Origin of the sequence: Comamonas testosteroni ATCC 11996, from assembly GCF_000241525.1 — a bacterium.
GTDB lineage: Bacteria > Pseudomonadota > Gammaproteobacteria > Burkholderiales > Burkholderiaceae_C > Comamonas > Comamonas testosteroni.
Map to the genome: position 1 here is coordinate 1 of NZ_AHIL01000010.1, position 57671 is coordinate 57671.

At 60.9% G+C, this 57671-nt stretch carries 49 protein-coding genes (1 of these 49 running past the window's edge); 35 read left to right on the forward strand and 14 right to left on the reverse strand.

Annotation, left to right across the window (positions count from 1 at the left end; genetic code table 11):
* Positions 1–641 (reverse strand): GntR family transcriptional regulator (locus CTATCC11996_RS03735; RefSeq protein WP_003073266.1); only part of this gene is annotated, 641 nt, incomplete at its 3' end.
* Positions 642–853: 212 nt separating this feature from the next.
* On the opposite strand from CTATCC11996_RS03735, the gene CTATCC11996_RS03740 reads away from it, so the two are divergent.
* Positions 854–2206: a glycerate kinase type-2 family protein gene (locus CTATCC11996_RS03740; protein WP_003073270.1), complete on the forward strand. Its 1353-nt coding sequence runs from the start codon at positions 854–856 to the stop codon at positions 2204–2206.
* Positions 2207–2443: 237 nt separating this feature from the next.
* Here the strand turns inward: CTATCC11996_RS03740 and CTATCC11996_RS03745 are convergent, their stop codons facing one another.
* Positions 2444–3361 (reverse strand): LysR family transcriptional regulator, encoded by a 918-nt coding sequence (locus CTATCC11996_RS03745; RefSeq protein WP_003052436.1) that lies wholly within the window; start codon positions 3359–3361, stop codon positions 2444–2446.
* A gap of 109 nt (positions 3362–3470) precedes the next feature.
* Here CTATCC11996_RS03745 and gcl point away from each other — a divergent pair, with 109 nt between their 5' ends.
* The 3 genes from gcl (at position 3471) to glxR (ending at position 7221) form a co-directional block, all read left to right on the forward strand.
* Positions 3471–5261: a glyoxylate carboligase gene (gcl, locus tag CTATCC11996_RS03750; protein WP_003073273.1), complete on the forward strand. Its 1791-nt coding sequence runs from the start codon at positions 3471–3473 to the stop codon at positions 5259–5261.
* Positions 5262–5421: 160 nt separating this feature from the next.
* A complete protein-coding gene (hyi, locus tag CTATCC11996_RS03755; protein ID WP_003073275.1) occupies positions 5422–6225 on the forward strand; it encodes a hydroxypyruvate isomerase in 804 nt (267 codons plus the stop codon).
* A gap of 84 nt (positions 6226–6309) precedes the next feature.
* Positions 6310–7221 (forward strand): 2-hydroxy-3-oxopropionate reductase, encoded by a 912-nt coding sequence (gene glxR / locus CTATCC11996_RS03760; RefSeq protein ID WP_003073277.1) that lies wholly within the window; start codon positions 6310–6312, stop codon positions 7219–7221.
* Positions 7222–7444: 223 nt separating this feature from the next.
* Here glxR and ggt read toward each other — a convergent pair whose 3' ends face one another.
* A complete protein-coding gene (gene ggt, locus CTATCC11996_RS03765; protein ID WP_003073279.1) occupies positions 7445–9274 on the reverse strand; it encodes a gamma-glutamyltransferase in 1830 nt (609 codons plus the stop codon).
* 324 nt (positions 9275–9598) lie between these two features.
* Here ggt and uraH point away from each other — a divergent pair, with 324 nt between their 5' ends.
* A complete protein-coding gene (gene uraH, locus CTATCC11996_RS03770; protein WP_003070903.1) occupies positions 9599–9949 on the forward strand; it encodes a hydroxyisourate hydrolase in 351 nt (116 codons plus the stop codon).
* A gap of 135 nt (positions 9950–10084) precedes the next feature.
* On the opposite strand, the gene CTATCC11996_RS03775 is transcribed toward uraH, so the two are convergent.
* Positions 10085–10474, reverse strand: coding sequence for a DoxX family protein (locus tag CTATCC11996_RS03775; protein ID WP_003073280.1), 390 nt, complete (start codon positions 10472–10474; stop codon positions 10085–10087).
* A 326-nt stretch (positions 10475–10800) separates the two neighbouring features.
* Here CTATCC11996_RS03775 and CTATCC11996_RS03780 point away from each other — a divergent pair, with 326 nt between their 5' ends.
* A complete protein-coding gene (locus tag CTATCC11996_RS03780) occupies positions 10801–11385 on the forward strand; it encodes a BPSL1445 family SYLF domain-containing lipoprotein (RefSeq protein WP_003073282.1) in 585 nt (194 codons plus the stop codon).
* 83 nt (positions 11386–11468) lie between these two features.
* On the opposite strand, the gene CTATCC11996_RS03785 is transcribed toward CTATCC11996_RS03780, so the two are convergent.
* Entirely contained in the window at positions 11469–11879 is a 411-nt protein-coding gene (locus CTATCC11996_RS03785; protein ID WP_003073284.1) for an energy transducer TonB, read from the reverse strand.
* A gap of 265 nt (positions 11880–12144) precedes the next feature.
* Between CTATCC11996_RS03785 and xdhC the strand changes: the two genes are divergently transcribed.
* From xdhC to CTATCC11996_RS03800, 3 genes are all read left to right on the forward strand, one after another.
* Positions 12145–12975: a xanthine dehydrogenase accessory protein XdhC gene (xdhC, locus tag CTATCC11996_RS03790; RefSeq protein ID WP_003073286.1), complete on the forward strand. Its 831-nt coding sequence runs from the start codon at positions 12145–12147 to the stop codon at positions 12973–12975.
* A 291-nt stretch (positions 12976–13266) separates the two neighbouring features.
* Entirely contained in the window at positions 13267–14574 is a 1308-nt protein-coding gene (locus tag CTATCC11996_RS03795) for a urate hydroxylase PuuD (protein WP_003073288.1), read from the forward strand.
* Between the two features lie 455 nt (positions 14575–15029).
* Positions 15030–15290: a hypothetical protein gene (locus tag CTATCC11996_RS03800; RefSeq protein ID WP_003073290.1), complete on the forward strand. Its 261-nt coding sequence runs from the start codon at positions 15030–15032 to the stop codon at positions 15288–15290.
* Between the two features lie 63 nt (positions 15291–15353).
* Here the strand turns inward: CTATCC11996_RS03800 and CTATCC11996_RS24765 are convergent, their stop codons facing one another.
* Positions 15354–15782, reverse strand: coding sequence for a helix-turn-helix domain-containing protein (locus CTATCC11996_RS24765; RefSeq protein WP_003073292.1), 429 nt, complete (start codon positions 15780–15782; stop codon positions 15354–15356).
* A 38-nt stretch (positions 15783–15820) separates the two neighbouring features.
* Here CTATCC11996_RS24765 and CTATCC11996_RS03805 point away from each other — a divergent pair, with 38 nt between their 5' ends.
* The gene (locus CTATCC11996_RS03805; protein WP_233506499.1) at positions 15821–16354 is read left to right on the forward strand and encodes a DUF2938 domain-containing protein; all 534 of its coding nucleotides are present in this window, start codon (positions 15821–15823) and stop codon (positions 16352–16354) included.
* 116 nt (positions 16355–16470) lie between these two features.
* Here the strand turns inward: CTATCC11996_RS03805 and CTATCC11996_RS03810 are convergent, their stop codons facing one another.
* The 4 genes from CTATCC11996_RS03810 to CTATCC11996_RS03825 form a co-directional block, all read right to left on the reverse strand.
* Positions 16471–16947, reverse strand: coding sequence for a hypothetical protein (locus CTATCC11996_RS03810; protein ID WP_034348190.1), 477 nt, complete (start codon positions 16945–16947; stop codon positions 16471–16473).
* Between the two features lie 140 nt (positions 16948–17087).
* Positions 17088–17609, reverse strand: a complete 522-nt coding sequence (locus tag CTATCC11996_RS03815) for a P-loop nucleotide/nucleoside kinase family protein (RefSeq protein WP_003073298.1) — start codon at positions 17607–17609, stop codon at positions 17088–17090.
* Between the two features lie 403 nt (positions 17610–18012).
* Positions 18013–18453, reverse strand: coding sequence for a hypothetical protein (locus tag CTATCC11996_RS03820; RefSeq protein ID WP_003073300.1), 441 nt, complete (start codon positions 18451–18453; stop codon positions 18013–18015).
* Positions 18454–18733: 280 nt separating this feature from the next.
* The gene (locus CTATCC11996_RS03825) at positions 18734–19357 is read right to left on the reverse strand and encodes a TetR/AcrR family transcriptional regulator (RefSeq protein ID WP_034348191.1); all 624 of its coding nucleotides are present in this window, start codon (positions 19355–19357) and stop codon (positions 18734–18736) included.
* Between the two features lie 159 nt (positions 19358–19516).
* Between CTATCC11996_RS03825 and CTATCC11996_RS03830 the strand changes: the two genes are divergently transcribed.
* The 20 genes from CTATCC11996_RS03830 to CTATCC11996_RS03925 all read left to right on the forward strand — a co-directional run bounded on the left by CTATCC11996_RS03830 (position 19517) and on the right by CTATCC11996_RS03925 (position 46422).
* Positions 19517–21295: an ABC transporter ATP-binding protein gene (locus tag CTATCC11996_RS03830; protein ID WP_034348193.1), complete on the forward strand. Its 1779-nt coding sequence runs from the start codon at positions 19517–19519 to the stop codon at positions 21293–21295.
* The gene (locus CTATCC11996_RS03835; RefSeq protein ID WP_003073307.1) at positions 21289–23058 is read left to right on the forward strand and encodes an ABC transporter ATP-binding protein; all 1770 of its coding nucleotides are present in this window, start codon (positions 21289–21291) and stop codon (positions 23056–23058) included. The genes CTATCC11996_RS03830 and CTATCC11996_RS03835 overlap by 7 nt, the downstream gene beginning before the upstream one ends.
* Positions 23058–23999 carry an ABC transporter permease gene (locus tag CTATCC11996_RS03840; RefSeq protein ID WP_003073309.1) on the forward strand — a complete coding sequence of 314 codons (942 nt, stop codon included), beginning with the start codon at positions 23058–23060 and terminating at the stop codon, positions 23997–23999. Before CTATCC11996_RS03835 ends, CTATCC11996_RS03840 begins: the two co-directional genes overlap by 1 nt.
* Positions 23999–24955, forward strand: a complete 957-nt coding sequence (locus CTATCC11996_RS03845) for an iron chelate uptake ABC transporter family permease subunit (RefSeq protein WP_003073311.1) — start codon at positions 23999–24001, stop codon at positions 24953–24955. Before CTATCC11996_RS03840 ends, CTATCC11996_RS03845 begins: the two co-directional genes overlap by 1 nt.
* Entirely contained in the window at positions 24952–25728 is a 777-nt protein-coding gene (locus CTATCC11996_RS03850; RefSeq protein ID WP_034348195.1) for an iron ABC transporter ATP-binding protein, read from the forward strand. The genes CTATCC11996_RS03845 and CTATCC11996_RS03850 overlap by 4 nt, the downstream gene beginning before the upstream one ends.
* Positions 25725–26666, forward strand: a complete 942-nt coding sequence (locus tag CTATCC11996_RS03855; RefSeq protein WP_003073314.1) for a siderophore ABC transporter substrate-binding protein — start codon at positions 25725–25727, stop codon at positions 26664–26666. Before CTATCC11996_RS03850 ends, CTATCC11996_RS03855 begins: the two co-directional genes overlap by 4 nt.
* Positions 26667–26764: 98 nt before the next feature.
* A complete protein-coding gene (locus CTATCC11996_RS03860; RefSeq protein WP_003073316.1) occupies positions 26765–28969 on the forward strand; it encodes a TonB-dependent receptor in 2205 nt (734 codons plus the stop codon).
* Positions 28970–29298: 329 nt separating this feature from the next.
* Positions 29299–29778, forward strand: a complete 480-nt coding sequence (locus tag CTATCC11996_RS03865; RefSeq protein WP_003073318.1) for a sigma-70 family RNA polymerase sigma factor — start codon at positions 29299–29301, stop codon at positions 29776–29778.
* Between the two features lies 1 nt (position 29779).
* Positions 29780–30733 carry a FecR domain-containing protein gene (locus tag CTATCC11996_RS03870; RefSeq protein WP_003073320.1) on the forward strand — a complete coding sequence of 318 codons (954 nt, stop codon included), beginning with the start codon at positions 29780–29782 and terminating at the stop codon, positions 30731–30733.
* A 143-nt stretch (positions 30734–30876) separates the two neighbouring features.
* Positions 30877–33417 (forward strand): TonB-dependent receptor, encoded by a 2541-nt coding sequence (locus CTATCC11996_RS03875; RefSeq protein ID WP_034348202.1) that lies wholly within the window; start codon positions 30877–30879, stop codon positions 33415–33417.
* 366 nt (positions 33418–33783) lie between these two features.
* Entirely contained in the window at positions 33784–34422 is a 639-nt protein-coding gene (locus tag CTATCC11996_RS03880) for a Crp/Fnr family transcriptional regulator (protein ID WP_034348203.1), read from the forward strand.
* A gap of 134 nt (positions 34423–34556) precedes the next feature.
* A complete protein-coding gene (locus tag CTATCC11996_RS03885; protein WP_233506498.1) occupies positions 34557–36746 on the forward strand; it encodes a sensor domain-containing diguanylate cyclase in 2190 nt (729 codons plus the stop codon).
* 156 nt (positions 36747–36902) lie between these two features.
* On the forward strand, positions 36903–37835 hold the full coding sequence (locus CTATCC11996_RS03890; RefSeq protein WP_003067150.1) for a LysR family transcriptional regulator: 933 nt from the start codon (positions 36903–36905) through the stop codon (positions 37833–37835).
* 76 nt (positions 37836–37911) lie between these two features.
* Positions 37912–39471 (forward strand): ABC transporter ATP-binding protein, encoded by a 1560-nt coding sequence (locus CTATCC11996_RS03895; protein ID WP_034348197.1) that lies wholly within the window; start codon positions 37912–37914, stop codon positions 39469–39471.
* A complete protein-coding gene (locus CTATCC11996_RS03900; RefSeq protein ID WP_003073330.1) occupies positions 39464–40558 on the forward strand; it encodes an ABC transporter permease in 1095 nt (364 codons plus the stop codon). The genes CTATCC11996_RS03895 and CTATCC11996_RS03900 overlap by 8 nt, the downstream gene beginning before the upstream one ends.
* Before the next feature lie 3 nt (positions 40559–40561).
* Positions 40562–41482, forward strand: coding sequence for an ABC transporter permease (locus CTATCC11996_RS03905; RefSeq protein ID WP_003073332.1), 921 nt, complete (start codon positions 40562–40564; stop codon positions 41480–41482).
* Between the two features lie 52 nt (positions 41483–41534).
* Positions 41535–42680: a BMP family ABC transporter substrate-binding protein gene (locus CTATCC11996_RS03910; RefSeq protein WP_003073334.1), complete on the forward strand. Its 1146-nt coding sequence runs from the start codon at positions 41535–41537 to the stop codon at positions 42678–42680.
* Between the two features lie 194 nt (positions 42681–42874).
* Positions 42875–44032 (forward strand): BMP family ABC transporter substrate-binding protein, encoded by a 1158-nt coding sequence (locus tag CTATCC11996_RS03915; protein WP_003073336.1) that lies wholly within the window; start codon positions 42875–42877, stop codon positions 44030–44032.
* Positions 44033–44214: 182 nt separating this feature from the next.
* Positions 44215–45189, forward strand: a complete 975-nt coding sequence (locus CTATCC11996_RS03920) for an aromatic ring-hydroxylating dioxygenase subunit alpha (RefSeq protein WP_003073338.1) — start codon at positions 44215–44217, stop codon at positions 45187–45189.
* 186 nt (positions 45190–45375) lie between these two features.
* Positions 45376–46422 carry an adenosine deaminase gene (locus CTATCC11996_RS03925; protein ID WP_003073341.1) on the forward strand — a complete coding sequence of 349 codons (1047 nt, stop codon included), beginning with the start codon at positions 45376–45378 and terminating at the stop codon, positions 46420–46422.
* Positions 46423–46508: 86 nt separating this feature from the next.
* Here CTATCC11996_RS03925 and CTATCC11996_RS03930 read toward each other — a convergent pair whose 3' ends face one another.
* A complete protein-coding gene (locus CTATCC11996_RS03930) occupies positions 46509–47540 on the reverse strand; it encodes a LacI family DNA-binding transcriptional regulator (RefSeq protein ID WP_003073343.1) in 1032 nt (343 codons plus the stop codon).
* A gap of 307 nt (positions 47541–47847) precedes the next feature.
* Here CTATCC11996_RS03930 and CTATCC11996_RS03935 point away from each other — a divergent pair, with 307 nt between their 5' ends.
* The 3 genes from CTATCC11996_RS03935 to CTATCC11996_RS03945 are packed head-to-tail and all read left to right on the forward strand — an operon-like array spanning position 47848 to position 52515.
* The gene (locus CTATCC11996_RS03935) at positions 47848–50658 is read left to right on the forward strand and encodes a xanthine dehydrogenase family protein molybdopterin-binding subunit (protein ID WP_003073346.1); all 2811 of its coding nucleotides are present in this window, start codon (positions 47848–47850) and stop codon (positions 50656–50658) included.
* Positions 50658–51227: a (2Fe-2S)-binding protein gene (locus tag CTATCC11996_RS03940; RefSeq protein WP_003073348.1), complete on the forward strand. Its 570-nt coding sequence runs from the start codon at positions 50658–50660 to the stop codon at positions 51225–51227. Before CTATCC11996_RS03935 ends, CTATCC11996_RS03940 begins: the two co-directional genes overlap by 1 nt.
* Positions 51220–52515: a cytochrome c gene (locus tag CTATCC11996_RS03945; RefSeq protein WP_003073351.1), complete on the forward strand. Its 1296-nt coding sequence runs from the start codon at positions 51220–51222 to the stop codon at positions 52513–52515. Before CTATCC11996_RS03940 ends, CTATCC11996_RS03945 begins: the two co-directional genes overlap by 8 nt.
* A gap of 78 nt (positions 52516–52593) precedes the next feature.
* On the opposite strand, the gene CTATCC11996_RS03950 is transcribed toward CTATCC11996_RS03945, so the two are convergent.
* From CTATCC11996_RS03950 to glaH, 3 genes are all read right to left on the reverse strand, one after another.
* Positions 52594–53034, reverse strand: coding sequence for an HIT family protein (locus CTATCC11996_RS03950; protein WP_003073352.1), 441 nt, complete (start codon positions 53032–53034; stop codon positions 52594–52596).
* A gap of 52 nt (positions 53035–53086) precedes the next feature.
* Positions 53087–54328 (reverse strand): alpha-hydroxy acid oxidase, encoded by a 1242-nt coding sequence (locus CTATCC11996_RS03955; RefSeq protein ID WP_003073354.1) that lies wholly within the window; start codon positions 54326–54328, stop codon positions 53087–53089.
* 100 nt (positions 54329–54428) lie between these two features.
* On the reverse strand, positions 54429–55352 hold the full coding sequence (glaH, locus tag CTATCC11996_RS03960) for a glutarate dioxygenase GlaH (protein ID WP_003073357.1): 924 nt from the start codon (positions 55350–55352) through the stop codon (positions 54429–54431).
* Positions 55353–55457: 105 nt separating this feature from the next.
* Between glaH and CTATCC11996_RS03965 the strand changes: the two genes are divergently transcribed.
* Positions 55458–56354, forward strand: coding sequence for a LysR family transcriptional regulator (locus CTATCC11996_RS03965; protein WP_003073359.1), 897 nt, complete (start codon positions 55458–55460; stop codon positions 56352–56354).
* 237 nt (positions 56355–56591) lie between these two features.
* Positions 56592–57671 carry the 5' portion of a guanine deaminase gene (gene guaD / locus CTATCC11996_RS03970; protein WP_003073360.1) on the forward strand. The gene runs 213 nt beyond the window's last position, so 1080 of the gene's 1293 nt are visible here — the first part of the coding sequence; its start codon is at positions 56592–56594; the stop codon falls past the right edge of the window.

Genomic DNA, 57671 nt, shown 5'->3' on the forward strand with positions numbered 1-57671 from the left:
TTCGTTGGCAAATCGCGGTCGAAGGTCAGGCCTGCTTCCACGTGGTCCAGGTGCAGCTGCATCAGCTGCACCGCATGTTCGGCATCGCCCGCAGCCAGCGCGGTCACGATGTCGGCATGTTCTTCGTGCGAATGCTCGGCCGCCGATGCAGACTGGTACATCAGGGTGATCAATGCGCAGCGGGAAATCAGCTCGCCCAGCAGCTGAGCCAGCACCTCGTTGCCCATGAGTTCGGCCATGCGCACGTGGAAGTCGCCCAGCAGCTCGGTGCGCTGGCCCACGTCATTGGCTTCCATGGCCTTCTTCTCGGCAGCCACATGCTGCTTGAGGGCGCGAATCTTGGCGGCGCTGCTTTGCTTGACAAAGCTGCGCACCATCTCGGCCTCGAGCATGCGGCGCACGGCAAACACCTGGCGTGCCTCGTCCACAGAAGGCGTGGCCACAAAGGCGCCGCGGGCGGGCTCGAGCCGGATGAGACGGTTTTGCGAAAGCTGAAACAGGGCCTGGCGCACCAGGGTGCGGGAAACTCCAAAGTGGTCGGCCAACTTTTGCTCGGCCAGCTTGGTGCCGGGCATCAGGCGATGCTCGACGATGGCCTTGGTCAGGCTTTCGACAATGAAACTGGTGGTGGAAGTTTCCATAAATCCATCATAGCGGTTGAAGACAAGTTTTGTATACAGTTTCTGTTCACCAAACATGGTGTTTGTATCGATGTTCAGGCGCAGAAAGCTGTGCGCAAGCGCGCAAACCCAATGGGAGCAAGGGCTTGCAACATTGGTATTGCAAAGATCAGCAGTGTTGTGACTGGGGGCCCTCTGTAAGGGAAAAAAGCCCGAATGCACAATGCGCAGCTATGCAAGCACAGAATACATCCTCGCGCGCGCAGGCCGCGGCAACGCCTGTTCCCCAGCAAGACCCGGCTGGCTTTCTGCGTCATCTGTATGACGTGGCGGTGCGCAATGCCCTGCCCATCGAGGGTCTGGCGCGTCATCTGCCCAAGCCGCCCAAGGGCCGCACGCTGGTGCTGGGTGCCGGCAAGGCCGGCGGCTCCATGGCGCAGGCGCTGGAAGCTCTGTGGCCGCAGGATGCCCCTCTGTCGGGCCTGGTCGTGACGCGCTATGCGCATATTCCCCCACGCCCCGAAGGGCTGGCCCAGCGCCTGGAGGTGGTGGAAGCCGCCCACCCGGTGCCGGACGCGGCCGGTCTGGCTGCGGCCGAGCGCATTCTGGCGCTGACCGAGGGGCTGACGGCCGACGATCTGGTGATCTGCCTGATCTCGGGCGGCGGCTCCTCCCTGCTGACGCTTCCTGCCGAAGGCATCGACCTGGCCGAGAAGCAGCGCATCAACAAGGCGCTGCTGGAAAGCGGCGCGGCGATTGGCGAGATGAACTGCGTGCGCAAGCACCTCTCGCGCATCAAGGGCGGTCGTCTGGCCGCTGCCTGCCATCCTGCCAAGGTGGTGACGCTGACCATCAGCGATGTGCCCGGCGACGATCCTTCTGTGATCGCCAGCGGACCCACGGTGCCGGACGCGTCGACCTGTGCCGACGCACTGGCCATCCTGGACCGCTACCAGATCGGCATTCCCGAGTCCGTGCGCGCTGCGCTGCAAGCCGGCGAGCTGGAGACGCCCAAGCCCGGCGATGCCCGCTTCGAAGGCCATGAGGTGCATCTGATCGCCACGCCGCAGCAGTCGCTGGAAGCGGCGGCAGCCGCCGCCCGCGCGGCAGGCATTGCCGTGCATGTGCTGTCCGACGAGATGGAAGGCGAGTCGCGCGAGGTGGGCAAGGTCCATGCGGCGCTGGCGCGTGCCGTGGCCAGGCATGATCAGCCTTTTGCCAGGCCCTGCGTGATTCTCTCGGGGGGCGAGACCACGGTGACCATCCGTCCGCGTCAGCCCGGTGCCGCCAAGGGGCGCGGCGGGCGTGCCGGCGAGTTCTGCCTGGGTCTGGTCCAGGCCCTGCAGGGTCAGGAAAAGGTCTGGGCGCTGGCCGCCGATACCGACGGCATCGACGGTGTCGAGGACAACGCGGGAGCCCGTGTCTCGCCCTGCACGCTCAGGCGCGCGGCAGAGCTGAGCCTGCGCATCAGCGATCACCTGGACCGCAACGATGCCTATGGCTACTTTGAAGCGCTGGGTGACCTGGTCATCACCGGCCCCACCCACACCAATGTGAACGACTTCCGCGCAATTCTGATTCTTTGAAACCATCAAATTGAATAGCTGCTTGCGTAGGCTATTCAATGGTTTCAAATAGAAAAATATCTGCAGCTGCCGCTCATCAAGCGGTAGCTGCTATTTTTTATATAGCTGCGGTGTAAAGCTGGCGCTACCCATCCCAGTGCTCCGAGCAAGAGCCGCCTCGCGGCGAGGAGCAGTCCCCCTCCGTTAGCGCGCAGCGCGTACAGAGAGGGGGGAAGGCGCGAAGCGCCTCAGAGGGAGCTAGCCCCCTCTTGGCAGATCCTCCCACCAGGCATCGTCAAATTTGCCCTGAAGGAAGGCGATGAAGGACTGCACCTTCTGCGGCACCAGGCGCGGCGAGGGGTAGACGGCGTGGATTTCCTGCTCGGGCAGGCGGCAGGTCTTGAGCACTTCCACCACGCGGCCGTCCTTGAGCGAGTCCTGGGCCACGTAGCGCGGCAGGGCCGCAATGCCCATGTGCGAGCGGGCCGCGGCCAGCAGGGCCGAGAGATTGTTGGAGCGCAGCCGTCCGGTGACGGGAATCGACACCGGCTCGCCGCTGGCATTGCGCAGGCGCCAGATATCGTTGCCCTGCACGCTGCTGTAGATCAGCGTGGAATGCTCCTTGAGATCCGAGGGACGGCGCGGCGTGCCGTGCTTGCGCAGATAGGTGTTGGACGCTACCAGCACCCAGGGGTTGACGCCCAGCATGCGCGCGCCCAGCGAGGAGTCGGCCAGCTTGCCCAGGCGCAGCGCCACGTCGATGCCGTTGGCCACCAGATCGGTGTAGCGGTCCTCGAAGCTCAGATCGACCTGCACCTGTGGGTTGTGCTTCATGAAATCCATGGCCAGCGGAATGAGTACACGGCGCCCGAAGGCCACCGAGCTGCCGATGCGCAGCTGACCCTGGACCTGGGTCTGGCGCACCTTGACCACGTTCTCCGCCTCGGCCACGTCGCTGACGATGATCTTGCACTTTTCGTAGTACAGCGCGCCGGCTTCGGTCAGGCTCACGCCGCGCGTGTTGCGGTTGAGCAGGCGCACCTTGAGGCGCGCCTCCATGGCCGCGACCTGCTTGGTCACGGTGGGCTGGGTGGTGGCGAATTCCTGTGCGACCTTGGTGAAGCTGCCGGTCTCCACCACGCGCACAAACATGTGCATTGCGTCGAGTCTGTCCATGGATCTGTCTCCTATTTATTCTTGGGTGGAATAAATTTTATGGTCTGAGAGCGGCTTCCAGCAAGCAAAGGTCTTGACTAAAGTTCAACCAAGTTTTTAGGAGACCCTCATGGCCAAAATGAAAGCAATCGACGCCGCAGTCCTGGTGCTCGAAAAAGAAGGTGTAACCGTGACGTTTGGTGTGCCCGGCGCGGCCATCAACCCGCTGTACGCTGCAATGAAGAACCACGGCGGCATCGGTCACATTCTGGCCCGTCACGTTGAAGGCGCCAGCCACATGGCCGAAGGCTACACCCGTGCTGTGGCCGGCAATATCGGCGTGTGTATCGGCACCAGCGGCCCCGCCGGCACCGACATGATCACCGGTCTGTATTCGGCCAGCGCCGACTCCATTCCAATCCTGTGCATCACCGGCCAGGCTCCCCGCTCGCGTCTGCACAAGGAAGATTTCCAGGCCGTGGACATCGCCTCCATCGCCAAGCCCGTGACCAAGTGGGCCACTACCGTGCTGGAACCCGCCCAGGTGCCGCGTGCCTTCCAGCAGGCCTTCCACCTGATGCGCTCCGGCCGCCCAGGCCCCGTGCTGATCGACCTGCCCATCGACGTGCAGCTGGCCGAGATCGAATTCGATATCGACACCTATGAGCCCCTGGCCGCCTACAAGCCAGCCGCTTCGCGCAAGCAGGCCGAGAAGGCCATCGAGATGCTCAACGAATCCGAGCGTCCCCTGCTGGTCTCCGGCGGCGGTGTGATCAACGCCGATGCTTCCGATCTGATGGTCGAGCTGGCCGAGATCCTGAACGTGCCCGTGATCCCCACCCTGATGGGCTGGGGTACCATCCCCGACGATCACCCCCTGATGGTCGGCATGTGCGGTCTGCAGACCAGCCACCGTTACGGCAACGCCAACATGCTGGCTTCGGACTTCGTGTTCGGTATCGGCAACCGCTGGGCCAACCGCCACACCGGCTCGGTCGAGGTCTACACCAAGGGCCGCAAGTTCATCCACGTGGACATCGAGCCCACGCAGATCGGCCGCGTGTTCGCGCCTGACTACGGCATCGTCTCCGACGCCAAGGCCGCTCTGGAGCAATTCGTTGCCGTTGCCAAGGAGTGGAAGGCTGCCGGCAAGCTCAAGTGCCGCAAGGCCTGGGTGGCCGAGTGCCAGGGTCGCAAGAACAGCGTCGAGTACCTGCGCAAGACCAACTTCGACAACGTGCCGATGAAGCCCCAGCGCGTCTACCAGTGCATGAACCGCACCCTGGATCGCGACACCACCTATGTGTCCACCATCGGTCTGTCGCAGATCGCCGGTGCCCAGTTCCTGCACGTGTACAAGCCCCGCAACTGGATCAACTGCGGCCAGGCCGGCCCTCTGGGCTGGACCACTCCTGCCGCCCTGGGCGTGCGCGTGGCTGACCCCCAGCGCAAGATCGTGGCGCTGTCCGGCGACTACGACTTCCAGTTCATGATCGAAGAGCTGGCCGTGGGCGCTCAGTTCAAGCTGCCCTATGTTCACGTGCTGGTGAACAACAGCTATCTGGGTCTGATCCGCCAGGCACAGCGCGCTTTCTCGATCGACTATTGCGTGCAATTGGCGTTCGACAATATCAACATGGATGAGGGTGATGCGACCCGCGGCTACGGCGTTGACCATGTTAAGGTCGTTGAAGGTCTGGGTTGCAAGGCGATTCGCGTTCATCGCGCCGAAGACTTTGCCCCCGCCATGCAGCAGGCCGAAGCCTGGATGGCCGAGCACAAGACCCCTGTGGTGATCGAGTGCATCCTGGAGCGTGTGACCAACATCTCCATGGGCGCCGAAATCGACAACGTGGTCGAGTTCGAAGACCTGGCAACCGAAAAGGCCGACGCGCCCAGCGCACTGGCCCTGCTGGACTGATAGGAAAACTCACCCTGAGCGGCTGTGCCTAGGCGGCCCCGCCGCTTCCCCCTCTCTGCGGGAGGGGGACGACGCCTTCGCTGCGGGGCGGCGCGGCCGGCTCAGGCCCTTGCTGGGCGTCCGCCAGCCCCACTATTAACGATTACCGGAGACTTTTATCATGCCCCGTTTTGCAGCCAACCTGAGCATGTTGTTCACCGAGGTGCCTTTCCTCGAGCGTTTTGAGCGTGCCGCAAACGCAGGCTTTGAAGCCGTGGAATTTCTCTTCCCCTACGCTCATACCGTGGAAGAAATCAAGGAGCGTCTGGACGCCACCGGCCTGAAGATTGTTCTGCACAACCTGCCCGCTGGTGACTGGGACGCGGGCGAGCGCGGCATTGCCTGCGACCCCAAGCGCGTGGATGAGTTCCGCGCTGGCGTGGCCAAGGCCGTGACCTATGCCCACGCCCTGGGTGTGCCCCAGCTCAACTGCCTGGCCGGCAAGGTTCCTGCTGGTGTTGACGCTGCCGTGGTGCGCCGCACTTTCGTGGAAAACCTGCGCTTTGCCGCTGCCGCCCTGAGCGCCGCCAACATCCGCCTGCTCATCGAGCCGATCAACCCCTTCGACATCCCCGGCTTCTACCTGAACCGCACGGATGAAGCGCTGTCCATCCTGGACGAAGTGGGTGCGCCCAACGCCTTTGTGCAGTACGACATCTACCACGCCCAGCGCGTGGAAGGCGAGCTGGCTGCCACCATGCAAAAGCAGCTGGGCCGCATCGGTCACATCCAGCTGGCCGACAACCCTGGTCGTAACGAACCGGGCACGGGCGAGATCAACTACCCCTTCCTGTTCGCACACCTGGATCGCATCGGCTACGACGGCTGGGTCGGCTGCGAATACAAGCCCGCCAACGGCACCGAGTCCGGTCTGGGCTGGCTGCAGAAGATCGGCGGCTGGAGCAAGGTCGCAGTGGCTGCCTGAATGGATGAAAAGGCCTGTGGCGCCTGCTCGCAAAGCGCCATCGGCCATCGAATTTGAGTATCAAGAAAACTGAGGAGTACAACCATGAACGCATCGTCTCTCAAGCTGGGCTTTATCGGTCTGGGCATCATGGGTGCGCCCATGTGCGGCCACCTGATTGCGGCCGGCCACCAGCTGTTCGTCAACACCGTGGGCAAGGTGCCTGCCAACATCGCCGAAACCAGCGCCACCCAGTGCACCACCGCTCGCGGTGTGGCCGAGCGTGCCGACATCATCTTCATCATGGTGCCCGACACTCCCGACGTGGAGAAGGTGCTGTTCGGTGAAGACGGCGTGGCAGCTGGCCTCAAGGGCAGCTCCGGCAAGATCGTGGTCGACATGTCCTCCATCTCGCCCGTGGCCACCAAGGACTTCGCCAAGCGCATCGAAGCTGCTGGCGCCCAGTACCTGGACGCTCCCGTCTCCGGCGGTGAAGTCGGTGCCAAGAACGGCACCCTGTCCATCATGGTCGGCGGCCCCGATGCCGCTTTCGAGCGCGTCAAGCCCCTGTTCGACAAGATGGGCAAGAACATCACCCTGGTGGGCGGCAACGGCGACGGCCAGACAGCCAAGGTGGCCAACCAGATCATCGTGGCGCTGAACATCGAAGCCGTGGCCGAAGCCCTGCTGTTTGCATCGCGCGCCGGTGCAGATCCTGCCCGCGTGCGTGAAGCCCTGCTGGGCGGCTTTGCCTCTTCCAAGATCCTGGAAGTGCATGCCGAACGCATGATCAAGCGCACTTTCGACCCTGGCTTCCGCATTGCCCTGCACCAGAAGGACCTGAACCTGGCCCTGTCCAGCGCACGTCAGCTGGGCGTGTCTCTGCCCAACACTGCTCAGGCACAGGAACTGTTCAACAGCTGCGTGGCCCACGGCGGCGCGGGCTGGGATCATTCCGGCATGGTGCGTGCCCTGGAAATCCAGGCCAACTTCGAAATCGGTCAGAAGGCTGAATAAGAGCGACGAACACGACCCGGCAAACCGAAGGTTTGCGGTTGAGACGAGGCGCGAAGCCGCAGGCAGTACAGAAGTACGGCAAGGCTTCGCCACGACGTATCAAGGGTTGTGTGGGAGGCTCTGAGAACTAAGGTGGGGAGGGCGGCCACTGGCCACGCGTACGGCCAGCAGCCGCCTCAAGTGAAAGCCGCGCTCGGGGGAGCGCGGCTTTTTTTGTTCAGCGTCAGTACCCCATGGTCTTTCCGTCAGGGTTGCGCGGGTCCGAGGCACCGCGCAGCAGGCCGTCACGGATCTCGATGGTCTGCGTGCGGCCCATGGATGCCTTCAGTGCCACCTTGTGGCCCCATTGCCTGAGCAGGGCCAGCGTATCGGGGCTGAAGCCCTTTTCAACGCGCAGCTCGTCAGGCGTCCACTGGTGGTGAAAGCGCGGGGTGGCTGCCGCTTCTGCCGGGTTCATGCCGAAGTCGATGTGATTGACGACCTGTTGCAGCACCGTGGTGATGATGCGCGCTCCGCCCGGACTGCCGGTGACCAGAACCGGCTTGCCGTCCTTGAGCACCAGGGTCGGTGTCATCGATGACAGCGGCCGCTTGCCAGCCTGCACGGCATTCGCATCGCCGCCCACCAGGCCATAGGCATTGGCCACGCCGGGCTTGGCCGAGAAATCGTCCATCTCGTTGTTGAGCAAGATCCCCGTGCCCCTGGCGACGATGCCGCTGCCGAAATTGGTGTTCAGCGTGTAGGTCACGGCCACCGCATTGCCGGCCTTGTCCACCACGGAGTAATGGGTGGTCTGGTCGCTTTCATAAGGCTGGGGCCTGCCGGGCCGGATGTCCTTGGCGGGCCTGGCCTGCTGGGGCTTGATGCTTGCGGCCAGCTCGCTGGCATAGCTCTTGGAGATCAGTCCCTTGAGCGGAATCTTCACGAAGTCCGGGTCGCCCAGATACTCCGAGCGATCGGCATAGGCGAGCTTCATGGCCTCGGTCATGTAGTGCACGCTTTGCGCGCTGTCGGCACCCCATTGATTCATGGGCCAGCGCTCCATCATGTTCAGGATCTGAATCAGATGCGCGCCGCCCGAGGAGGGCGGAGGCATGGTCACGATCTGGTAGCCACGGTAGCTGCCGCGTATGGGTTCGCGCTCGGCCACCTTGTAGTCGCGCAGGTCCTGCAGGCTGAGGGCATTGGCGTGCGGCGCCATCTCCGCCACGATCTTCTGCGCGATTGCTCCCTGATAGAAGGCCTTGGCGCCTTGCTGGCTGATCAGGCGCAGGGACTGCGCCAGATCCTTTTGCACCAGCCTCTGGCCGGTTTGCAGCGGCGCGCCGTTCTTCCAGAAAACGGCCTGGGTGGCGGGCCAGCGGCCCATGTTCTTTTTTTCCTGATCCAGAGTCTTGGCCAGGGTGACGCTGACAGGATAGCCCTTGTCCGCCAGCGCAATCGCCGGAGCCATGACCCTGGCCAGAGGCATGCTGCCCCAGCGCGACAGCGCATGCGTCATGCCTGCCACGGTGCCGGGCACACCCACGGCGTAGTGGGTGTAGAGCGATTTCCCGTCGACGACCTTGCCGCCGGCATCCAGATACATATTGCGTGACGCACCCCTGGGGGCCACTTCGCGGAAGTCCAGTGCAATGTCCTTGCCGCTCCTGGCGTCGTGCACCATCATGAAGCCGCCGCCGCCGATATTGCCGGCATTGGGCAGGGCCACGGCCAGCGCAAAGCCTACGGCCACGGCGGCATCGACGGCATTGCCGCCCGCCTTGAGAATGTCCACGCCGATCTGCGTGGCCAGCTCCTGCTCCGAGGCTACCATGCCGTTCTTGGCGATGACGGGGTGAAAGACATCCAGCTCGAAGTCATAGGCGGCAGCGGCTGCATGGGCGGCTGCGGTCTGGACGACGGCAGGCGCTGCCGCCTGATCAGTGGCATCGCTACGGATGGCCGCGCGTTCGTTGCTGGCGGGCTCTAGCGTGGCCGTGCTGCTGCAGGCGCTCAGGCCGGCCAGAGCGATGAGCAGGCTGGCTGCCAGGGCGGTGGTGCGCAATTGCATGCGTTGTCTCCTGTTCGCTTGATGAATCGGGCCAGTGTATAGAGGCTGAAAAAGACGCCAACCGGGCAGAGCTGGCTATGTGCCTGAAAGTCAAGGCAGAAAAGCCTTTGATGGAGTACAGAAACTGTATACACTTTAGCGATCAAAGCGCTGCGCTCACGCGCGGGGAGGCTTTGTGATGGCATAGATGTTTCAGGGCTTGCGCAAACAGGAATGCAACAACGGCCTGCCTTCTGGGGCGTCGTCCTGCCTGAACCCGTTTTGCGTAAGTCGTGTGTTTGATACAACCAAGGGCAGTGGCAAACTGCCTGTGAGGAGATTTCCATGGGCCTGAGCACCCACGTTCTCGACACCATGAATGGCTGCCCCGCCGCAGGCATGGCTGTCGAGCTGTTTTCCACCGAAGGCGACAAGGCCACGCTGATCAAGAGCTTGGTGCTCAATCATGACGGCCGCACCGATGCGCCGCTGTTCGACAACAACACGCTCAAGGTCGGCACCTACCGCCTGACCTTCGATGTTGCGGCCTACTTCAAGGCCCGTGGCGTGCAGCTGCCGGAACCCAGCTTTCTGAACAAGGTGAGCCTGGACTTCGGCGTGGCCAATGTGGAGCAGCACTACCACGTGCCTTTGCTGGTCAGCCCCTGGAGCTACTCCACTTATCGCGGCTCCTGAGCGGGACGTGAGTCTCTCGACCAGGGAGACATGGCAAAAACAAGAGCGGCTTGCGCACGTCATTTCAAGGTTTCAGCATTAAAAGGCATTGAAACCAAGAGATGACAGGCGCAAGCCGCTCCTGTTTTTTAAGACCTATTTGCCCTTGGAATAAGCCATTGCCACGACCAGGGCGCTCACGAAATAAAAGGCCTGCAGCTCCAGCGCCCAGCCGCCGGTACTGTTGAGCATCAGAATCTGCCGGGTGTGCATCAGCGCAAATGCCACCACCATATTCACCGCGATCACCAGTGCGGCGGGTACCACCCACAGGCCCACCAGCAACAGCAAAGGCGCGACCACTTCGCCCAGATAGACCGCATACGCCAGAAATCCCGGTGCACCCAGACTCTCGATCTTCGCCTCGATGCTGCCTATGCCATAACGAATCTTGGCCCAGCCGTGCAGCAGCATGAGCAAGGCCAGGGTGACACGCAGCACAACCAGAGCTGCCTTGGGGTGGTGAAAGTAATTCCAGAACTTCATGAATTTCCTGTCGTCCGCGCGATGCTTATATCAACAATGCTAGCGCCTGTTTCGGACAATTCGTCTGATTGCCTATGGATGGGGCCAAGTGTTGTCTTGTGTTCATGTTGTAGGTCTTTTTCGACAACTGCGCTTGCCTTCTGTAGGCCAATGGCGCAAGCTGTAACCGCTGAGTTTTATCGGCAACGCTGCGCACTAGCATCGTGCCAACCCTGTTTCTGACAGCTTTGCATCGGGGGGATGTGCAAAAGCGACTCAATGTCGGACTGCAGGACCTTCTACCTCTGAAATGTGTCTACACATTCATCCCATGAAAGGATATAGGTATGCGTCAAATTTCTCTGCGTTCTGTTGCGATGGCTGCTGCACTGGCTGCCGGTGCCATGACCATGACGGCCTGCACCACGACCAAGCCTGACACGGCATCGGCTCCCCGTGCCGATTCCACAACGGTCAATACCCGTGCCAATGCAGCTCTGGAGCGCCTGTACCAGACCGCACCAGGATCCAAGGAGATGGTGCAACGCGCCAAGGGTGTGCTGATCTTCCCGTCGGTGATTGGCGGCAGCTTTGTGGTGGGGGTCGAGCATGGCCGCGGCGTGCTGCGCGTGGGCGGTCACAACCGTGGTTTCTACAGCACGACAGCGGCCTCTATCGGATGGCAAGCTGGCGGTCAGTCCAAGGCTGTGATCTATGTGTTCAACACACAGGAAGCTCTGGACAAGTTCCTCAAGAGCGACGGCTGGTCCGTGGGGGCTGATGCCACCGTGGCCGCAGGCAAGATCGGTGCCAACGGCAGCGTGGACACCACGACCGCCCAGGCTCCGGTCACCAGCTATGTGCTGACCAACGCGGGTCTGGAAGCGGGCGTATCGCTGCAGGGCACCAAGATCACCAAGGTGGTCGAATAAGCCTCGCCTGGCTTGTCGCAACAAAAACCGGCCTTGGCCGGTTTTTTGTTGTCCGATGCAGCTCGCTGCATCGCTGTGAGCTTTTACTGGCCCAGCTGACCTTCGGTCAGGGTGTCGAGCTGGAAGCGTCCCGACTTGTCCCACAGCCAGGTGTCGGTATAGGTCACGCTGCGGCCCGCAGCAGGGAAGGGGGCAGCGGAGCGCACGGCTCGCTCGATCTCGGCCACCACTTCGGGGGCATGGCTTGGCTTGCGCATCCAGTGCAGGTTTTTCACGCGGCCCTGGCCGTCAAGCTGAACTTGGAGCACGCCGATCGCATACAGCATGGGCGGCAGCATGCCCTGGTAGATGCGGCCGGAGTTGCGTTCATATAGATGCTGGGCAGCCTGCTTGCGATAGCCGGGGCTGGCCTTGTCGGCAGGCGTCGTACCGATGGATGGGCTTTGAGGTGCGATCTGACAGGCGGTCAGCACCGCTGCAACGGCAGCCATCATCCCGGTCCGCAGCCACTTCAGGGGACGGCGGGCTGGTGTGGCGCGGGTGGGGTCGTGGGTTTCAGACATGCCGCCAAGCGTAGCCGCAAATGGACGGAGGCAGCTGCCTGGGGGCGCAATTCTGACGCCTCCTCGTGAAAAATCTGCAACGACTCGTCAAATCCGGTTCAGATATGCATCCGATTAATGTGCTCATACGCTTGTCTGTCTATTGCGACTCGCAAAATGCATGAACATCGGTCATCAAAGCAATCGGCGTTCGGTCATGTGGAGTGAAACACAGCAAGGAATCTTGAACCGTCTGGCGCAGCAGCCGCTGTGCTGGGTGCAGGTACATGCCACTCGTGGCTCCGTTCCCCGTGAGGAGGGGGCCTGGATGGCTGTGTTTGCCGATGAGGTGATGGGGACGATCGGTGGTGGTCATCTGGAGTGGCAGGCCATTGCCCAGGCTCGCCAGTTGCTGGCGCAGTGGGACGCAGACCCCTCAGCCTTGCGCGAGCATATCCAGCGGTATGCGCTTGGCCCCAGTCTGGGCCAATGCTGCGGCGGTGCCTTGGAGCTGCACTTTGCATGGTTTGATGCCCGCGATGCCCAACGTCTGCGAGCCTTGATGCCCGAGCCGTCGCAGTGTGTGGCCTTGTTCGGCGCGGGCCATGTGGGGCATGCGCTGGTGCGCATCTTGCGCAGCTTGCCGTACCGCGTGGTCTGGGTGGACAGCCGCGATGCAGTCTTTCCCGTGGAAGAGCAGATAGGTGTGCAGTGCGAGCATTCCGATCCGGTGCAGGCTGCGGTGGCACAGCTGCCGCCGCAGTCGCAGGTGCTCATCATGAGCTTCAGCCATGCCGAAGACCTGGAGGTTGTGGGGCAATGCCTGCTGCGCCAGCGTGAGCGAGGAGATCTGCCTTTTGTGGGGTTGATTGGCAGCAAGACCAAATGGGCCAGTTTCAGCAGCCGCCTGCGCAGTCGAGGGTTCAGCGATGCAGAGCTGGCTCACATCACCTGCCCGATCGGCGTGCCGGGAATTACCGGCAAGGAGCCCGAGGTGATCGCTGTGGCGGTGGCTGCACAGCTTCTGCAGCGCTTGTCTGCGAGCTGATGGTGCAATGAATGCCCTGATCTGGGGCGTGTTGCCGTAAACATGCTGTTACCTGCCCTAAAAATCAGGCCCGATCCTTGCATATCGCTCTTGTATTAGGGAAATCTCTAGGATGGTTTATCCCTGATTCGAGAGTTGTGGCAGCAAAAATTGCATACACTTTCGGTCGACAGAATGGTCGCAGCGGTGCCCCGTGTGTAACGTCCGGGAGCGCGGCCTTTTCTTCTGCTCAGAGCGCCCGCAGTGGTGAGCAGGTTGTTCGGCAGCCCCACGCTGCCAAGGTTGAGAGCTATGGAAAGCTACATTCTCGACTGGGCCGGCCTGCTGTTGCGGTGGCTCCACGTCATTACCGCGATCGCCTGGGTCGGTTCCTCCTTCTACTTTGTGTTCCTGGACAGCAGCTTGACGCCGCCCGTGGATGACGACCTGAAAAAGCAGGGCGTTAACGGCGAACTCTGGGCTGTGCACGGTGGCGGTTTCTACCACCCCGTCAAGTTCAATGTGTCTCCTCCCAAGATGCCGGATCACCTGCACTGGTTCTACTGGGAAAGCTACACCACGTGGCTGTCCGGTTTTGCCCTGCTGACGGTCTCCTACCTCTGGAACGCCAATATCTATCTGGTCACTCCCGGCGACCCCAATGCCATGAGCACCGGCGCCGCTGTGGCTTCGGCTCTGGGCTTCCTGGTGGTCTTCTGGCTGCTGTATGACTTCATCTGCCGCACCTTCGGCCAGAAGAAGAATGGCGACGCCACCGTCGGTGCCATGGTTCTGGTCCTGGTGTGTATCGCCGCCTACCTGGCCTGCCACATCTTCCCCGGCCAGGCAGCCTTCCTGCTGATGGGCGCGATGATCGCGACGTCCATGAGCGCCAACGTGTTCTTCTGGATCATCCCTGGCCAGCGCAAGGTGGTGGCTTCGCTCAAGGCTGGTGAGCCTGTGGACCCTCGTCACGGCCAACGTGCCAAGCAGCGCAGCGTGCACAACACGTATTTCACGCTGCCCGTGCTGTTCGCCATGCTGTCCAATCACTATGGCTGGTTGTACAGCCACAAGCTGAACTGGCTGGTGCTGATCGGCATGATGTTTGCCGGCGCTGCCATTCGCCAGTTCTTCGTGATGCGCCATGGCTACAAGCTCGGTCGCAACAGCCACCCCTGGCCTTACGCTGCTGTCGGCGTAGCTGCTCTGCTGGCCGTGTTTGTCTGGCTCAAGCCTGCTCCTGTGGCTGCAACCGCTCCTGTTGCTGCAGCGCCTGCCGCTCCAGCTCCTGCAGCACCCGCTGCCACTGCCGAGCCAGCGGCTCCCGCCGCTGAAGGCGCAGCACCGGCAGCCGCAGCACCGGCCGCTGCTGGTGGCGAAGGCTTTGCCAAGGTCAATGCCATCTTCCAGCAGCATTGTGTGGTGTGCCACGGCACTGCCATCCAGCAAAAGGCGGTCCGTCTGGACTCCCCCGAAGCAGTGAAGTCGCACGCCCAGCAGATCTACCAGCAGGTGGTTCAGCTGAAGAAAATGCCTTTTGGCAATCCTGGCGCACTGTCCGAGGACGAGCGCAACCTGATCAAGACCTGGTACGAGTCCGGCGCTGCCGTGAACTGATCATCAGCTGTTGTTCTGGGTAATCAAAGTCGTCAACTGGAAACTAAAGTCGTAAACATCGACCTGGCATCCATGCGGCTTTCCTGGAGGGGGCGCGGCATCAAAGTCGTCAACTCCCTTCCCTAATAGAAAAAGCGCTCGTTGTGAGCGCTTTTTCTATTGAAGATTCAATGGGCTGGATTCACGAGCGTAGCGCAAGCGTGGGACCCCCCGTGAATAAATCCGAGAACACCCCTGAGGCCGTATGCAGTCGCTCAACTCAAAGATGCCTATGACTGCCAGTGCCCAAAGCAGTCATTTGAGCGCGACTGCCATGGAGGTCTGCTTTAAAGCTCAAAGCAGTCACTGGACTGTCACGAATTCCAGGTGCCCTTTTTTGCCTGCATCGAACCGGTGCTTTCGACCCATAGCGGTCCTAGCAATAGCGTATAAACAGGCTTTGGCAGAAGGTCCGAATGAATCAAGAAACCAATAAATATGTTGTACAAGCTATTGCTGAGTACGCCCTATTTCTTGAGTTCTCAGGAGAAGATGTGCTCTCACCTGATGCAGCAATTCAAGCAATGGAGCAATTGGCTGCAACTCTGCAGATGGCAGATGAAGAAACCAAGTCTTCGCTGTGTTTGCAGTTTGAAACCCTTGCTGCGAAGTCTTCCGGGCAGCAGTCCACTTTCCTTCGGGGGCTGAGTGAGGCTCTGGGTCTAGCAAAGGGCTGAGCGTTACCTGTACGGCTGCTTCTGGCCGGTGGCGGCTGTCGCTGTTCGGCCCAAAGTAGGTATTCAAGTTGACTTGCCCTTACTGGCTGCAACTGTAAGTGGCTGAATTTTCCCTGCCAAGGCCGCATGCATTAGCCGTTGAAACGTTGGGCAATCAAGATGGTTTTTCTCGGGGCAGTTGGCTGCATGTCGTAAGCCGTCACGCACTGCCTTTAATTGCTTGATGGATCTCTCTACTAGATCGGCCTTGGCGAGCAACATTTCTCTAGGTACCTGAATGTTCCCATCAAGAGGCAACATTGCTCTAATTTCGTCGAGTGAGAACCCTGCTGCCCGTCCGAGAGCGATGACCGATAAGTGCTCTAGAACTTGAGCATCAAACAGTCGCCGCTGACCATGTCTCCCGATAGAGCGGATCAACCCTTTCTCTTCATAGAAACGAAGTGTTGGTGCAGATAGTCCTGTTCGTTTTGCTACTTCTGTGATGTCCATATTCAGGTCTTGCGCTCAAGTGCACTTGAGCTTTTACAGTGGTTCACATCACTGTAAATCACCAGAAGCAATACGAAAAAATGACTACGCTGACAAACGGTTGGACGCTGATTTTTGGTCTTGGCGTTGGCGCAACATTACTGATGGACTTGTGGTCTGCCGTGCTCCGTCGCATGGGAATAGCCACCTTGAACTACGCAATGCTTGGACGCTGGTGCCTTCACTGGCGCAACGGTATCTGGTTTCACAAGTCAGTCAAAGAGGCTCAACCAATGGGCGGCGAAAATGTCGTTGGCTGGACGCTGCACTATCTGACAGGAATTGCTTTCGCGCAGGTATTTGTGCTCGTTACAGGGCGCCAGTGGATAGAAGTGCCTGCCTTGGCTCCAGCGCTGATTTTTGGCGTGGCGACAGTGCTTTTCCCGTGGACCGTCTTGCAACCAGCGCTAGGGGCTGGATTCGCAAGTGCGAAAACACCTCGTCCATGGCTCAGCCGCGTAGTGAGTCTGGCGACGCATCTGGTTTTTGGAGCCAGCCTATACCTTTGCGCCAGAGCCTTCATGGCACTTTAACGACTGCTTCTAGGCGGTAGCAGCCAGCCACCGAGGGCTGCTCGCGCCCCAGAGCGGTCATGCACTAATGCCTGAATTAAGCTGAGCCGCGAAGCGGCTTCGGCTTGAATGAATTGTTATGTTGCATCCGCGTGCTCCTCAAGGGCCTTGAGCACCTCCAGCGTGATCTCCGCTGGATTGCCGTACGTTCCGTTGAAAGCCAACTGAAGCTCATCATCGAGCACGTTAAATTGATAGTAGACATCGTCGGGAAGGCTAGTTGTTTGAGCTACACGCATGGCAGCGAGAGTCGCCTCTTCTACGGTTACGTCCCCAGCCTTGAGTTGGACAAGTATGTCGGCCAAGAGGAGCCTGCCCGCAGCCTGCTGATCTCCACCGTGGGCTGCGGCTTGGAGCGCATCCATGGCGCTGTTGTGATCATTGGCAATTGCAATCTCAATGACCTCAAAGGGGGGCTCGTCTAACGCTTCAATGATAGAAAAGGCCCAATCCTTGCTTCTTTGAAGCGGCAACACGCCAACAGCGACTCCAGCCCAAAAGTATGAGCAGATCGTTCCTTGCGTAACGCTCGTGGGAAACTCTCTGTGCGACATAACTAAATTTTGAAGACATGCAGCAGGTAAGCTTAGTTCGCCTAATGCTGTATGAGCTTAGTAGGAAGGTCTGAATGACCGCTCTTGGCCGATCTGCGACTGTCGCCGACCGACCCGGCGCGGCCGTTCACCGAGATACTTTAGTGATGCATTACTAGGTTGAAACCTTCCTGAGGCGATGGCTCAACAAAGTGTTTTGTGATCTGCTCAAACTGCTCATCCGTTGCCTGAAATGGATGATCTCCAGACGAATTCCGAAGACGCAACCGCTGTTTGCATTCTTCGTCCGACACATTGAGGAAATGCAAGTAGTGGGATGCTCCCGCATTTTCAAAAATTCGGCGTCCCCACGCCCTCGCGCTGAGAGTATTGAAAGGGAAGTCCAGCACTACGGAGGTTCCTGACTTGAGAAGGTCAACGACATGCATCTCCATGGCTAATCGCAGGCGGCTCGATAGCCTTACGTAGTCTGTGACGGAGCGAAGCTCGTCAGGATAGAGCTGAGCCAACCAACCATCCTCACTAATGAGCACGGTCTGCGGATTGGATGCGAGTTGTCTGGCAAGTGTGGATTTGCCCGCAGCAATCTTTCCGCTGATGAGGTGAAGCAAGCCGATCCTGGACTGGATGGCAAAAGCTTGTCCAGCATGAGTGAAGTCCATTCTTCCATCTCCTTTTAACGGTGCCCCGGAGACAGAAAACCCACCTCCAGGGTGGGTTGCATGGCTACATGGTCGCGAGCTATCCCACCTTCAATTTGAAGATGGCAATAATTCGCTTGGTAACATTTCGAGCCATGGGAGCATGCTAGCAGAAGACGCGCGCAAAGCTCGATCTGAAGCAGCTACTCTTGGCCAATTTGAGCGGCGGCATGCGACCCCCTGCCGTCAATTGAGCTGTCACCGGCAGTGTCTGCTGTGCAGTGATTGCAATCATTCGCATGCAGGGACGGAGTTCATGGTGCGTGGCATGAAGCTGTTATCGGCTCAGCCAAGTCCACCAACCACCTCATGACACTCCTCGGCTGCTCGAGCCTGCAGAGCAGGATCTCTGCGGGGCGCACGCTCATACCTTGGCGAGGAAGGCCGCCGCATCACCCGCTTCACACTTCCAGTCTGCGAAGACCCCAACCAGATTGCATTCCACGCAGTGGCAAGCGATGTAGTACCAGCGCACGTCATGTGTGCCCTCGTACACGGAGACGCCGGACACCAGCTCGAACACCTCGTTCTCGCACACGCACTCGTGCGCCTCGGGGGCGGCCTCGTCAACGTAGTCCGCGCTGTCGCCCATCAGGTGTTTCTGCCCGCAGTCGGTGCAGGTGCGGATTGCCACGCCGGCTTCTTCATCGGTTTGCAGCGCAAAAGTCCGGCACCCGCAATTGCATTTGGACGAGGCAAACCGGACGGCCTCATGGCGATTTGCAACGCTGTAGCTGCGCAGTTCGGCTTGGGTGTCGCCGGACGTCGTTCCGTACCAGAACTCGCCCTTCTTCGTCAGTGCCATTGATGCTGTTCCATTCTTCAAGGTGGGCTTCCCGGCAGACCTGACGCCAGGCTTGCCCCGATCATCCGGATTTTGCCTCAAGGCACGGTGAATCGTCGTCAAGGGGCCGGGTCGGGGTGCTCTCCGACAAGGGCTGCGGAAATCCTTGAATGCCGATTCTTGGAGAGTACAGCCAGAGTCCATCAAGTTCAGCTGTTGATCGCCGCCGATATTCGGTGTTGAAGCCCTACGTCAGCTCTCAGCTGTGGATTCAAGTGCTCATATCGTTCCGAGAAAGCGGTTAAGTCTTGGGGTCTGGCCTGCTTTCGAGTAGCCGCAGGGCTCCTGCTATCAAGGCTTGAGTTCCTTCAATCAGTTCTGCCTCCATTTCTGTCTCTTGCAGCTGCCAGTCTGCTTCCTCAAGCGGCTCCAGGCGGGCTGCGGCATACACCGTGTCGGCTGCAGAGATGCAAAAGAAGGTCACGGTGGAGAGCAGCCAGCGTGATTGTTCCTTGGTGATGCCGTAGGCCTGTGCAATATGGGCCTGATGGGCGCTGATCTTCTCCAGCATGGCCGGTGTGGCCGCCAGGCGGCGAATCACGAAGGGAGTGACGCCGGGGTGCGCTTTTACGAACTGGCGTGTGGACGCAGTGAACCCCATGAGGTATTGCTCTAGCCCGATCTGCTGCGGGCTTGTTGCCTGCGGCAACTCCCAGCGCTTGAAGATTTCCTCTGCAATCAGGTGCTTGAGTGCTTCCAGGCTTGGCACATGCTTGTAGAGCGCCATGTGGCTGACGCCCAGTGCAGCGGCAACGCCGACAAACGTAATGCCTGGAAGGCCGATGGAAATTCCGGCGTCTGCAATTTTCTCTCTGGTGATGGAGCGTGGTCTCCCACGAGTCGAGGGCTTGGATGTGTGGGGCATACGCTTGTTCTCAGTCTTTGGGCGAGATTGTCGGTGATTCACATTACTTGTCGTAGACCTATTGCTTGAATTGTTTTGAATTAGTTTATCATCATGCAACTAATTCGCATCTAGCTTCTCGTTCGCATCTTTGCGAGAGATAGCCTTCTTCCATATTGAATGTCTACCTCTGAATCGCTTGCAGTTGCTGCCGGACCCGCGCAGCCGATCGCTCGGATATTCGCGCCTGTTCGCGGGCGCTTGATGCTTGCCGGTCTGAGCGCTGCGGTTGGCACCATGTTCACGCTGGTGCCACTGGCGGTCATCGCGCATATCGTCAAGCAGGCCTTGCTTGATGACTTGGGTGGCATATGGGTCAGCATCGCTGTCGGAGTGCTGTGCATGTTCGTGGGCATGGGTTTGGTGATCGTCGCCGAGCTGATCGCGCATCTGGCAGACAACCGCCTCACTCACGATCTGCGCATTGCTGTAATCAAGCGGCTATCGCAAGTGCCTCTGGGCTGGTTTACGGCCCGCGCTTCGGGGGAGGTCAAGCAGGCGCTGCAGGACGATATCGCGACGTTGCACAGCTTGACGGCGCATTTCTATACCGCCGTGGGGCGTGCGGCCGGGGCGATTGTGATTGCAGTGATTTATCTGTTTGTGCTGGATTGGCGCATGGCGATCTTTGCGCTTCTGCCATTTCCCGGATTCTTCGTTTTTCTCCAGCGCGCAATGAAAGCCAGCAATGCGCACATGCAGGAGTTCGTTGCACGGCTGGGGCGGATCAACAGCGCTACGGTGGAGTTCGCGGGCGGGATTCCGGTCATCAAGGCCTTTGGTGGAGCGAGTCCGGTCCACGCCGGTTACAGAGATGCCGTGGATGGATTTGCCAGTGCCTTTACGGATTTCACTCGCCCGCTGGTGATCTCCATGGCTCGTGCGCATGCATTGATTGCGCCTGTGACCGTACTGGGTGTGGTGCTGGCTTTTGGCGCTGCGTTTGTCGCCATGGGCTGGATGCAGCCTCTTGATGTATTGCCGTTCGCACTTGTCGCGCCTGGTATTTGTGCGCCACTTTTGCTTTTGCATACCTTGCTGCATGACCTGCAAGGTGCTACCGGTGCGGCCCAGCGCGTGCTGGCATTGCTGGACACTCCGGTGCTGCCGCAACCGGCGCCGGGGCTGCCATCGAATCCTGAAGGCAATGCAGTGCGTTTCGAGCAAGTGGGTTATGCGTATGCGGCAGAGCATCAGGTGCTGTCCGGCATCAGCTTCGACATGCAGCCCGGCACCGTCACGGCCGTGGTCGGCCCTTCGGGTTCCGGGAAATCCACGCTGGCACGTTTGCTGTTGCGGTTTTTCGATCCCTCAGAAGGGCGCATCACCCTGGGTGGAGTCGATTTGCGGCAGATCACCAGCACAACCCTGTATCAACGCATTGGCTTTGTACTGCAGGAAGTGCAGCTGATTCACGCCAGTGTGCGCGAGAACATTGCACTGGCTCGTCCATCGGCCACTATTGAGGAAATCGAGGCCGCAGCCCGCGCAGCCCACATCCACGATCGCATTCTGGCGTTGCCGCGTGGCTACGACTCCGTGGTTGGCGAAGATGCGCAGCTCTCCGGTGGTGAGCGCCAGCGCCTGAGCATTGCCCGGGCAGTGCTGCTGGATCCGCCCATTCTCGTGCTGGATGAAGCTACCGCATCTGCAGATGTGGAAAGCGAAGCCTTCATTCAGGACGCACTTTCGCGCTTTGCACGCGGGCGCACCTTGCTGGTGATTGCACACCGGCTCGACACCATCGTGCATGCGGATCGCATTCTGGTGCTGCGCGAGGGAGAGATTGCCGAGCAAGGCAGACATGCGCAACTGCTGGCTGAAGACGGTCTCTATGCGCGGCTATGGCAGCTTGGTGCGTATGCCAGCCCGATGCCAAAGAGTGAGCTGACATGTTGAAGACCTTTTTGAAGTTGCTGGGTGATGATGCACGCCTGCTGCGCCGTTATGCATGGATGGCTGTGGCCTACGGTGTGCTGTGTGGTCTGACGATGGCGGCGTTGCAACCGCTGCTGACGCATTGGTTGCAAGGTGACTGGCGTGCAGCCATGGGCTGGCTTTGCGTGCTGCTGCTGGGCGTGCTGCTGTCATGGATGGCCAGACGTGTAGTGGAGCAGGCGGGCATCCGTGTCGGCGTGGCGGTTCTGCAAAGCGGACGCCATCGCCTGGGCCTCCATATGGCGAGCCTGCCTATAGGCTGGTATACGCCCAAAAATACCGCGCGCATCGGCCATGTGGTGACGCAGGGGATGATGGGCATCGCGCAATTGCCAGCGCATGTTTTCACTCCGCTCATCAGTGGTGCGGCCACGGCCGTGATCGTGTTGGTGGCATTGCTGGTTGTGAGTCCGGTCCTGGGGCTCACTGCGCTGATTGCGCTGCCATTGCTTGCAGGATCGTTCGCATTGACCTCGTCGATGTCGGCGCGCGCCAATGCCGCTTTCCAGCGTGACTTTGCCCAAGCCAGTCAGCGTGTGGTGGAGTTTGCGCAGGCCCAATCCGTGCTGCGCGCGTTCAGCGGAGATGGCCGCAGCACACGCTTTGTGGAGCAGGCCATCACCGAGCAACGTCAATCCGGACTGCAGCTGGTGGTGTTGTCATCGCTGTCCTCCGTATTCTGTGTATGGACCGTGCAGCTGATCTTTGCCGTGCTGCTGGTGGTCGCGATATCCGGTTTGAACGCAGCATCCGGTGGCTCTTTGTCCACAGCGCAAATCATTGCCTTGACGGTTGCGTTATTGCTTGTGGTGCGTTTTATCGAGCCCTTGCAGGAAATCGCCGGCTACGCAGAAGTGCTTAGGAGTGCAGGCTCGCAGCTGCAAGCAGTGCAGGAGCTATTTGCCGTGCAGCCGCTGCCGCAACCGAAGCAGGCAGCTCTTGTCGGCGATTCTTCCGTGGAGTTGCGTGATGTGCGGTTTCAATATCCCGGGTCTGCAAATGAAGTGCTGCACGGTGTGAGCTTGCATGTGCCGCCGCGCAGCATGACGGCGCTGATAGGTGCATCTGGTTCCGGCAAGTCCACGGTGATGCGACTGATCGCCCGTTTCTTTGATGCCACGCAGGGCGAGGTCTTGATCGCAGGCGTGGATGTCCGTGACATTGGCGATGCGCAACTGGCCGGGCAAATCAGCCAGATCTTTCAGGATAGCTATCTGCTTGGCGGCAGCATTGCCGACAACATCCGCATTGGCAAATCGGACGCCAGCGACGCGCAAGTTCTGCAAGCTGCGCATCAGGCCGGGCTTGATGAAGTCATTGCGCGATTGCCAGACGGGGTGCTGACGATGGTGGGCGAAAACGGAGCACGTCTTTCCGGAGGCGAACGACAGCGCATAGCGATTGCCCGGGCCTTGATCAAGGAGTCCCCCATCCTGCTGGTGGATGAAGCCACTGCTGCGCTGGACGCAGAGAACCAGTCCATCATCGCTCAAACACTTGCACGGCTGAAGGGGCAGCGCACGCTCATCGTGATCGCACACCAGCTCTCCACCATTGCCATGGCCGATCAGATTGTGGTGCTGGAAGGCGGCGGTGTGGTAGAGAGCGGATCACCTGCGCAGTTGAAGGCAAGGCAGGGGCGCTATGCCCAGTTGCTTGCGCAGAGCCGCGCTGCCAAAGGCTGGCGCATGGACGCCGTGCAGATGTCCGGGGATGCCGTGTGATGCGCAAGCGTTGGTTGCTGGTGTTTGCTGTGCTGTGCGTGGTGTCCGTTCTGCTGGGGGCGCGGCAGATGGTGTGGTCGGATCTGCTTTCATTCTCCGGCGATGCCTGGCTCACCCTGACTGCAAGCCGCTTGCCGCGTTTGGCGGCGCTGGTGCTTACGGGGGCGGGTCTGTCGGTGTGCGGCGTGATCCTGCAGCACATCGTGCGCAACAAGTTTGTGGAGCCGGGCACCACAGGAGGGCTGGATGCGGCCAAGCTCGGTATCTTGGTGGCGCTGACCGTGATGCCTGCTGCGGGAACCTTGAGCCGGATGCTGTTTGCGCTGGTGTTCTGCCTGATGGCAAGTCTGCTGTTCATTGCCGTGATCCGGCGCATCCAGTTTCGCAATCTGGTGCTGGTGCCCGTCGTCGGTCTGATGTACGGCAGCGTGCTCACCTCCATTGCCGAGTTCTATGCATACAGCCACAACATCCTGCAAAGCATGCAGGGCTGGTTGCTGGGTGATTTTTCCCGCGTGGTGCAAGGCCATTACGAGATTCTCTACCTCATTTTTCCGGTGGTGATACTGGCCTATCTGTATGCGCACCGCTTCACTGTGCTTGGCATGGGCGAAGACATGGCCACGAGTCTGGGCCTGGGTTATGCAGCCACGGCCATCATCGGTTTGGTGCTGGTGGCATTGACGATTTCAGCCACGGTGATTGCGGTGGGGGCGATTCCTTTTGTGGGCCTTGTCGTGCCCCAGCTGGTTGCCATGCGCTGTGGTGAGAACTTGCGACGCACATTGCCACTGGTGGCTTTGGGAGGTGCATCCCTGCTGCTGGTCTGCGACATTGCAGGCCGCCTGGTGATGTACCCGTTCGAGGTGCCTATCGGCCTTACTGCCGGTGCGGTGGGCGGTGTGATGTTCCTGGCGCTGATTGTGCGGGGACTTCGCTGATGCACATGTCGTTGACCAAGACCTGCTGGTTTGCAGCGCTGTCGATTGCACTACTGGTGCTTGCTTTTGTGCTGCTGGGCTCCGGACTGGATACGGATTATGTGATCCCCAAGCGCCTTGTACGCCTTGCATCGATTGTCATTGGCGGCATCTGCGTGGCTGTGTCGGCCATAGTGTTTCAGGCGCTGGTGAACAACCGCATTCTGACGCCCTCCATCATGGGTTACGAGGCTGTGTATCTGCTGTGGCAGGCCATGCTGCTGTTGCTGCTGGGTACACATGGCTTGAGCATGCTTGGCGTACACGGGAACTTCCTCGTCTCCGTGCTGCTGATGCTGACCTATTCATGGGCACTTCAATGGTGGCTGTTGCGCCGCGGCCGCAATGATGTCTATGTGTTGCTGCTGCTCGGTCTGGTGCTGACCATGGTGATTGGCACGTTCACCCAGTTTGTACAACTGCGCATCAGCCCCGGCGAGTTCGCAGTGTTTCAGGGCGTGAGCTACACATCTTTCAATCGTGCCAAGCCGCAGACTTTGCTCTATGCCGGCATTGCGGTGGCGGTTGCCTGTGCCGTGGTCCGCAAGACGTTGGCGGTGCTGGATGTGCTGGCTCTGGGGCGTGAGCAGGCCATTTCTCTGGGCGTGCCGCATGGCCGGTATTTGCAGCTCTACCTGGCGCTGATCGCCATTTTGGTGGCGCTGTCCACCAGCCTTGTGGGACCCACGGCCTTCATGGGCATCTTTGTGGCCAACATCGTCTACGCCCTGGTGCCGAATGCACGCCACCGCGTCACGCTGCCGCTGGGGTGTGCGGTTGCCATTGCCATTTTTCTTGCCGCTCAACTGCTGGTTGAGCATGTTTTCAACTACAAGACCACCGTCAGCATTCTGGTGAATCTGGTGTGCGGTGTGTATTTCCTGGCACTGATTGTGCGCAAACGGGGTGCAGCATGATGGGTGTCAACCATCTTTCCAAACAATATGGCGGCAGGACGGTGTTGTCAGACGTGAGCGTGGAGTTTCCTGCTCAGCGCGTCACATCGCTGATCGGACCCAATGGTGCGGGGAAGTCCACGCTGCTCATGCTGATGGCACGCTTGCTGGAGCCCAGCAGCGGTGCGATTCAGTGGCAGGCACGTGACGTCAGCCGAATTCCCGTTGCCGAATACGCACGGCATGTTGCCACGCTGCGTCAGGCCCCCGGCTTCAATATGCGCCTGACGGTGGAAGAGCTGGTCGCTTTTGGACGTTTCCCGCATAGCCGTGGCGCGCTGACTGTTCAGGATCGCCGAGCCATGGATGAGGCAATCGCCTTTCTGTCTTTGGAGTCGCTGCGTCACGCTTTCATCGATGAAATCAGTGGCGGTCAGCGGCAGATGGCATTTCTCGCAATGACGATTGCGCAGCAGACAGATGTGCTGCTGCTTGACGAGCCACTCAACAACCTCGACATGAGGCACGCCGTACAGATCATGCGCGCACTGCGTCGCCTCTGCGACGAGCAGGGCCGCACCGTGATTCTGGTGATTCACGACATCAACTTTGCGGTCAATTACTCGGACCACATAGTCGCTCTCAAGAACGGAGCCCTGCGCTTTTGCGGCCCCGCTCAGGACGTGGTGACCGAGACGCGCATGGCCGATCTGTACGAGCTGGATTTCGAGATCACGCGCAATCAGCGTGGCTGTTTCTGCAATTACTTCACATCCAGGGAAGATCACTCATGAATTCGTTGCGCAGGCAACTCCTGCTCTCTGCTGCCGGCATGGCGGCTTTGTCCTCCGCGCCCGGCATGGCTCACGCCTATGAGCCTATTTCCATCCGTCACAAACTGGGCACCACGCTTATCAAGCGTCTGCCGCAGCGTGTGGCTGCGCTGGAGATGAACGAGGTGGACTTCCTCGATCAGCTTGGCGTGCCCGTTGCGGGAATGGTGAAGGACTACGTTCCCCATTTCCTCGCCAAGTACAAGGGCGACGCCAGGGTGCAGGATCTCGGCGCCATCGTACAGCCCAATCTGGAGCGTGTGCACGCGCTGCGGCCGGATCTCATCCTGATGACATCGCTGCAGGCCGGCAAATACGAGGAGCTGGCTGAAATTGCCCCCGCCTTGTACTACGAGGTGGACTTCAAGAACAGCGAGAAGGGACATATCGAAGTCGTGAAGAACCATCTACTGACCCTGGGCCGCATATTCAACAGGGAAGGGCTTGCCAGCGCCAAGGCTGCAGAGCTGGATGCACAGGTCCAACAGGTGCGGCGCATCACGCAAGGTCGGCCGGAGCGGGCCATGATCGTGTTGCACAACAACGGAGCTTTCAGCTCTTTCGGTCTGCAATCGCGTTACGGCTTCGTGTTCAGCGCGCTGGGCGTGAAGCCCGCAAGCTCTGCGCTGGAAACCAGTCTGCATGGGCAACCCATCTCCAGCGAATTCATCCAGCAGGCGGATCCGGAGATCCTTTATGTGGTGGATCGCACTGCGGTGATGGAGCGCCGCCCCGTCATCAATGCCGATGGCATTGCCAATCCCTTGCTGCGCCAGACCAAGGCCTGGAAGAACGGTCGCGTGGTGTTTGTCGATGCAGATGCCTGGTACACCACAGGCGCCAGCCCAAGCTCACTGAAGCTGATGTTTAGCGATGTGCTCAAGGGCTATTCGCGCTGATTGCTTCTTTATTTGTCGTAGCCAGGTTCATACCCAGCCAGCAGTTCTATTAAGCATGCGGTGCAAAAACGTCATGCATGTATCGACAGGAATCGGGTATGCCCAAGAACCCAGGTCTCATTTCACAAAACTCTCTGACGACTCCTCCATTTGCGCGCCGGCGCAGCGTGATGTGCCCCTATGTGCTGCTGGGACTGGCCATGGGCAGTCAACTGGCGGGCGCGGCGCACGCCCAAGTGCAGACCAGCGATGCCGAGGCCACTCTGCCACAGGTCACTGTGCAAGAAAAAGTCGCTCCCGTTACCGCTCCCTATGCGGGGGGGCAGGTCAATTCCGGCGGTCGTGTCGGCCTGTTGGGAGACAAGGACTTCATGGAGACGCCCTTCAACACCATCAGCTATACCGAAAAGTTCACGCAGGATCGTCAGGCACAGACCATTACCGATGTGATCTCAGCCACCGATCCCACGGTGTTCAGCAATGGGGTTGCAGCGTCATGGAGCGAGAACTACTCGATTCGCGGTTTCTTTTCGGGCAGCTCTGACATGACGCTGGGCGGTCTCTATGGCATGGCACCGTACTACCGCACCACGCCGGAGATGTTCGAGCGCATCGAAGTCCTCAAAGGACCGTCCGCATTGCTCAATGGCATGCCCCCTGGAGGATCAGTGGGGGGATCCGTCAACCTGGTTCCCAAACGCGCTGCCAGCGATCCCATCACGCGGCTGACTACCACCTATATGTCGGATTCGCAGTTTGGCGGCCATATTGATCTGGGACGCAGATTTGGCGCAGACAAGCAGTTCGGCATCCGCTTCAATGGTGTTTACCGTGGAGGTGAAGGGGCGGTAAACCAGCAGGACAAGAAATCCAGGCTTGCTTCGCTGGGTCTTGACTGGCGCGGCGATCGAGCCCGGATCTCCGCCGACTTCTACTCCAGCGATGACCGCGTGAACGGCGTGACACGAGGTATCAGTCTGGCCCCGGGTGTAGCCATTCCCAGGCCGCCCAAGCCTGAGACCTTGCTGAACCCCAACTGGTCGCATGTGCACAACCAGGACAAGGCGGCGATGGTGCGCGGTGAATTCGATGTGAACGATCAGGTAATGGCTTACGCGGCCTTCGGCGTCAGCAAAACCGACTATGAATACAACGGCGCGATGTCGGCTCAGGTGCTCAACGCTGCGGGCGATTTCAAGACCTCTATGGGACAACTGGCCTTCGAGCAGAAAAAGCGTTCGGCTGAAATTGGTCTCAAGGGAAGGCTCCAGACCGGAGCCATCAAGCATCAATGGGCGCTTAATGCAACGCACTATGCTCACAAGCAGGACGACTATGGACGCCGCAGCGTGCCGGGTGCAGACTGGACCACCAACCTCTACAACCCGGTCTGGGGGCCGGAAGCGCCCTTTGTTGCGCCGCACATCTCACACACCGAGGTGCGCCTGAGCAGCTATGGTCTGGCGGACACCATGTCATTTGCCGAAGATCGCGTGCAACTCACCCTGGGTGTGCGCCGCCAGCAAGTGGTCAGCGACGCCTTCAGCATCACCACGGGGGCGCGGACCTCGCGATATGACCAAAGTGCCACATCGCCTGCTGCGGCATTGCTGTTCAGGGCGACGGAGCATGTTTCGGCCTATGCCAATTACATCGAAGGCCTGAGCCAGGGCGCAACCGCACCAATGACCGCTGCAAACGCGGGTGAAGTGTTTGCGCCTTACAAGACCAAGCAGAAAGAAGTGGGTGTCAAACTTGATCTTGGGGAATTCGCGCACACGCTCAGTCTGTTCGAGATCACACGCCCCAGCAGCTATACGGACCCGGTCACCAATATCTTCTCGTTCGGCGGGGAGCAGCGCAATCGCGGCATCGAATGGGGTTTCTGGGGATCACCGCTGCGTGGCGTACGCATGATGGGCGGGATTGCCTACACCGCCCCCAAGCTGACGCAGACTGCAGGCGGTGTCAATCAGGGCAAAGTAGCCACGGGTGTACCCAAGCTGCAAGGAAAATTGGGTGCTGAATGGGATGTTCCTGCCATTCCCGGGCTGACTGTTACGGGTAATGCAACGGCGGTGTCCAAGCAATATATCAGTGCGGACAACAGCCTTTGGGCGGCAGGTCGTGTGACCTACGACCTCGGTGCACGCTATGCAACCAAGGTCGCCGGCAACCCAGTCACGTTTCGTGCGACGGTGCTGAACGTTTCCAACAAGGCCTATTGGGGCATGCCACTGCTGTCCAGCTTGGCACTGGGGGCCCCACGCACGCTTGCACTGTCGGCAACGGTTGACTTCTGACGCGAGCGTGCTGGAGGGGGGGCTGGAGTTTGCAGCCAGGCCTCTGGTCTCCAGGTCGACGACGCTCTTGCTAATTCCGAACAGATACGGATCCGAGATCCTTTGACGACGGCCGCGCAGCGAATGCATCTGTGCGACCGCTTTTCATGTCTGCGATGACGCCCGGCCGGACCGGATCTGGCCTGGCAGAGGGCCGTGCCCGCTGGGCGGTGGGGCTTCTTAATAAGTGAGAATGGGTATCATTTATGTAGAATCGTTGCATTTCCAATGCACGAGAGACTTCGGTGCCCATCCACGCCAACAGCATCGCCAGTGAAGCACTTGGCAGCATGTACACACTGCACAACCGCTGGCTGATCTCCTGGCTGCAGCGCAAGCTTGGTGACCGCTGCGATGCGGCAGACATTGCGCAGGACACATTCACGCGCATTTGGACAACGGCCAGAACGCAAGCAATCGAAGACATCAGAGAGCCCAGGGCTTATCTGACAACCGTTGCCAGGCGATTGATGATCAATCACCTGGAACGCCGCTCGCTTGAACAGGCATATCTTGCCTCCTTGCAGCTGTTGCCTGAGGCCACAGCGCTCTCCGCGGAGGCCCGAGCCATCTTGCTGGAGACCCTGGAAGAGCTGGATGCATTGCTGGGAGAGCTTCCAACGAAAGTTCGCACTGCATTCCTGCTTTCACAGCTCGAAGGGCTTGCTTATGAGGAGATCGCCACGCAGATGCAAGTAAGCGTGCGTACGGTCACCCGCTATATGGCGCAAGGCTTCCGGCAATGCCTGCGTGTGATGCTGGATGCCTGAAATGAGTGCAATCGATGCAAGCATTCTCGATGAGGCCGCTCAATGGCTGGCTCGCCGGCATGCATCGGACTTCAGCGAAGCTGAGCAGGCCGAGCTTGCTCGATGGCGCAGCCTCAGTGCAACTCACGAGGAAATCTGGCAACGCATAGAGCAGCTGAAATTCCGAATGGATAGTGTTCCTTCGGCAGTTGGCATGGCCGTTCTGGATCGTCCACGTGCTGCAGGAAATCGCCGGCAGATTCTGCGTGCATCGGCACTCGCTCTGGCAACTCCAATGCTTGGCTGGCTCTCCTACCGCTATCTGCCATGGCACATCTGGAATGCGGACTTCAGAACAGCAACAGGCGAGCGACGCGAACTGACCTTGGCTGACAACAGTCAGGTGCTGTTGAATACGGCTTCCGCAATAAGCGTTCAGTTCGATGGCAAAGAACGTCTGATCCAGCATCTTGCTGGTGAGATTCTGGTGGAAACCGCACACCTGAGCGAATACAAGACTTTGCCCTTTGTTGTCCAGACTGCCGATGGGCGGCTGCAGGCACTGGGCACCAAATTCATCGTTCGAAAGCATGCGCGAAGCACGACGTTGTCGGTGCTGCAAGGCGCGGTGCAGGTCATGCCTGCGCATTCCAGGCAATCCCTTGTCGTGCAGGCTGGCGAGCAAGTGAACTTCGATGCTCACAAGGCGGGGGCCTTCACTTCGCTGCCGCCCCACGCCGATGCCTGGACTCGGGGTGTGTTGTATGCCGAGAACATGCGCCTGGCTGACTTCCTGGAGGAGTTGCAGCGCTATCGCGAAGGAATCCTGCGCTGTGATCCAAGTGCTGCTGAGCTGCTCGTGTCTGGCACATTCCATTTGCGCGATACAGATCGCATTCTCGAGTTGCTGGCTCGGACCATGCCAATCCATAGGCAGCAACGCACCCGTTACTGGATAACCGTCACGCGTTCCTGAAGTTTCTCAGGATCTGGCTCTCGCATGCCGTCCTCCGAAATTCAGGTGGCAGCGATGACTCTGTCAAATCGCTGTCCTGTTTTTCAATCTCGCCTGTCAAGTGCATCAAGCCCCGTTTATTGACAGCCAAGAGGATTGAGCAGATGCCTGAAAAATACGTCCGGAAACTCAACAGGAACGCCAAAGCGACGCGACAGCACCCGGTCGCAACGGCAGTCGGAGGAATTCTTGTTGCCATCGTCGGCACAACCGCTATCGGTTTGCTCATGCCAGCGGCTTACGCTGCAGATCAGGTTACCAGTCCTGCGCAGAAGTCCTATCAGGTATCCGCTGGCCCGCTCGGTCCTGCACTGATGGATTTTGCAGCTCAGGCAGGCATCAATCTCAGCGTGGACCTGAGCAGACTCAAGGACAAGCGTACAGCCGGCCTGTCTGGTTTCCACACCGTCGATAGCGGTTTTGCACATTTGCTGGAAAGCTCGGGACTGAATGCACTTCGTCTAAGTGAAGGCAACTATGCACTGGAAGTCCCGGGGACCACCAAGGCATCCATCGAGCAAAAGAGCAGTGCTTCCGTGCCCGCCAGCGACCAAGGCTCTCCCGAACTTGCCGCCGTTACGGTGATGGCACGTACCCAGAATAATCTCGTTGCGCCGTCTAGGCAGGTCAGTATTCTCGAAGGTGAAGAAGTTCAGCAACTTCGGCAAGGCTCCGACAGTCTGGCAACCATGCTCAGCAAAGTCGTCCCAGGGATGGCAGATTCCAGCCACACAATCACCGACTATGGGCAGACTCTGCGTGGCCGGAACATGCTTGTCCTCGTGGACGGCGTTCCGCTGAACACCAATCGCGACTCATCCAGAAACCTCGCCAACATCAACCCAGCGGACATCGAACAGATCGAGGTGCTTCGCGGCAGCAGCGCCATCTACGGCAGCGGCGCAGCAGGCGGCATCATCTCTGTGCGTACCAAACGCCCATCGGGCGAGACCAAAGCAGAGACCATAGTGACGGGATCTGCACCGCTGTCCAAACTCAGAGGCGCCGGGCTTGGAGCTGAAATCCAGCACTATCTTTCTGGCGGCGGCGATGTGGTCGACTATTCCGTCAGCCTGGGCGCCAAGCATGTCGGAGGCTCATTCGATGCCAAGGGGCGCCGCATTGCACCCGAGCCTAGCCAGGGAGACTTGTTCGACTCCGATATTTACAACGCGTCCGCCAAGATCGGCTTCAAGCTGGACGCAAATCAACGGCTTCAGTTCTCCGCGAGCCATTACAACGCCAGCCAGGACACCGACTATGCATCCGATCCGTCAGTGGCCCGCTTGCCCGCAGGTACGGCTGCAGCCAGGCCTATCAAGGGCTTGGTACTTGCAGATCAAAACCAGATCAAGAACACCATGCTGGGTCTTGACTATGAGAACCGCGATCTCGCGGGCAGCGCCGTGGCGGCTCAACTCTATTACCGGGATTTTTATACGCGCTTTGCGCCCTTCGATGCGCGCGCCGTTCCTGTGCGAGGCGCCAACGTCGATCAGTCGATGCAGAACTCCGATGTGTTCGGTGGTCGCCTGACCATCAAAACACCTCTCGGACAAGAGAAGAACACCTTGCTGATCTGGGGAGCGGACTTCAATCACGAGCGCACCGACATGCCGATCGATATCTTTGATCCCAAGGCCTATGACGCCAGTGGAGGTCTGGTGTTCAACAAGATTGGCCGCTTGATCTATATGCCTCAGGTCACGACCCGAAGCATTGGCGCCTTTGCCCAGTTGCAACACAAATTCAGCGATCAGTGGTCTGTGGAGGGCGGGGCGCGCTACGACCGAGCTCAGGCCAGCTTCAACGACTTCACCCCTTTGTCGCAATCGAAATTGCCCAGCCCCCAGTCCGTGGCTGGCGGTACCGTTAAATATGGCTCATGGTCTTACAACCTGGGCACGGTTTTTGCACCTGTCAAGGGGCACGAGTTCTATGCGTCCTACAGCCAGGGCTTTGAGCTGCCGGATATCGGGGTCGTGGTACGCAATGCCACAGCGGGCTTCAACATCGACAACTCCAACCTGCAGGCAGTCAAAACAGATACCGTAGAAGTCGGTTGGCGCGGGAAGTTTTCCAACGTCATTGCCAACCTGGGAGCCTTTCAATCGAGCTCCGACCTCGGCGCCGTGCAGAGCTTCAACAACGGACTCACGCTGCTGCGAACCAAAGAAAAAATCCGGGGGATCGAAGGTGGCCTCGACTACTTCAGCGACGATGACCGCTGGAGCAGCGGTGGGAGCATTACCTGGATGAAGGGTCGTGAACTCCCGCAGGGCTCAAGCCTTTATCAAGACATGACGGGCTATCGTATTCCGCCCCTCAAACTGACTGCCTATGTGGAATACCGTCCCAATGCCAGCTGGAGCCACCGCATCCAGGCAAGCACATATGCCTCCAAGGATTACCGCCTGGATGGCAAGACCAGCTTTGGGCGCCATGACACCAGAGGCTACACCACAGTGGACTTGATCAGCCAATGGAAAATCGATTCCAAGAACCGCGTATCGCTCGGTGTGGAAAACCTGCTCAACCGCAACTACTTCCCGCTATACAGCCAGCTGCTTCGCAATAACAACAACACCAGCCGCCTGCCTGCAGCGGGCACGGTATTGCGAGTCAGCTATGCACACACTTGGTAGATGCGCGTCATACCAGCCGATCGAAGAATGGCGATGATTTGCGACAGCAGCGCCTGATCTGATTGAGCTGTTTTGATGGCGAGGCACTGCATCTGCTGCCTGCCGCATTCTTGACAGCGTTCCCTGAGAGTCTGCCGCCCTTAGCTGAACTCCTGCGTCCGGTAAGGAATGACAGCTATCGGCAACCCATGGTCGACGGGCAAAAAGATGCAGCGATATGAGGCGCCTGGACGTGTCTGTTTCAGGGGGCTGAATGGTGTTTACGACGTTGTCGATCTGGAGCATCGACTTGTCAGGTGCAAAGGGCCTGGCTTGTTGACTTGGCTCAATATGAGCTGGGGCAAAGCCCGGCACAGTGTGGCGCATATGTTCACCATGCCCTCCATGTCGCAAATCGCTTCCACGTTTGGGCAGCCTGAGAGCTTTGCTCCAGGCTCTTGGCTCAGGCAACGTCGCCAACCCCTCGATTCGGTGCTGTATCTGGAAAGCGGCAGCGTGATGCTCGGGGTCGGGCAGGATTCAGCCATGCGCCATCAGCTGGGGCAGGTGGAAGGGCCGACTTGGCTGGATGCCGCTTTTGCGCTGCAAGAGCGTCCTTCCTGCCTCGATATGCAGGCGCAGACGGCTGGGCGCATCTACGTCATTCCGCTGGCGCGCTTTCTAAGCTCTGTGGCGGAGCTCGCTCCTGCCGTGCAGCACTTGCTCAAAGATCTGGCCGGGGCCTATTGCGCGCAGACCGAGCTGGCGGTCAGTCGCCTGGCTCAGGACGCCGAAGCTCGCTGCGCCCAGTGGCTGCTGAACCATGCGAGCCCGGGGGGAAATGGCAATGCCCTGCATGTCACGCTCAAGGCACGCAAGCGCCTGATTGCAGCGCAACTGGGTATTGCGCCGGAAACATTCTCGCGCGTGCTCAGGCAGTTGCGAGAGCATGGGCTGATTGCCGGGCGAGGCAATGTCATTGAATTACCCAAGCCCGGCGCACTGGAGGTGCTGGCGCTGGGGTAAATACCGGGCCGGGTTGCAGGCCATGCAGCGCTTGGCTTGTGCTCTGAGCAGGAGCTTGCGGCGTAGCATTTGTCGACAATCTCCGGGGTTTCCTCTCGTTGGGTTGCAGACATCGGCTCTCTATATTGAGGCCCATGTCAGATGCTGTCTTCTCCCTGCAAGCAGAGCCGCCATGGGTTGCACCGTCGCAGCCAGAGGAGGTTGCTGCCGCGCCACAGTCTGGGCGGATACGCATAGGCCCGGGCCCCATGCTGCGCAGCATGGTGCTTGTTGCCATGATTGCCGTGCTGCTGGTTGGAGCTGGCGCTGCGGGCTGGGTGGCTTATTCCCTGCGTCGGGCGGTCATGGACGGAGCGCTGCCGGCACAGACCAAAGCGTTGGAATACGCGGTTCGTTCGCTGGCCTTCAGAGTCGAGCAGCAGCAAAAACCCCTACATAGTCTGTCCTCTGTGCTGGCGGGCCATATGCATGATTCTCAGGAGTCACTGCAGGCCATGCTCAAGCAGCCCACCTCCATGGCACAGCAGTATGAGCAACTTCAACTGGCTGATGGAAAAGGGCAGTTGCTGGTCAATTTGCATCAGGAGCAGGCGCTGGCCGCAGAACAGCTTGAAGAGCCGCTGCGCGAAGTGCTCAAGCGGTCATTGGCAGAGGGCAAGCCGATCACTCAAGCCTGGGTGCGTCCCGGTGATGCGGGCCTGCAGCTGGAGTTTCAGAATGTCGTGCCGGTGCGTGATCTGCAAGGCAAGTTGCAGGGCGTTCTTGGCGGTAGCTACCGGACGCCTTTGTCAGTGTTGTTTTCACTGGAAGTCGCCTCTGCCGAAGCGGGTAGCCAGCTGCTGCTGATCGACCGTGACCTGCGTCCGCTGGCTCTCAGCAGCAAAGGGCAGTGGCAATTGCCCCCTGCCTTGGCCGATGCTGCGCTGCCTCGCGGGCTGGATCAAGCTTGGCTCAAGACCGCTCAGACCGGTGCGGTCAGTGAGCAGAGAAATAACCAACTCTGGAGCGCCATGCCGCTGCCTTGGGCGCAATGGACTCTGCTGAAAGTCAGCAACGTTCAGGAATGGGTGCCGGGAGTCTCGGTCAAGATGATGGGCTGGCTGGCCACGGCCCTGCTGGTACTGGCTGGACTGCTTGGAGCGGTGCTTTGCCTGATCGCCTATCCGCTGACGGCCTTGTTTCGCTCGGCAGAGCAGGCTTCTCGACGCGGGCTGATGCTGGAAGTGGACTCGGCCAGCCGCAGGGGCAACTGGTGGCATGGCCTGTCCGATCATGACTGGGGAGAGGCCCAGACCCTGCGCACTGCATTGCAGGCCCTGGGCGGTGGATATGAGGCGCATGGCGAGCTGGAGCGTGATTTGCAGATGCAGTTGCAGACGTTGATGGACTATGCCCCCGTAGGTTTGATCGTGACGCATGGCTCAACGGTGCAGCGTGTGGGCATGCAGGCCGCCAGAGTACTTGGCTATCAGCCTCAGGAAATGCAGGGCCTGGCGGTGCGTGGTCTGTGTGCCAGCGATGCCGACTATGAGGATCTGATGGGGCGGGTCCGGCGGGCTCTGGATACATATGGACAGTTTGATAGCGAAGTCTGCTTGGTACGCAAGGATGCAAGGCCGGTATGGGTGCGAATTCACGGTCAGAGCATGCAGCGCATGCACAGGGCCTGGGAGCAGTCGGGCAAGGCGCTGGATGGTCAATACCTGGTCTGGGAGCTGGAGGATGTGACCACGCAGCGGCAGTTGCGCGAGCAATCGAGCTGGAAAGCCATGCACGATCCCTTGACCCGCCTGCCCAACCGAACGGCGTTTGCTCTGCGGCTCAAGGAATGGCTGCGCGAATATACGACTCCCGACTATCTGGAGAGCCTGGGAGGTGCGAATGTGACCGCCCGTTCGCAGAGCGAGCCCAAAGCGCATGGCATCGTGCTGTATGTAGACCTGGACCACTTCTCTCAGGTCAATCGCCAGGGCGGGCGTGAAGTGGGTGACGAGGTGCTCGGCCATATTGCGCGCCTGATCGAGTCCACGGTGCGGCCCCATGGCTGGGTGGCCAGGGTTGGAGGCGATGAATTTGCCATTCTCATGGCCGGAATCAGCCGTGAGGAGGGAATGCGCCATGCTCAGCTGCTGTGCATGGCCATCCAGGACTGGGAGGGGTCCTACCAGGGGCAGCGCTATATGTTGAGCGCCAGCATCGGCATGTTGCTGCTGGATGCCAGCTACCACACGGCGGCCAGCGCCTTCAAGGGGGCCGATATGGCCTGCTACGCCGCCAAGCGCAAGGGGCGCAACCGTGTGGAAGTGATGACCGCAGCAGTCTGAGTCGGATTGCGCATGCTGAGTTCAAGGCAGATATGACAGCCTAGAGGGCAATCCCTTGGCTGCTCAAAGGGGCTGACTGAGTTACGCTCTGCGGCTGCTTTGTATACAAAAATGGATGAGGCTGGCCGTGCCACAGCGCCCGGATGCCCATGATCTATGCGTGACCAGACCTTGTTCGACAAGATAGATTTGCACCTGATCAGGGTGCTGCACACGGTGCTGACGGAGCGCAGCGTCTCCCGTGCGGCGCTGCGGCTGGGCATGCACCAGCCGGCGGTGTCTGCAGCCCTGCGGCGTCTGCGCGAGCTCGCTGGCGACCCTTTGCTGGTGCGTTCCGGGGCACAGATGCAGCCTACCGATGTGGGGCTGCGCATGGTGCAACCCTCGGCAGACATCCTGCGTGCAGCCGAGGGGCTGTTCAGCGATGCGCGGCAGTTTGACCCGCGCACCTCGACTCGTACTTTCCGCATTGCGGCCAGCGACTATCTGGATCCCCAGTTCCTGCCACGGCTGATGTCGGCCATGAAGGCCCAGGCCCCGCATTGTCCGGTGGACTTCCTGCCGCTGAGCGCCGAGGCGCATTACGAGGGGCAACTGGCCGATGGCGAGATCGACGTCGTCATCGGAAACTGGCCGCAGCCTCCGGAGGGCCTGCACATGGCCAAGCTGTTCGAGGACGAGGTGGTCTGTCTGGTCAGTCCCAAGCATCCGGCAGTGCGCAGGGGCTGGGATGTGCAGCAATGGCTGCAGGCCGAACACATTGCGCCAACCCCGGCCTATCCCGGTGCCCTGGGCGTGATAGATGAGCAGTTGGCAGGCATGGGTTTGAGCCGCCAGGTGGTGGCACGCTGCGCGCATTTCAGTCTGATTCCCGACATGGTGGCATCAAGCTTGCTTGTCATGACCTCGGGCAGATTGTTCTGTGAGCGCTTCAGCGAACGTCTGTCCCTGGCCATACTGCCTTGCCCTGTGGAATTCCCTCCGCTGGTCTATTACCAGCTCTGGCATGCGCGTTCGCATGCTGGTGCCGCCACACGCTGGCTGCGAGAGGTGGTTCGCAATGTTGCACTAACGCTGCGAAATCAATAGCTTGTATCGTATTCCTGTTCAGCGCGTAGAGCCTGTTTGAGTCAATTTGTTATTTGAATTGAGAGACAATCCAGCGATGAATCCCCCCCCGACACATTCCCCATCTGCGAGTGCGCCTGCGCGTTTGCAGTTGGAGGGTATTACCAAGCGGTACCCGGCTGTGGTTGCAAACAGCAAGGTATCGCTGAAAGTTAAGCCCGGCGAGATCCACGCCATTCTGGGCGAAAACGGCGCTGGCAAGTCCACGCTGATGAAGATCATCTACGGTGCGGTCAAGCCTGACGAGGGAGCCATTCTGGTCGACGGCAAGCCGGTGCAGATCCGCAATCCGCAGGAAGCCCGGGCACTGGGCATTGCCATGGTGTTCCAGCATTTCAGCCTGTTCGACACTCTGACCGTGGCCGAGAACGTCTGGCTGGGCCTGGACAAGAGCATTGCACTGGCCAAGGTGATCGAGAACATTCAGGCCACGGCCCGTGATTACGGGCTGGAGGTGGACCCGCATCGTCCCGTTCACACGCTTTCCGTCGGCGAAATGCAGCGCGTGGAAATCATCCGCGCCCTGTTGACCAATCCCCGGGTGCTGATTCTGGACGAACCCACCTCGGTGCTCACGCCCCAGGCCGTGGAGATGCTGTTTGTGGTGCTGCGCCGCCTGGCCGCGGAAGGTTGCTCCATCCTCTATATCAGCCACAAGCTGCATGAAATCCGCTCGCTGTGCACGGCCTGTACGGTGCTGCGCGGCGGTGTGGTGACGGGGGAGTGCAACCCAGCCAACGAGACCAATGCTTCGCTGTCGCGCATGATGATCGGCTCGGAGCCGCCGGAGCTGGAGCACCGCACGGCGAATACCGGCGATACCGTGCTGCGTGTGCAGGGCCTGTCGCTCAGAAGCCAGGATCCCTTCGGTGTCGATCTGCAGAGCATTGCGCTGCAGGTGCGTGCGGGCGAAGTCGTCGGCATTGCAGGCGTCTCCGGCAACGGCCAGAAAGAGCTGATGTATGCGCTGTCCGGCGAGGACACACGCGCCGAGGCAGAGGCCGTGCAGTTGCTGGGCAAGGGCGTGGGACGCATGGGGCCGAGCCGGCGCCGTGGCATGGGCCTGCATTTCGTGCCGGAAGAGCGGCTGGGGCGCGGGGCCGTGCCCAGCATGGGCCTGGCCCACAACCTGTTGCTGACGCGCAAGACCGCAGTCGGCAAGGGCGGCTGGATTCGCATGGCTGCGCTTCAGTCGCAGGCGCGGGACATCATCGGGCGTTTCAACGTCAAGGCCGGCGGCCCGAACTCGGCCGCGCAGTCGCTGTCGGGCGGCAATCTGCAGAAGTTCATCGTGGGTCGTGAAATTGATGCCAAGCCGCGTCTGCTCATCATTTCTCAGCCCACCTGGGGGGTGGATGTGGGGGCTGCTGCGCAGATTCGGGGCGAGATTCTCAAGCTGCGCGACCAGGGTTGCGCCGTGCTGGTGGTCAGCGAGGAGTTGGACGAGTTGTTTGAGATTTGTGACCGCCTGCATGTGGTGGCCAAGGGCCGCCTGAGTCCTTCGGTGGATAGAACAGCTGCCACTGTGCAGCAGATTGGTGAATGGATGAGCGGGCTGTGGGATGCGTCGGCGGTGCAGGGAGGTGCCCATGCTTAAGCTGGAACAACGTCCCCAGGCGTCCAAGTTCTGGACCTATGGCTCGCCAATTCTGGCGTTGCTGATCACCGTGCTGGTCGGGGTCTGCCTGTTCGCCCTGCTGGGCAAGGATCCGGTCAAGGGCTTGCAGGCCTTTTTCTGGGAACCCATCAGATCGGGCTATGCCCTGGGTGAGCTGGCTGTCAAGGCCACGCCTTTGCTGCTGATTGCGCTGGGGCTGGCCGTATGCTTTCGCTCCAATGTCTGGAATATCGGTGCCGAAGGCCAGTTCGTCATCGGGGCGGTGGCTGCAGGAGGCATTGCCTTGCTGGCAGACAAGACCACAGGGCCCTGGATCGTGCCGGCTATCCTGATCGCCGGCATGCTGGGTGGCATGCTCTGGGCGGGCATCGTGGCCTTGCTGCGCGACCGCTTCAACGCCAACGAAATTCTGGTCAGCCTGATGCTGGTCTATGTGGGCACGCTGGTGCTGGGCTATCTGGTCTATGGGCCCTGGAAGGACCCCATGGGATACAACTTCCCGCAGACCAAGAGCTTTGAGCGCGTCACGCAGATTCCTCGGCTGGTGCAGGGAATGCGCATGAATATCGGCGTCATCATCTCGCTGGTGGGAGCCGGCCTGCTGTGGGCATTTCTGTTTCGCACGCGTGCGGGTTTCGCGTTGCAAGTCGGCGGCCTGGCGCCGTCGGCGGCACGCTATGCCGGCTTTTCCTCGCGCAAGGCTCTGTGGACGGCGCTGCTGATTTCTGGCGCCACAGCCGGTCTGGCGGGAGCGCTGGAAGTCGCTGGCCCTCTGGGTCAGCTCACGCCCTATGTGCCCGCCGGCTACGGCTTTGCGGCCATCATCGTGGCCTTTGTGGGGCGCCTGCATCCTGTGGGCATGATTTTCTCGGCCATTCTCATGAGCATGTTTTATATCGGTGGCGAGCTGGCGCAGTCGCGTCTGGGCCTGCCCAAGGCGCTGACCGGCGTCTTCCAGGGGCTGTTGCTGTTCGCGCTGCTGGCCTGCGACACGCTGGTGGCCTATCGCATCCGCTGGGTGGCGAAAAAAGCCGGCAGCGCCATTTCTGCAGTGAAGGGAGCCTGATCCATGGAATCCTATGCACTGCTGCTGGGCTCCACCCTCAGCGCCGGCACCGTTCTGGCGCTGGCGGCCCTGGGCCTGCTGATCAATGAAAAATCGGGCATCGTCAATCTCGGTGCCGAAGGCATGATGCTCTGCGCCGCCATTGCCGGTTTTGCTGCTACGGTGCACACCGGCAACACCTGGATGGGCTTTGGTGCGGGCATGCTGGCAGGGGCCTTGCTGGCCGCCATCTTCGGGGGACTGGTGATCTGGTTCAACACCAACCAGTATGCAACCGGTCTTGCGCTTTCGCTGTTCGGCGCGGGCTTCTCGGCATTCGTGGGCCTGGGCTATGTGCAGGCCAAGCTGCCAGAGCTGCCCAAGTACTCCATCCCGGGTCTGGCAGATCTGCCGCTCGTGGGTCCGGCCTTGTTCACGCTGCACCCGCTGGTCTACGGCGCCATCGTGCTGGCCGCCCTGATGGTCTGGTTTCTGTACCGCACGCGTGCGGGCCTGGTGTTGCGTTCGGTCGGCGAGTCGCCCTCGTCAGCCCATGCCCTGGGCTACCCTGTGCGCCGCATCCGTCTGATGGCCGTGATGTTTGGCGGTGCCATGTGCGGTCTGGCGGGTGCTTTCATCTCGGTGGTCTACACGCCGCTGTGGGTGGAGAACATGGTTTCGGGCCGAGGCTGGATCGCTTTGGCGCTGACGACTTTCGCGACCTGGCGGCCGGCTCGTGTTCTGCTGGGCGCCTATCTGTTTGGCGGCGTGACCATGTTGCAGTTCCATCTGCAGGCCACTGGGGTTCAGGTGCCCAGCCAGATTCTGTCCATGCTGCCCTACCTGGCCACCATCGTGGTGCTGGTGCTGATCTCGCGTAATCCGACCTGGATTCGAGCCAATATGCCGGCTTCCCTGGGAAAACCCTTCTACCCTGGAGCGTGATGCCCAAATGTGGTGCAATCCGTTTTTCAAAAATAATGAGAGGACAACTTCAATGACAACTCTGGGCAAACGCGCTCTGATCAAGATGATCGGCCTGTCGGCTGTTTCCATGGCTGTGCTGACCGCTTGCGGCAAGAAGGAGGAAGCACCTGCAGCTCCCGCCGCCGCACCTGCGGCAGCTCCTGCTGCCGACAAGCTCAAGATCGGCTTCATGTATGTGAGCCCCATCGGCGACGGCGGCTGGACCTATCAGCACGAACTGGGCCGCAAGGCCATCCAGGAGAAGTTCGGCGACAAGATCGAGACTTCCATGGTCGAGAGCGTGCCAGAGTCTGCAGACGCCGAGCGCGTGATGCGCGACATGATCGGCCAGGGCAACAAGCTGGTCTTCGCCACCAGCTTCGGCTATCAGGACTTTGTGCAAAAGGTCGCCGCAGACGTCAAGGATGTGAAGTTCGAACACGCCACCGGCTACAAGACGGCCGACAACGCAGCCGTGTACGACACCAAGACCTTTGAAGGCGCTTATCTGGCCGGCATCGTGGCAGGTGCCATGACCAAGACCAAGACCGTGGGCGTGGTGGCTTCGGTGCCAATCCCCGAAGTGGTGCGCAACATCAACAGCTTTGTGCTGGGCGCCCAGAGCATCGATCCCTCCATCAAGGCCAAGGTGGTCTGGGTGAACGAGTGGTTTGCTCCTCCCAAGGAATCCGAAGCCGCCAACAGCCTGATCAACGGCGGCGTGGACGTGATGTACCAGAACACCAACTCTCCCGCCGTGCTGAAGACGGCTGAAGAGCGCGGCGCTCGTGCCTTCGGCAAGGACGGCGACATGAGCGGCTTCGCGCCCAAGGCTCATCTGGGCTCGGCCGTGATCGACTGGACTCCCTACTACAGCAAGGTGGTGGAGGACACGCTGGCCGGCAAGTGGCAGACCGGCAACTTCTGGTGGGGTGTGAAGGAAGGCGCCATCGACCTGAAGAAGATCGCTGACGACGTACCCCAGGAAATCAAGGACAAGGTTGAGAAGGCTCGCGCCGGCCTGAAGGACGGCTCCTTCGCCGTCTGGACAGGTCCCATCAAGGACAACACAGGCAAGGAATTGCTGGAAGCCGGCAAGGTTGCCGATGATGCCTGGCTGCGCAGCATCAACTTCTATGTGAACGGTATCGAGGGCAAGGTGCCCGGTGCCAAATAAGCACTGTTTGCGGGGCGCCTGAGCAGCGTCCGATCAAAGGCCCTGAGGGGCCTTTCTTTTTGCGCTGTCGTTTTCAGGATACCTATCTGCAATTTGGCGCAGTTTATGCATATATTGCCCAAGGTGTAACCGGTACCCATGGGATTGCGCTCCTATCGGTTTCAAACCTCACTCTTTGTTCCAAGGAAACTTTAATGACTGATTTGCACAAGCGTTCATTGATCAAGGTCGCCGCACTGACGGCTATTGCCTCGGCCGCTCTCGTAGGCTGCGGCAAGAAGGAGGAAGCAACTGCGCCGGCAGCAGCCCCCGCTGCCGCTCCTGCAGCCGCTGCTCCGGAACCCCTGAAGATTGCTTTTGCTTATGTCGGCCCGGTGGGCGACGGTGGCTGGTCCTTTGCCCATGACCAGGCCCGCAAGGCCCTGGAAAAAGAGTTCGGTGACAAGATCAAGACCAGCTATGTGGAGAGCGTGCCCGAGGGCGCCGATGCCGAGCGCGTGCTGCGCGACATGGCTTCGCAGGGCAACAAGCTGGTGTTCGGAACCACCTTCGGCTATATGGACGTGATCCAGAAACTGGCCCCCGAGTTCGCCGACGTGAAGTGGGAGCACGCCACCGGCTACAAGACCGCGGCCAATGTCAGCACCTATGACAGCCGCACTTACGAAGGTGCCTATCTGGCCGGCATCATTGCCGGTGGTATGACCAAGTCCAACACCCTGGGCGTGGTGGGCTCGGTGCCGATTCCCGAGGTGATCCGCAATATCAACAGCTTCACGCTGGGTGCCCAGTCCGTGAATCCCAAGATCAAGACCAAGGTGGTCTGGGTCAACGAATGGTTCAGCCCTCCCAAGGAGACTGAAGCTGCGACCAGCCTGATCAATGGCGGCGCCGACATCCTGTTCCAGAACACCGATTCACCCGCAGTGCTGAAGACGGCCGAGGAAAAGGGCAAGCGTGCCTTCGGCTGGGATTCGGACATGACGGCCTACGGTCCCAAGGCTCACCTGGGCTCGTCCATCATCAACTGGGCTCCTTACTACATCGATTCCACCCGCAGCGCGCTGGAAGGAAAGTGGAGCAGCCGTCAGACCTGGTGGGGCGTCAAGGAGGGTGTGATCGACATCGTGTCCCTGGCTGACGACATTCCTGCCGAACTCAAGGCAAAGGTTGAGGACGTGAAAAAGGGACTGAAGGAAGGTACATTCACCATCTGGAAGGGCCCTATCACCGGCCAGGACGGCAAGGAGCTGATCGCTGCCGACAAGGTTGCCGATGACGGTTTCCTCAAGGGCATCAATTTCTACGTCAAGGGCGTGGAAGGCAAAGTGCCAGGTGGCGACGCCAAGTAAGCACTGCTGATCAGGCATCGCGCCGCCTCGCCGCACCGATTGCGGCCTGTGGCGCATGTCTTCAAGGCAGACCCCGGAGTTTGCCGGGTAGTGTTGGCTGTTAGCAGTCGTCCAGACACGACTTGCAGCGACAGGGCCGCCGCAGAGCGGCCCTTTGTATTTCGATAATGACGAGTATCCCCATGACTGAACGTACCCTCTGGCATCCTGTTGCCCAATCCTCCGATGTGGTGAGCGCGCCGTTTTCCGTGCTGCTGCTGGAACAGCCGCTGGTGCTGTGGCGCAATGCAGAGGGACTGGTTCAGTCCTTTGTGGACCGCTGCCCGCATCGCGGTGCACGCCTGTCCATGGGCCGTGTGGAGAACGGGCATCTGGAGTGCCCCTATCACGGCTGGCAATTCTCCTCGGGTGGCCAGTGCGTGAAAGTGCCAGCAGTGCCCGATTTCACGCCCCCTGCATCGCAGCGCGTGCAGGCTTTCGAGGTGCAGGAAGCCTATGGCCTGATCTGGGTACGGCTTGAGCCTTCCGACAGCCAGCTGCCGGTGTTCGCGGCAGAGACGGACGAGCATCTGCGCAAGGTGAACTGCGGGCCTTACGATGTGGCAGCCAGTGCGCCGCGCATCATCGAGAACTTCCTTGACATGTCCCACTTCGGCTTTGTGCACGAAGGCTGGCTGGGCAGCCGTGATGCCACAGCCATTGCCGCCTACAAGGTGGAGACCACTGCCACCGGCGTGCTGGCGACGGGTTGCAAGGCCGTGCAGCCCCAGTCCAATCTGCACTCCACCCAGGCGGCTGAGGTGGAGTACACCTACGAGGTGACTGCCGCCTACACCGCCGTGCTGACCAAGATTCCGGAAGAGGGCAGCTCCAAGCAGGGCTGGCGCGAGCAGATCGGCCTGTTCATCTGCCCCGTCACTCCTGAAACCAGCCGTGTCTGGTTCCGACTGGCGGTCGCGGACTTTGAATCGACCGACGAGCAGTTGCAGACCTTCCAGCACACCATCTTTGTGCAGGACCAGCCGGTGCTGGAGTCGCAGCTGCCCAAGGCACTGCCACTGGACCCCCGTGCGGAAATGCACTCGGCGGCTGATCGCATGTCGTCGGCCTATCGCCGCTTCCTGAAGGCCCAGGCGATCGCCTTCGGAACCTGCTGAGACCGCCCCGGGAGGCTTTGCCGCCTGCCTCGGTCGGGCGTCCATGAGGCTCGCCGGTAGGCTGCTCCACGGGCTTGCGGTCGCAAGGCCGAAGTCGCAGACCTGTCGGGGCTGGCCATATGGCCTGAGCTGTGCCGGTTTGATAGGCTAGAGATTGATCGGCGCGTAGCGCCAAGGAGAATAAAGATGAACACCGTGCCTGCCGTAGATGCTTCCCGTCTGCCACAGCTGCTGCGCGCCATGCCCAAGGCAGAGCTGCATATGCATATTGAGGGCTCGCTGGAGCCCGAGCTGATTTTTGCGCTGGCGCAGCGCAACCAGATACCCCTGGCCTATGACAGCGTGGAGGCTCTGCGTGCGGCCTATGCCTTTACAGATCTGCAGAGCTTTCTGGACATCTATTACGCGGGTGCCAGCGTGCTGCTGCATGAGCAGGATTTCTACGACATGGCGCGCGCCTATCTGGATCGTGCCGTGGCCGACAATGTGGTGCACACGGAAATCTTCTTTGACCCGCAGACCCACACCGAACGCGGAGTGGCCATGGAGACCGTCATCAACGGTCTGTACCGGGCCTGCCGTGACGCGCAGATCGAGCAGGGCATTTCCTCCTCGCTGATCCTGAGCTTTCTGCGCCACCTGAGCGAGGAAAGCGCATTGCAGACGCTGGATGCCGCGCTGCCGCTGCGTGATCGCTTCATCGGCGTGGGGCTGGACAGCAGCGAGCTGGGCAATCCGCCCGAGAAGTTCACCCGCGTTTTTGAACGCTGCAAGCAGCTGGGCCTGCGCCTGGTGGCCCATGCCGGGGAGGAGGGGCCGCCCGCCTATATCTGGGGCGCACTGGATGTGCTGAATGTGGAGCGCATAGACCATGGCGTGCAGTCCGAGCAGGATGCGCTGCTGATGCAGAGGCTGGTCAAGGAGCAGATTCCGCTGACAGTCTGCCCGTTGTCCAATCTCAAGCTCTGCGTGATCAAGGACCTGGCCGATCACAATCTGCCGCGGTTGCTGGCGGCCGGACTCAAGGTCATGATCAACTCGGATGACCCGGCCTATTTCGGCGGCTATGTCAACGAGAACTACACCCAGCTCTTTGCCGCCACGGGCATGGGCGCGCCCGAGGCCTACCAGCTGGCGCGCAACAGCCTGGAAGCGAGCTTTGCCAGCCAGGCGCAGAAGCAGGAGTGGATTGCTCGCCTCGACGAAGTGTTTCGGGAATATGCCGCCGCTTGACGAAGTGACTGCTGAGCGGCGCAGCGGCCGTCTTCACGAGCGCCGATAGCCTGGGGTGCGGCGATTGAAAGCCCGGTTGAAGTGATTCAGCCGGGCTTTCTTTGTGTGGAGCGGCGAAGGGCCAGAGCAGGCAAAGGTCCGGTGGCCATGCGCCTCGTGGTGTCGCCGCGCAGATGCTCGAACAGCAGATCGACCGCCTGCTGGGCGATGTCCTCCAGATGCAGGTCCAGTGCCGTCAGTGGCGGCTCGCAGCTGCGCGCACGCAGGCCGTCGTAGCGCGTGGCCAGCATCAGATCTTCGGGAATGCGCAGGCCTGCCTGCTGGGCGTAGCGGGCGGCGCCCACGGCAAAGGCATCGACCATGACTAGCAGGGCATCGAGCTCGGGGTGTTCGCCCAGCAGTTGCTGGGCTGCGGCATGGCCGCCGTCCTCGCCTTCGGCCTCGTCCATGCGCAACACCACAGGCCGCATGCCATGACCGGCTGCCATGGCTGCATAGGCCTGCTCGGCCTGACTGTAGGAGGTGCGCTCTGAAGCTCCGACCACCAGTCCGATCTGCCTGGCTCCGGCCGCCAGCATATGCGTGAGCAGCATCTGCGTGGCGGGACCCGACAGCAGATCGACATAGGGCACGTTGACATTGTCGCCGCCTGGGCGGCCGATGGACACCACGGGCAGGCCCTGCTGAAGCAGCTCTGCCAGCTGGGGGTCGCCGGCCTGCGGCTCTATGACCAGGGCGCCGTCGATGTCGAGCAGGTTCAGCGAAGTCTGGCCGGGCTTGTGGGGCGGAACGAGCGCCATGACCAGGCCGCGCTCAAGCGCCGATGAGGCCGCGACAGCTGCCACTTCCATGAAGAACCCCAGCCGCGACGGCCCGCCCGAGACCGTGAACGGCATGGACGACATCAGCGCAATCATGCTGGCGCCGCCTGTGCGCAGGCGCTGCGCATGGCGATTGGGCCGGTAGCCAAGGCTGCGCGCAGCTTCCTCCACCTTCAGGCGTGTGGCCGGGTCGACCTGACCGCGGCCATTGAGCGCGTGCGAGACCGTGGTGCGTGAAACACCGGCCTCGCGGGCCACGTCGGAGATGGTGATGCGTTGGCTGGGCATGTCGGCCATGGAATTCCTCAAGAGTGCGGGCGGTCATTGCGAAACGCACGGCAGGCATTGCAGAAGTTTTTGTATACTTTACTTCGCCCAAATCGATTTGGTTAATTTTGAATTGCATCAATTATTCGTGAATGAGATTGATGGAATGCAAGTGCCAAATCGATTTTCTTTTTTGGAAACGATATCGCCTTGCCGGCCGGTCGAAGTGCCGGTCGACGTGCAGATATCCGAGCGCTGCCCCGGTTGTCGGGCAGCGCTGCGAGTCAATTGCGACCGGAGTGCTGGCCTGCCGCCGCTTCGGTCTGCTCACTGGAGAATGAATGTGCCCAAATCGGATTTGAGCCGGCGCAGCTTTTTGAAGGCTGCGGCCGCCCTGGGGGTGGTTGCCGCAGTGCGTCCGCTGGAGCTGGCGCTGGCGCAGATGGTCGAGCCGGCAAACGGTCAGGACGCTGGCTGGATGGACGGAGGCCGGCTGCGCTACCGCCGCGACGGCATGGCCAAGGTCACGGGCCAGAAGCTGTTTGCCATCGACCTGCGCGCGCGCGACATGGCGGGCTGGCCCGACAGGCAGTCCCATGCGCTTTTGATCATGGTTCCGCGTGCCGACCGCACCTACGAAGGTCTGGACCTGTCCGTGCTGGGCAAGGACTTTGCTCCCGATGTGCTGGTGGATGCCGAGCGCGCCGAGGCCGATGGCGTGCACATGCCCGAGCCGGGTTTTTACGGCAGCTACTTCTTGCCCAAGGGCCAGGTCTCGCCCATGCTGGGCCAGCCCGTGGCCCTGGGCATCTGGCACGACTACGAGCGCTACCGTGAAGCCGTGCGCCTGCTGCGTTTCAACGAAGGCATCTTCCGGTGGGGCGCAGCCGCCACACCGCCCAGACGCAAGCCCTATGTGGCCGCGCGCTATGTGCGCATGGGAGCCGACAGGCATGACGAGCCCGATCTGTACGCGCCGCTGTACAACGGTATCGTGCGCCCGCAGCTGACAGGCCCCGAGCTGCAATGGCCCGGCGTGGACGATGCCAAGCATGGCAAGGCCATGCAGTACTCGGCCCAGATCCAGCAATGGCTCAAGCAGCCGCCCGAGGGCACCAAGGTCTTCTCGCGCGACTACCACAGCCAGTCCATGGACCCTGCCGCGCTGGAGCCTGAAAACGGCCTGGCCTGGTATGAAGAGGGCAGGGGCGTGATGCATATGGTGGGCGCCACCCAGGCGCCCTACGCCACGGCGGGCCATGTGGTCGGCATGGTCAAGGCCAGCCGCTTTGCGCTCAAGGAAATGGATTATCTGAGCGCCTACACCGTGGGCTACGGGCAGAAGGAGCACCACTCCTTCCCGTTCTACGTGGGTCTGGCGGCGCTGTATGCGCAAGGCCGCCCGGTGCGGCTGGCGCTGGATCGCTGGCAGCATTTCCAGTTCGCGCTCAAGCGACACCCGTTTGACCTTAAGACCACGATTGCCGTGGATGCCGAGGGGCAGTTCCAGGCCTTCTCGGTGGATATGCGCGGCGACGGCGGCGGCACGATGAACTTCAGCCCCTCGGTGGGCACGCTCGGTGTCGCGTCTTCGCAGTCGGTGTACTACTTTCCCAAGAGCAATCTGTCGGTGGCCGTCTTCCCCAGCAGCGAGGTCACGGCAGGGTCGGTGCGCGGCTACGGCACGCTGCAGTCCATGGCTCCGACCGAAATGCTGGTCGATGAAATTGCCGAGCGGATCGGCATGGATGCCATCGCGCTGCGCCAGAAGAATATGCTGCGTACAGGTTTGCGCAACACCCAGGGCGCCGTGCCTGCGGGCCAGTTGCGCATTGGCGAGATTCTGGCCCTGGCCGCCAAGGACCCGGTGTGGGTGAACCGTGCCCAACGCAAGGCCGAGTACGAGGCCGCCAATCCCGGCATGCGCTACGGTGTGGGTTTTGCCTCGGTGCAAAAAAGCTTTGGTACCGCCGGCGAAGCCGCGCTGGCATTGATCGAGCTATCGCCCGAAGGCAAGCTCAAGATGAAGCACATCACGGCAGAAATCGGCACCGGCACCACTACGGCGCAGATGCTGGCGGCAGAGCCCTTTCTCGGCCGCCCTGTGGACGAGGTGGAGTTTGCGGCGCAGAAATGGCCCGAGATGCCCGTGCATACGCAGGAGCAACCCAACTCCACACCCCAGGCCGATGAGGATCGCCAGTCGCAGGACCCGTACTGGGTGCCTAGCTTCACTTCGCCGCAATCGGCCTCCAATTCTGCCTACTACTTCACCCACACCACGCGCCAGGCCGCCAAGCTGCTGCTGGCCCATGGTCTGTGGCCTGCGGCGCTGTCCATCTGGGGCAACCCGTTTGGCGGGCCGCTGCAGGGCATGCCGGTCTCGCTCGATGAAGCCGAGTGGAAGGATGGCAAGCTGGTGGCCGGAGCCATGGAGCCCTTGACGCTGGAGCGCCTGGCCGCACGCGCCCATGAGCTGGGTCTGGTCACCGGTGTCTGCGTCCACACCTTCAATCGCCGCTCCTGGGCCAGTGCCGAGTTCGAGCTGGGCGGCAAGCGCTTTGCTGCCGAGATCGATGCGCTGTCCGTTCGCTTTGGTAATGGTGCCGATGCGGCCAAAAAGGCCGCGATGGACAGTGCCGGCTATGCCTTCCAGCCGCGCGTCAAGGTCAGCTATCCGCCGGTGCACCGTCTGGCGGCGGGCGCGGTGTACTACGCGCCTTGCGCCACGCTAGTGGAGTTGGCCGTATCCACGGGCACCGGCAAGGTGACGCTGCTGGGGCACAAGACCTGGCTGGAATGCGGCTCGCAGATCGTGCCGGAGCTGGTCTCGGGGCAGTTGCAGGGCGGCGTGGCCATGGGTATCGGCCACGCCCTGTACGAAGAGCTGCCCCTGGGGCCGAGCGGCCCCGGCAACGGCAGCTGGAACTTCAACCGCTACCACCTGCCGCGCGCCAGTGAACTGGCTGTGTGGACGGCCGAGGGCCATGTGCTGCCTCCGGTCTCGCGCACCGACCCGCCCAAGGGCATGGCCGAAGTGGTGATGATTCCCGTCGTCGCTGCCTGCGCCAATGCTGTGGCCCATGCCACCGGCAAGCGCTTCTATCAACTGCCGCTGAGCGCGGAGCGAATCAAAAAGGCATTGTGATGCAGCAACGTATCCAGTTTTCCGCCACCATCAACGGTCAAAAGACCGGCCCGCATGAGCTGCCCAAGGATCTGATGATGATCGAGTTCCTGCAGGAATATGCGGGCTTGAACGGTACGCGCCTTGGCTGCGGTCAAGGTGTGTGCCGCGCCTGCACCATCATCGTGGACGAGCCCGGCAAGGGCTCGCACACCGTGCCCGCCTGCGTGACTGGCGTGGCCTGGCTCAATGGCAAAAGCCTGCGCACCATCGAAGGCGCGGCCAGCACCGATGACAAGGGCCAGATCACGGCCTCTGCCGTGCAAAAAGCATTCCTCGAGCATTTCTCGTTTCAGTGCGGCTATTGCACACCGGGTTTTGTGAACTCGGCCACCGTGCTGATGGAGCAACTGCATGCCAGGCCCGTGGATGCCAACGCTGTGGAAGAAGCCGTGGAAGCCGCGCTGGACAAGCATATCTGTCGCTGTACCGGCTATGTGCGCTACTACCACGCCGTGCGCGACCTGATTCTGGCCACGCCAGGCCTGACCACGGGCCAGCGCACGCGGGAGGTCAGCCGTCATGGATAAAGCTCAACGCAGCAAGTTCACCAAGATCGCCGCAGGCCTTGCCGCCGCAGCCGTGGTGGTGCTGGGCGGCATGTATATCGCGGGCAGTGCAAGCGGCAGCGTGCCGCCTGCCACGGTGGACTTTGCCAACATCAGCGCCGAGCAAAAGCAGAAGCTGTTCGACCGCGGCCTGCAGGTGTTTCGCGCTGCCGACTGCGCGGCCTGCCACAGCTCGCCCACCACGGGCGCTGAGCTGGCCGGCGGCATGGCCATGGTCACGCCCATGGGCACGCTGTACGGCACGAATATCTCGCCCTCGAGGGAGCATGGCATAGGCCAGTGGTCGGCCGACGATCTGTATCGCGCCGTGGCGCGCGGCATGGCACCGGGGCGCAAGAACCTGTACCCCGCCATGCCTTATGCCAGCTACCACGACATCACGCGCGCCGATGTCGATGCGCTCTGGGTCTGGCTGCAGGCCCAGCCTGCGGTGGAGGTGGCCAACCGCCAGCCTGAGATGAACTTCCCGTTCAGCATCCGCCCCGGTCTGGCGCTGTGGAATGCGCTGGAGCGTCCTGCGGGCGAACCAGCCTCCGAGGCAGCCAATACGCTCGATCGCGGTGCTTATCTGGTTAATACCCTGGGTCACTGCGGCGAATGCCACACACCGCGCACCAGCAGCTTTGCCATGGACCTCAGCAAGTCGCTGGCGGGCAATGTGATCGAAGGCGCTTACGCCCCCGACCTGCGCCCCAAGGCCATGGCCGAGCGCGGCTGGAGCGAGCAGGACCTGGTGCAGTTTCTGCGCACCGGCCTCTCGCCCCAGGGTGTGATGACCATGGGCATGTTCCCCGTGCTCCAGCATTCGAGTGCGCATATGGAGGAAGCCGACCTCAAGGCCATGGCCGCCTATCTGATGCAGGGTGAGAAGCCCTCAGTCAAGCTAGCGGCCGAAGCGCCTCAGACCCCGACCTCGGCCAATGGCGAACGCATCTACGTCGGTCTGTGCGCAGGCTGCCACGGCGTCGATGGTCAGGGTCAGCCGCATTCCTCGCTGCGCCTCGACACCAACACCACGGCCATGTTCCCCACGCCGCTGAATCTGGTGCGCGTGATCCGCGAAGGCCTGCCCGAGCGCGATCTGGCCCATGGCGAGCGCATGCAGGCGATGCCCGGTTTTGCCGATCAGCTCAGCCACGAAGACATGGCCGATCTGGTGAACTACATGCGCCTGCGCTGGGGCCGCCAGAAGGGCGATGTGACGCCGGCGCAGGTGGCTGATGTGATCAAGAGCGCTGAATCCCACTAAAGCAGGGGTTTCAAGCAAAAAGAGCTGCCAGCGCTTATCCATCAAGCGCTGGCAGCTCTTTTTTAATAGTGATTCGATTCAGGCGAATTCGGCTTTGATTTTCTCGGCCAGCTCGCCCAGCACGGCAAAGCCCGGTTCCTCGCGCTGCCAGACCACGGACAGGCCATCGCCCTCGAAGCGCGGCAGCACATGCAGGTGAAAGTGAAACACTGTCTGCCCTGCCGGCGCGCCATTGGCCTGGAAGATATTGATGCCGTCGGGATCGAAGGCCTTGTTCACTGCGGCCGCCACGCGCTGGGCCGTCTGCATCACTGCGCCGGCTTCCTCGGGCGTCAGCTCCAGCAGATTGACGGCATGGCGCTTGCTGGCCACCAGCACATGGCCTCGCGTGGCCTGACCGATGTCCATGAAGGCGATGGTCAAATCGTCCTCATAGATCTTGGCCGATGGAATCTCCCCTTTGACGAGCTTGCAGAAAATGCACTCGCCAGGGGGCGAGTGGTCTACAAACATGGGCATGACGCTCTCCTTTTTTATGGTTCAAGCGCTCCATCTTAGAGGCAGAGCGGTTTCAGGACCGCGTCGCGCGCAGGCAGTCGCGGGTGATCTCGGCCATGGATGTCGCGCCCAGCATGGCCATATTGCGATCCACCTCGTCACGCAGCAAGGTGATGGCGTGATCCACGCCCTGCGCACCGCCCACGGCAGCGGCATACATGAAGGGGCGGCCCAGGAACACCATGCGCGCGCCCAAGGCCACGGCCTTGAGCACATCGCTGCCGCGGCGTATGCCGCTGTCCATCATCACGGCCGTGCGGTGGCCCACGCGGTCCACCACATAGGGCAGCATCTGCAGAGGGGCAACCACGCCATCGAGCTGGCGGCCGCCGTGGTTGGAGACCACGATGCCTTGCGCGCCGATATCGGCGGCCATCACGGCATCGTCTTCGTTGAGGATGCCCTTGATGATGAGGTTGCCCTTCCAGCGCTGGCGAATGCGTTCGATGTTCTTCCAGTTCAGGTGGTCGCGGCCCGAGGTGTCGCGGATGGCGGTGCCCGACAGCAAAGGCGCGCCGCGCGTGGCAAACGAATTCTCGAAGTGCGGCATGCCGTGGTTGATCAGCGTGCGCAGCATGGTGCCCAGCATCCAGCGCGGGCGGGTGATGCCGTCATAAGCCAGGCGCAGCGAGGGGCGCAGAGGCATCGAGAAGCCGGTGCGCACATTGTTTTCGCGGTTGGCCCAGACGGGGATGTCCACGGTGATCACCAGGGTGCCGAAGCCAGCGGCTTCGATGCGCTCGATCAGACCGTCGATGCGCGTGGTGTCGCCGGGCAGATAGGCCTGGAACCAGGTCGACGGTGCAGCCTTGGCCACTTCTTCCATGGGGATCAGGGAGGTGCCGCTCATGATGGCGGGAATGCGGCTGGCAGCCGCCGTCTGCGCCAGCACCAGATCACCGCGGTAGGCAGAGATGGCGCTGATGCCCACTGGGGCCACGCCAAATGGCGAGTCCCAGGTCTGGCCGAACAGCTCGACCTTCTGGTTGCGCTTGGACACGTCCACCATGACCCTGGAGCTGAAGCCGTATTGCTGGAAGCTGTCACGGTTGGCCTGCAGCGAGACGCAGTCTTCGGCGGCGCCGGAGACATAGCCAAACAGAGGGCGGGGCAGGTGCTTGCGTGCGGCGGCCTCGAAGTCATGCAGCGACAGGATGCTCTGCAGGTGACGGGGAAGCCCTGCGCGTTGGCCGTAGGCGGCTTGCGCTTTGGGAGCGGGGGCTGCGTTTGCAGCAGGGGCTTGTGACGATGCCATGGTAGGGCGCCTCGGGAGCGAAATTCAGGGGTTTAACTGGCTACGCCCCCGCACACTTGCGGTGCACGGGGGCGTGACAGAAACATCAGGTGTTCAAGGTTTACTGAGCGAATGTACCGCGCTGACGCATCAGCTCGCGGTGCAGTTGCTCGTTACGCTCGAACGGTGCGCGGCCGTGCACATAGAAGTAGTTGTTCAGAACCACCAGGTCGCCGGCGGGCAGGCTGACGGTGCGGGTGCCGGACGAATTTTCCATCGATTCCGACAGGTTCTGCAGATATTCGGCTTCGGCGTCGTTGGCCGGTTGCACGAACTGGTCGATGAAGGAGATCGACAGGCCGAACTCGCCGTGGAAGAACACGGGGCGCTCGACGCGCTCGTTCACGTTCTTGGAGCCCGGAGCCTTGTACAGCAGGGGCCTGGCGCCCAGCGGGTCCTTCACGAAGCGCTCCAGCTCGCTCCAGTCGTCCAGGTGCAGAAAGCGCGACTCGCCACCCACGGCGTTCTGCTCGTCGAACTTCATCATTAGCAGCCAGTCGGTGGCTTCGGTCACGAAGGTGCCGTCGGTGTGCATGGTGAACAGGCGGTAGGCCTGGCGCAGATACGAGTCGCTGGCGTCGGTGTGCTTGACCAGGAAACGTGCGTAGTACTTGTTGGACATGGAGTCGTGGTTGGCCGGGCCCAGGATGTGGCCGATGGCGGTGCCGAACTTCACGTAGTCGTCGCTATCCTGACTCACGCCTTCCAGGCCCAGCACAAAGCCGCCATGCCTGCGGTCCTTGATGATGTTCACCAGGGTCTGGCCAAAGTCGGCACCCATGTGGGCCTTCAGGCGGCGCGCCAGGTGAAAGCGCATGAAAGGCACGTACTCAAGGTTCTGCACGTCGATATCGCGCACGTCGGCCAGGAAGGCGTTCAGTGCATCGGCGTTCAGGCTCAGTTTGAGCAGGCGGGAATGCTCGGGGTGAGTACTGATCTCGTAGGCGGCAGGCTGGATCAGGTGCTGGGGGGTCGTAGCGTTCATGGTGGGTGGGTGCTTCAATCAGGAATGGTGTGATTGAACACTTCTTGTTTGATACGATCTACGGGGTTAAATGCATTTTTTGATAAGAAATTCAGATTAAAAATCATGCTCAGCTACCGCCAACTCGAGCACTTCGTCACCGTGGCCCAGGAACTGCATTTCTCGCGTGCCGCCGACAAGCTGGGCGTGGCCCAGTCCGCCGTCAGCGTGCAGGTGCAGCAGCTGGAGCAGCAGCTGGGCGTGCGCCTGCTGCAGCGCAACAAGCGCAAGCCCATCACGCTGACCGATGCGGGGGAGCTGCTTTATGACGAGGCCGTGGCCGTGCTGCGCCATATGGAGCGGGCCCAGCAGATCGGGCAACTGGCGGCCCAGGGCATGAGCGGCCATGTCAAGCTGGGCTATATCTCCTCGTCCGTGACCTCGGGTGTGCTGGCGCGCATGCTCACGCAGTTCCGCCCCGGCCATGAGCAGGTGCATATGCAGGTGCTGGCCATGGAGACGCCGCGCCAGCTGCAGGCGCTGCAGCAGGGCGAGATCGATGCTGGTCTGCTGCGGCCGCGCCGGCGCTACCCCGAGGGGGTCAAGGCGGTCATCGTGCACAGCGAGCCCTTCATGGTGGCTCTGGCCGAGAACCACCCGCTGGCACGCCATGAATCCATCAGCGTGGCCGATCTGCGCGGCCAGACCTTTATTGCGCCGCAGTTCATCAACGAAAGCGAAGGCTTTGCCGAGGTGCTGGCGCGGCTGGCCGAGACGGCCGGGTTTTCGGCACGCGAGGCCTATCGCGTCAACGACTTCGTTACGGCGACCAGCCTGGCGGCCGCGGGCTACGGCATTGTGGTGCTGCCCGAGTCGAACCGCCTGCTCAATCAGCCGGGCGTGGCCTTCAGGCCGCTGCGCGACTTCAAGGAAAGCGTGCACATGGCGCTGGCCTACCGCGAGCGCGAGAACTCGCCTGCGGTGCGCGCCTTTCTGGCCGTGGCCAGAAGCTGCGCCGCGTAGCCATGCGGCTGCGGGCAGTGGGAAGCTTCGGGTTCAGACCTTTTGATCTGTCTAAAATGATAGCTTATGGCTCCTGTTAATATTAAATTTCAGATATAAAAGGCATTGAAATTTAAGCACAGTAAGCGCAATAAGCTTTGTTATTGATAGCGTGAGCGCTGGCCTGTGCGCAGCCATATAGCCTCTATAAGCGCAGCCGTGTTCCGCACGCAAGAGCGGGCGCGTAAGCTCTGGTCCATGAAAATCTATCGTAGTGCCCTGCTGCGCTTCGCCGATGACGGCCAAGCGGTTTATGACTCCGACGCCTTGCTGGCGATTGCTCCCGATGCCGCGGGCGTGCAGCGCGTGGTGGCTGCGGGCAGCTGGCAGGCGCTGGCCGACCAGTATCTTGAGCGCGAAGGCGTGCAAGTCATTCACCTGCCCGGCAAGCTGCTGGCACCGGGCTTTGTCGACCTGCACATCCACTACCCGCAGACCGATGTGATCGGCGCACCGGCCCCAGGCCTGCTGCCCTGGCTGGAGAACTACACCTTCCCGCATGAGTCACGCTTCCACGACAGCGAATATGCCGATGGCGTGGCCGATTTCTTCATGAACGAGCTGCTGCGCAACGGCGTGACCACGGCGCTGGCCTTTGCAACCTCGCATCCGACATCGGTGGATGCCATCATGACGGCAGCGCAAAAGCGCAGCATGCGCATGATTGCCGGCAAGGTGCTGCAGGACCGCAACAGCCCCGATGGCGTGCGCGACGACACCGAGCAAAGCCTGATCGATACCGAGACGCTGATCCAGCGCTGGCATGGCGTGGACCGCCTGGGTTATGCGATCACGCCGCGCTTTGCACCCACCAGCACCGAAGCGCAGCTGCGCGGTGCGGGCGAGCTGGCGGCCAGGTACGGCGATGTCTGGATTCAGTCCCATGTGGCAGAGAACCTGGACGAGATTGCCTGGGTCAAGGAACTGTTCCCCGAGTCACGCAGCTATCTGGCCGTCTATGACGACTTCGGCCTGATGCGCGAGCGCGCCGTCTATGCGCACAGCATCTGGCTCGATGAAACCGACCGCCAGCTCATGCACGACACGCGCTCGGCAGCGGCCATCAGCCCGACCAGCAACCAGTTTCTGGCCAGCGGCTATTTCGACTACCTCAAGGCCGATGAGGCCGGCATGCTTTACGGCCTGGCCAGCGACGTGGGCGGCGGCATGAGCTTCTCGCCGTTTCGCACCATGCAGGCCGCCTATGTGGTGGGGCGCGAAGGCCATGCCAAGCAGGGCCAGAGCCTGTCGCCGCAGAACCTGTGGTGGCAGCACACG

Bases quoted from the DNA above. Each gene is read 5' to 3' on its own strand.
- CTATCC11996_RS03740 (WP_003073270.1), top strand. From the start codon at position 854: ATGCAAGCACAGAATACATCCTCGCGCGCGCAGGCCGCGGCAACGCCT.
- CTATCC11996_RS03745 (WP_003052436.1), bottom strand. From the start codon at position 3,361: ATGGACAGACTCGACGCAATGCACATGTTTGTGCGCGTGGTGGAGACC.
- gcl (WP_003073273.1), top strand. From the start codon at position 3,471: ATGGCCAAAATGAAAGCAATCGACGCCGCAGTCCTGGTGCTCGAAAAA.
- hyi (WP_003073275.1), top strand. From the start codon at position 5,422: ATGCCCCGTTTTGCAGCCAACCTGAGCATGTTGTTCACCGAGGTGCCT.
- glxR (WP_003073277.1), top strand. From the start codon at position 6,310: ATGAACGCATCGTCTCTCAAGCTGGGCTTTATCGGTCTGGGCATCATG.
- ggt (WP_003073279.1), bottom strand. From the start codon at position 9,274: ATGCAATTGCGCACCACCGCCCTGGCAGCCAGCCTGCTCATCGCTCTG.
- uraH (WP_003070903.1), top strand. From the start codon at position 9,599: ATGGGCCTGAGCACCCACGTTCTCGACACCATGAATGGCTGCCCCGCC.
- CTATCC11996_RS03775 (WP_003073280.1), bottom strand. From the start codon at position 10,474: ATGAAGTTCTGGAATTACTTTCACCACCCCAAGGCAGCTCTGGTTGTG.
- CTATCC11996_RS03780 (WP_003073282.1), top strand. From the start codon at position 10,801: ATGCGTCAAATTTCTCTGCGTTCTGTTGCGATGGCTGCTGCACTGGCT.
- CTATCC11996_RS03785 (WP_003073284.1), bottom strand. From the start codon at position 11,879: ATGATGGCTGCCGTTGCAGCGGTGCTGACCGCCTGTCAGATCGCACCT.
- xdhC (WP_003073286.1), top strand. From the start codon at position 12,145: ATGTGGAGTGAAACACAGCAAGGAATCTTGAACCGTCTGGCGCAGCAG.
- CTATCC11996_RS03795 (WP_003073288.1), top strand. From the start codon at position 13,267: ATGGAAAGCTACATTCTCGACTGGGCCGGCCTGCTGTTGCGGTGGCTC.
- CTATCC11996_RS03800 (WP_003073290.1), top strand. From the start codon at position 15,030: ATGAATCAAGAAACCAATAAATATGTTGTACAAGCTATTGCTGAGTAC.
- CTATCC11996_RS24765 (WP_003073292.1), bottom strand. From the start codon at position 15,782: ATGGACATCACAGAAGTAGCAAAACGAACAGGACTATCTGCACCAACA.
- CTATCC11996_RS03810 (WP_034348190.1), bottom strand. From the start codon at position 16,947: ATGTCGCACAGAGAGTTTCCCACGAGCGTTACGCAAGGAACGATCTGC.
- CTATCC11996_RS03815 (WP_003073298.1), bottom strand. From the start codon at position 17,609: ATGGACTTCACTCATGCTGGACAAGCTTTTGCCATCCAGTCCAGGATC.
- CTATCC11996_RS03820 (WP_003073300.1), bottom strand. From the start codon at position 18,453: ATGGCACTGACGAAGAAGGGCGAGTTCTGGTACGGAACGACGTCCGGC.
- CTATCC11996_RS03825 (WP_034348191.1), bottom strand. From the start codon at position 19,357: ATGCCCCACACATCCAAGCCCTCGACTCGTGGGAGACCACGCTCCATC.
- CTATCC11996_RS03830 (WP_034348193.1), top strand. From the start codon at position 19,517: ATGTCTACCTCTGAATCGCTTGCAGTTGCTGCCGGACCCGCGCAGCCG.
- CTATCC11996_RS03835 (WP_003073307.1), top strand. From the start codon at position 21,289: ATGTTGAAGACCTTTTTGAAGTTGCTGGGTGATGATGCACGCCTGCTG.
- CTATCC11996_RS03840 (WP_003073309.1), top strand. From the start codon at position 23,058: ATGCGCAAGCGTTGGTTGCTGGTGTTTGCTGTGCTGTGCGTGGTGTCC.
- CTATCC11996_RS03845 (WP_003073311.1), top strand. From the start codon at position 23,999: ATGCACATGTCGTTGACCAAGACCTGCTGGTTTGCAGCGCTGTCGATT.
- CTATCC11996_RS03850 (WP_034348195.1), top strand. From the start codon at position 24,952: ATGATGGGTGTCAACCATCTTTCCAAACAATATGGCGGCAGGACGGTG.
- CTATCC11996_RS03855 (WP_003073314.1), top strand. From the start codon at position 25,725: ATGAATTCGTTGCGCAGGCAACTCCTGCTCTCTGCTGCCGGCATGGCG.
- CTATCC11996_RS03860 (WP_003073316.1), top strand. From the start codon at position 26,765: ATGCCCAAGAACCCAGGTCTCATTTCACAAAACTCTCTGACGACTCCT.
- CTATCC11996_RS03865 (WP_003073318.1), top strand. From the start codon at position 29,299: ATGTACACACTGCACAACCGCTGGCTGATCTCCTGGCTGCAGCGCAAG.
- CTATCC11996_RS03870 (WP_003073320.1), top strand. From the start codon at position 29,780: ATGAGTGCAATCGATGCAAGCATTCTCGATGAGGCCGCTCAATGGCTG.
- CTATCC11996_RS03875 (WP_034348202.1), top strand. From the start codon at position 30,877: ATGCCTGAAAAATACGTCCGGAAACTCAACAGGAACGCCAAAGCGACG.
- CTATCC11996_RS03880 (WP_034348203.1), top strand. From the start codon at position 33,784: ATGTTCACCATGCCCTCCATGTCGCAAATCGCTTCCACGTTTGGGCAG.
- CTATCC11996_RS03885 (WP_233506498.1), top strand. From the start codon at position 34,557: ATGTCAGATGCTGTCTTCTCCCTGCAAGCAGAGCCGCCATGGGTTGCA.
- CTATCC11996_RS03890 (WP_003067150.1), top strand. From the start codon at position 36,903: ATGCGTGACCAGACCTTGTTCGACAAGATAGATTTGCACCTGATCAGG.
- CTATCC11996_RS03895 (WP_034348197.1), top strand. From the start codon at position 37,912: ATGAATCCCCCCCCGACACATTCCCCATCTGCGAGTGCGCCTGCGCGT.
- CTATCC11996_RS03900 (WP_003073330.1), top strand. From the start codon at position 39,464: ATGCTTAAGCTGGAACAACGTCCCCAGGCGTCCAAGTTCTGGACCTAT.
- CTATCC11996_RS03905 (WP_003073332.1), top strand. From the start codon at position 40,562: ATGGAATCCTATGCACTGCTGCTGGGCTCCACCCTCAGCGCCGGCACC.
- CTATCC11996_RS03910 (WP_003073334.1), top strand. From the start codon at position 41,535: ATGACAACTCTGGGCAAACGCGCTCTGATCAAGATGATCGGCCTGTCG.
- CTATCC11996_RS03915 (WP_003073336.1), top strand. From the start codon at position 42,875: ATGACTGATTTGCACAAGCGTTCATTGATCAAGGTCGCCGCACTGACG.
- CTATCC11996_RS03920 (WP_003073338.1), top strand. From the start codon at position 44,215: ATGACTGAACGTACCCTCTGGCATCCTGTTGCCCAATCCTCCGATGTG.
- CTATCC11996_RS03925 (WP_003073341.1), top strand. From the start codon at position 45,376: ATGAACACCGTGCCTGCCGTAGATGCTTCCCGTCTGCCACAGCTGCTG.
- CTATCC11996_RS03930 (WP_003073343.1), bottom strand. From the start codon at position 47,540: ATGGCCGACATGCCCAGCCAACGCATCACCATCTCCGACGTGGCCCGC.
- CTATCC11996_RS03935 (WP_003073346.1), top strand. From the start codon at position 47,848: ATGAATGTGCCCAAATCGGATTTGAGCCGGCGCAGCTTTTTGAAGGCT.
- CTATCC11996_RS03940 (WP_003073348.1), top strand. From the start codon at position 50,658: ATGCAGCAACGTATCCAGTTTTCCGCCACCATCAACGGTCAAAAGACC.
- CTATCC11996_RS03945 (WP_003073351.1), top strand. From the start codon at position 51,220: ATGGATAAAGCTCAACGCAGCAAGTTCACCAAGATCGCCGCAGGCCTT.
- CTATCC11996_RS03950 (WP_003073352.1), bottom strand. From the start codon at position 53,034: ATGCCCATGTTTGTAGACCACTCGCCCCCTGGCGAGTGCATTTTCTGC.
- CTATCC11996_RS03955 (WP_003073354.1), bottom strand. From the start codon at position 54,328: ATGGCATCGTCACAAGCCCCTGCTGCAAACGCAGCCCCCGCTCCCAAA.
- glaH (WP_003073357.1), bottom strand. From the start codon at position 55,352: ATGAACGCTACGACCCCCCAGCACCTGATCCAGCCTGCCGCCTACGAG.
- CTATCC11996_RS03965 (WP_003073359.1), top strand. From the start codon at position 55,458: ATGCTCAGCTACCGCCAACTCGAGCACTTCGTCACCGTGGCCCAGGAA.